Annotated in this window: 43 protein-coding genes; 22 read left to right on the top strand and 21 right to left on the bottom strand. The window is 61.1% G+C overall.

Annotation, left to right across the window (positions count from 1 at the left end; translation table 11 throughout):
• Nucleotides 1-240 (bottom strand): ATP-dependent Clp protease adapter ClpS (gene clpS / locus ABAC402_RS33315; protein ID WP_155847411.1); only part of this gene is annotated, 240 nt, incomplete at its 3' end.
• Nucleotides 241-714: 474 nt separating this feature from the next.
• On the opposite strand from clpS, the gene ABAC402_RS33310 reads away from it, so the two are divergent.
• The 9 genes from ABAC402_RS33310 (at nt 715) to ABAC402_RS33270 (ending at nt 14,195) form a co-directional block, all read left to right on the top strand.
• Entirely contained in the window at nt 715-2,106 is a 1,392-nt protein-coding gene (locus ABAC402_RS33310; protein WP_023450167.1) for a cytochrome ubiquinol oxidase subunit I, read from the top strand.
• The gene (gene cydB / locus ABAC402_RS33305; protein ID WP_023450166.1) at nt 2,096-3,100 is read left to right on the top strand and encodes a cytochrome d ubiquinol oxidase subunit II; all 1,005 of its coding nucleotides are present in this window, start codon (nt 2,096-2,098) and stop codon (nt 3,098-3,100) included. Before ABAC402_RS33310 ends, cydB begins: the two co-directional genes overlap by 11 nt.
• 195 nt (nt 3,101-3,295) lie before the next feature.
• A complete protein-coding gene (locus tag ABAC402_RS33300; RefSeq protein WP_023450164.1) occupies nt 3,296-5,197 on the top strand; it encodes a sel1 repeat family protein in 1,902 nt (633 codons plus the stop codon).
• 81 nt (nt 5,198-5,278) lie between these two features.
• Complete coding sequence (locus ABAC402_RS33295; RefSeq protein WP_023450163.1) at nt 5,279-5,713, top strand: hypothetical protein; 435 nt, start codon at nt 5,279-5,281, stop codon at nt 5,711-5,713.
• Nucleotides 5,714-5,720: 7 nt separating this feature from the next.
• Nucleotides 5,721-7,118 (top strand): hypothetical protein, encoded by a 1,398-nt coding sequence (locus ABAC402_RS33290; RefSeq protein ID WP_023450162.1) that lies wholly within the window; start codon nt 5,721-5,723, stop codon nt 7,116-7,118.
• Complete coding sequence (locus tag ABAC402_RS33285; protein WP_023450161.1) at nt 7,111-8,739, top strand: hypothetical protein; 1,629 nt, start codon at nt 7,111-7,113, stop codon at nt 8,737-8,739. The genes ABAC402_RS33290 and ABAC402_RS33285 overlap by 8 nt, the downstream gene beginning before the upstream one ends.
• Nucleotides 8,739-9,371, top strand: a complete 633-nt coding sequence (locus ABAC402_RS33280) for a hypothetical protein (protein WP_023450160.1) — start codon at nt 8,739-8,741, stop codon at nt 9,369-9,371. Before ABAC402_RS33285 ends, ABAC402_RS33280 begins: the two co-directional genes overlap by 1 nt.
• On the top strand, nt 9,364-12,006 hold the full coding sequence (locus tag ABAC402_RS33275; RefSeq protein ID WP_023450159.1) for a hypothetical protein: 2,643 nt from the start codon (nt 9,364-9,366) through the stop codon (nt 12,004-12,006). Before ABAC402_RS33280 ends, ABAC402_RS33275 begins: the two co-directional genes overlap by 8 nt.
• Nucleotides 12,003-14,195, top strand: coding sequence for a hypothetical protein (locus ABAC402_RS33270; protein ID WP_023450158.1), 2,193 nt, complete (start codon nt 12,003-12,005; stop codon nt 14,193-14,195). The genes ABAC402_RS33275 and ABAC402_RS33270 overlap by 4 nt, the downstream gene beginning before the upstream one ends.
• A gap of 97 nt (nt 14,196-14,292) precedes the next feature.
• On the opposite strand, the gene ABAC402_RS33265 is transcribed toward ABAC402_RS33270, so the two are convergent.
• Entirely contained in the window at nt 14,293-14,730 is a 438-nt protein-coding gene (locus tag ABAC402_RS33265; RefSeq protein WP_023450157.1) for a phasin family protein, read from the bottom strand.
• A 415-nt stretch (nt 14,731-15,145) separates the two neighbouring features.
• Here ABAC402_RS33265 and ABAC402_RS33260 point away from each other — a divergent pair, with 415 nt between their 5' ends.
• Entirely contained in the window at nt 15,146-16,633 is a 1,488-nt protein-coding gene (locus ABAC402_RS33260; RefSeq protein ID WP_031235744.1) for a D-alanyl-D-alanine carboxypeptidase, read from the top strand.
• A 71-nt stretch (nt 16,634-16,704) separates the two neighbouring features.
• Here ABAC402_RS33260 and ABAC402_RS39305 read toward each other — a convergent pair whose 3' ends face one another.
• The 5 genes from ABAC402_RS39305 to ABAC402_RS33235 form a co-directional block, all read right to left on the bottom strand.
• Nucleotides 16,705-17,280: a hypothetical protein gene (locus ABAC402_RS39305; protein WP_155847410.1), complete on the bottom strand. Its 576-nt coding sequence runs from the start codon at nt 17,278-17,280 to the stop codon at nt 16,705-16,707.
• 11 nt (nt 17,281-17,291) lie between these two features.
• The gene (locus ABAC402_RS33250; protein ID WP_023450154.1) at nt 17,292-17,906 is read right to left on the bottom strand and encodes a TetR/AcrR family transcriptional regulator; all 615 of its coding nucleotides are present in this window, start codon (nt 17,904-17,906) and stop codon (nt 17,292-17,294) included.
• Complete coding sequence (locus tag ABAC402_RS33245) at nt 17,903-18,460, bottom strand: DUF5655 domain-containing protein (protein WP_023450153.1); 558 nt, start codon at nt 18,458-18,460, stop codon at nt 17,903-17,905. Before ABAC402_RS33245 ends, ABAC402_RS33250 begins: the two co-directional genes overlap by 4 nt.
• 93 nt (nt 18,461-18,553) lie before the next feature.
• Nucleotides 18,554-19,009, bottom strand: coding sequence for a hypothetical protein (locus tag ABAC402_RS33240; protein ID WP_023450152.1), 456 nt, complete (start codon nt 19,007-19,009; stop codon nt 18,554-18,556).
• Between the two features lie 3 nt (nt 19,010-19,012).
• Nucleotides 19,013-19,855: a division plane positioning ATPase MipZ gene (locus tag ABAC402_RS33235; RefSeq protein WP_031235741.1), complete on the bottom strand. Its 843-nt coding sequence runs from the start codon at nt 19,853-19,855 to the stop codon at nt 19,013-19,015.
• A 185-nt stretch (nt 19,856-20,040) separates the two neighbouring features.
• Here ABAC402_RS33235 and ABAC402_RS33230 point away from each other — a divergent pair, with 185 nt between their 5' ends.
• From ABAC402_RS33230 to radC, 3 genes are read left to right on the top strand one after another with little or no spacing between them, the layout of a single operon-like run.
• Nucleotides 20,041-20,238 (top strand): hypothetical protein, encoded by a 198-nt coding sequence (locus tag ABAC402_RS33230; protein WP_023450150.1) that lies wholly within the window; start codon nt 20,041-20,043, stop codon nt 20,236-20,238.
• Nucleotides 20,239-20,270: 32 nt separating this feature from the next.
• Entirely contained in the window at nt 20,271-21,083 is an 813-nt protein-coding gene (gene map / locus ABAC402_RS33225; RefSeq protein ID WP_023450149.1) for a type I methionyl aminopeptidase, read from the top strand.
• Nucleotides 21,084-21,114: 31 nt separating this feature from the next.
• Nucleotides 21,115-21,846 carry a DNA repair protein RadC gene (gene radC / locus ABAC402_RS33220; RefSeq protein ID WP_031235740.1) on the top strand — a complete coding sequence of 244 codons (732 nt, stop codon included), beginning with the start codon at nt 21,115-21,117 and terminating at the stop codon, nt 21,844-21,846.
• A 2-nt stretch (nt 21,847-21,848) separates the two neighbouring features.
• Here radC and ABAC402_RS33215 read toward each other — a convergent pair whose 3' ends face one another.
• The 5 genes from ABAC402_RS33215 to ABAC402_RS33200 all read right to left on the bottom strand — a co-directional run bounded on the left by ABAC402_RS33215 (nt 21,849) and on the right by ABAC402_RS33200 (nt 25,530).
• Nucleotides 21,849-23,132: a hypothetical protein gene (locus tag ABAC402_RS33215; RefSeq protein WP_023450147.1), complete on the bottom strand. Its 1,284-nt coding sequence runs from the start codon at nt 23,130-23,132 to the stop codon at nt 21,849-21,851.
• Between the two features lie 81 nt (nt 23,133-23,213).
• Nucleotides 23,214-23,552: a Dabb family protein gene (locus tag ABAC402_RS33210; RefSeq protein ID WP_023450146.1), complete on the bottom strand. Its 339-nt coding sequence runs from the start codon at nt 23,550-23,552 to the stop codon at nt 23,214-23,216.
• Nucleotides 23,553-23,564: 12 nt separating this feature from the next.
• Entirely contained in the window at nt 23,565-23,855 is a 291-nt protein-coding gene (locus ABAC402_RS33205; protein ID WP_023450145.1) for a putative quinol monooxygenase, read from the bottom strand.
• A gap of 51 nt (nt 23,856-23,906) precedes the next feature.
• Nucleotides 23,907-24,080 carry a hypothetical protein gene (locus ABAC402_RS40270; RefSeq protein ID WP_155847409.1) on the bottom strand — a complete coding sequence of 58 codons (174 nt, stop codon included), beginning with the start codon at nt 24,078-24,080 and terminating at the stop codon, nt 23,907-23,909.
• Between the two features lie 208 nt (nt 24,081-24,288).
• Complete coding sequence (locus ABAC402_RS33200; protein WP_023450144.1) at nt 24,289-25,530, bottom strand: peptidoglycan-binding domain-containing protein; 1,242 nt, start codon at nt 25,528-25,530, stop codon at nt 24,289-24,291.
• Nucleotides 25,531-25,811: 281 nt separating this feature from the next.
• On the opposite strand from ABAC402_RS33200, the gene purB reads away from it, so the two are divergent.
• Nucleotides 25,812-27,116 (top strand): adenylosuccinate lyase, encoded by a 1,305-nt coding sequence (gene purB / locus ABAC402_RS33195; RefSeq protein WP_023450143.1) that lies wholly within the window; start codon nt 25,812-25,814, stop codon nt 27,114-27,116.
• 145 nt (nt 27,117-27,261) lie between these two features.
• Nucleotides 27,262-27,939: a 2OG-Fe(II) oxygenase family protein gene (locus ABAC402_RS33190; RefSeq protein ID WP_031235737.1), complete on the top strand. Its 678-nt coding sequence runs from the start codon at nt 27,262-27,264 to the stop codon at nt 27,937-27,939.
• Nucleotides 27,940-28,009: 70 nt separating this feature from the next.
• Here ABAC402_RS33190 and ABAC402_RS33185 read toward each other — a convergent pair whose 3' ends face one another.
• Both ABAC402_RS33185 and ABAC402_RS33180 read right to left on the bottom strand, forming a co-directional pair.
• Nucleotides 28,010-28,762 (bottom strand): transglycosylase SLT domain-containing protein, encoded by a 753-nt coding sequence (locus ABAC402_RS33185; protein ID WP_155847407.1) that lies wholly within the window; start codon nt 28,760-28,762, stop codon nt 28,010-28,012.
• 79 nt (nt 28,763-28,841) lie between these two features.
• Nucleotides 28,842-29,165 carry an ATPase inhibitor subunit zeta gene (locus ABAC402_RS33180; RefSeq protein ID WP_023450140.1) on the bottom strand — a complete coding sequence of 108 codons (324 nt, stop codon included), beginning with the start codon at nt 29,163-29,165 and terminating at the stop codon, nt 28,842-28,844.
• Nucleotides 29,166-29,350: 185 nt separating this feature from the next.
• Here ABAC402_RS33180 and purC point away from each other — a divergent pair, with 185 nt between their 5' ends.
• The 4 genes from purC (at nt 29,351) to purL (ending at nt 33,809) form a co-directional block, all read left to right on the top strand.
• Nucleotides 29,351-30,109, top strand: coding sequence for a phosphoribosylaminoimidazolesuccinocarboxamide synthase (gene purC, locus ABAC402_RS33175; RefSeq protein WP_023450139.1), 759 nt, complete (start codon nt 29,351-29,353; stop codon nt 30,107-30,109).
• Nucleotide 30,110: 1 nt separating this feature from the next.
• Complete coding sequence (gene purS, locus ABAC402_RS33170; RefSeq protein ID WP_023450138.1) at nt 30,111-30,365, top strand: phosphoribosylformylglycinamidine synthase subunit PurS; 255 nt, start codon at nt 30,111-30,113, stop codon at nt 30,363-30,365.
• A 4-nt stretch (nt 30,366-30,369) separates the two neighbouring features.
• A complete protein-coding gene (gene purQ, locus ABAC402_RS33165; protein ID WP_023450137.1) occupies nt 30,370-31,038 on the top strand; it encodes a phosphoribosylformylglycinamidine synthase subunit PurQ in 669 nt (222 codons plus the stop codon).
• A 542-nt stretch (nt 31,039-31,580) separates the two neighbouring features.
• The gene (purL, locus tag ABAC402_RS33160) at nt 31,581-33,809 is read left to right on the top strand and encodes a phosphoribosylformylglycinamidine synthase subunit PurL (protein ID WP_031235733.1); all 2,229 of its coding nucleotides are present in this window, start codon (nt 31,581-31,583) and stop codon (nt 33,807-33,809) included.
• Nucleotides 33,810-34,052: 243 nt separating this feature from the next.
• Here purL and ABAC402_RS33155 read toward each other — a convergent pair whose 3' ends face one another.
• Nucleotides 34,053-34,517 (bottom strand): hypothetical protein, encoded by a 465-nt coding sequence (locus tag ABAC402_RS33155; protein ID WP_155847406.1) that lies wholly within the window; start codon nt 34,515-34,517, stop codon nt 34,053-34,055.
• A 286-nt stretch (nt 34,518-34,803) separates the two neighbouring features.
• Here ABAC402_RS33155 and ABAC402_RS33150 point away from each other — a divergent pair, with 286 nt between their 5' ends.
• Nucleotides 34,804-35,700 carry a hypothetical protein gene (locus ABAC402_RS33150; protein WP_023450133.1) on the top strand — a complete coding sequence of 299 codons (897 nt, stop codon included), beginning with the start codon at nt 34,804-34,806 and terminating at the stop codon, nt 35,698-35,700.
• A gap of 69 nt (nt 35,701-35,769) precedes the next feature.
• Nucleotides 35,770-36,105, top strand: a complete 336-nt coding sequence (gene grxD, locus ABAC402_RS33145) for a Grx4 family monothiol glutaredoxin (protein ID WP_023450132.1) — start codon at nt 35,770-35,772, stop codon at nt 36,103-36,105.
• 183 nt (nt 36,106-36,288) lie between these two features.
• Here the strand turns inward: grxD and rpsD are convergent, their stop codons facing one another.
• On the bottom strand, nt 36,289-36,906 hold the full coding sequence (gene rpsD, locus ABAC402_RS33140) for a 30S ribosomal protein S4 (RefSeq protein ID WP_023450131.1): 618 nt from the start codon (nt 36,904-36,906) through the stop codon (nt 36,289-36,291).
• Nucleotides 36,907-37,124: 218 nt separating this feature from the next.
• Between rpsD and ABAC402_RS33135 the strand changes: the two genes are divergently transcribed.
• Nucleotides 37,125-37,958 (top strand): HAMP domain-containing protein, encoded by an 834-nt coding sequence (locus tag ABAC402_RS33135; RefSeq protein ID WP_052025332.1) that lies wholly within the window; start codon nt 37,125-37,127, stop codon nt 37,956-37,958.
• On the opposite strand, the gene ABAC402_RS0120425 is transcribed toward ABAC402_RS33135, so the two are convergent.
• From ABAC402_RS0120425 to ABAC402_RS33115, 5 genes are all read right to left on the bottom strand, one after another.
• Nucleotides 37,955-38,425: a hypothetical protein gene (locus ABAC402_RS0120425; protein WP_155847405.1), complete on the bottom strand. Its 471-nt coding sequence runs from the start codon at nt 38,423-38,425 to the stop codon at nt 37,955-37,957. The two genes, ABAC402_RS33135 and ABAC402_RS0120425, sit on opposite strands and share 4 nt — an antisense overlap.
• A 165-nt stretch (nt 38,426-38,590) precedes the next feature.
• Nucleotides 38,591-39,880, bottom strand: a complete 1,290-nt coding sequence (locus ABAC402_RS33130) for a hemolysin family protein (RefSeq protein WP_023450128.1) — start codon at nt 39,878-39,880, stop codon at nt 38,591-38,593.
• A gap of 106 nt (nt 39,881-39,986) precedes the next feature.
• Nucleotides 39,987-40,841: an S-formylglutathione hydrolase gene (gene fghA / locus ABAC402_RS33125; RefSeq protein WP_023450127.1), complete on the bottom strand. Its 855-nt coding sequence runs from the start codon at nt 40,839-40,841 to the stop codon at nt 39,987-39,989.
• Nucleotides 40,842-40,951: 110 nt separating this feature from the next.
• Nucleotides 40,952-41,194: a hypothetical protein gene (locus ABAC402_RS33120; protein WP_023450126.1), complete on the bottom strand. Its 243-nt coding sequence runs from the start codon at nt 41,192-41,194 to the stop codon at nt 40,952-40,954.
• Nucleotides 41,195-41,207: 13 nt separating this feature from the next.
• Nucleotides 41,208-42,317, bottom strand: a complete 1,110-nt coding sequence (locus tag ABAC402_RS33115) for an S-(hydroxymethyl)glutathione dehydrogenase/class III alcohol dehydrogenase (RefSeq protein ID WP_023450125.1) — start codon at nt 42,315-42,317, stop codon at nt 41,208-41,210.
• Nucleotides 42,318-42,523 lie beyond the last annotated feature (206 nt).

Here is a 42,523-nt window from a genome sequence, read left to right as displayed (position 1 = left end):
ACGGCGCGCCATGTCGACGACATGGGCCACCTTCGTCTCCGCAACCTCATACGTATATACGCCGCAGACCCCGACACCGGTTTGGTGCACATGCAACATAATTCGGGTCGCTTCCTCACGCGATTTGTTGAAAAACCGCTCAAGGACGTAGACGACGAATTCCATCGGCGTGTAGTCGTCGTTGAGAATCAAAACTCGATACAGAGACGGTTTTTGCGGCTTAGGCTTGGTATCGACGATGGCAAGCGGCGAACCCGCCGGGCGGGTACCCGCGGAGCCCTTGTCAGCCGCCGTAATGGCTTCACCGGAAGCCAGGAAATACCTTCGCAACAAAACCAACCTCATCTGAATTTACGTTTCAAGCCCCGCCCTTTCCGCATCAGGCAAGGCCCGTGCCGCGACCAAGTTGAAATAGGATGGCGCAGCGAAATAACAAGATAGTCCAAACTGAAACGCTGTTAAGGGGGGAAATGCACAAATGGGACGTGAAACGATCACAGATCATTGCTGATGTTAAAATGCGACAGTCCTGTGGCCAGACCGCTACGCCGGGGCTTCGTGGTTTCCGGTAGGTTGTGCCCGGTGAGGCGCAAACCATCGACGCGGAGACTGTCGGCATTTCGCTATTCCAGCGTCGCTGCGGCGGCACGCCACATGGGATTACGATCGGGTTTATGGCAAACACCGGCCGCGCTCAATTGGAGGCGCCGCGACATGCAATTCACCGCCGAAATCCTGGCCCGCATCCAGTTCGCCTTTACCGTTTCGTTCCATTTCCTGTTCCCGGCCCTTTCGATCGGGCTGGCCTCCTATCTCGCCGTGCTGAACGCCCTCTGGTTCTGGAAGCGGGACGAGGCATATCTGCGTTTGTTCAACTACTGGAAGACGGTATTCGCTGTCACCTTTGGCATGGGCGTCGTCTCCGGAATCGTCATGAGCTATCAGTTCGGCACCAACTGGGCACGGTTTTCCGACCGTGCCGGCGCCGTCATCGGGCCGCTGATGGGCTATGAAGTCCTGACGGCCTTTTTCCTAGAGGCCGGCTTCCTGGGTATCATGCTGTTCGGGCGGAAAAGGGTCGGCGACAAACTGCACCTGCTCGCCACCGCCCTGGTCGCACTCGGCACCTTCATCTCGGCCTTCTGGATCCTGGCTGCCAATAGCTGGATGCATACGCCGCAGGGCCACGCCATAACCCCCGAAGGCCTTTTCGTGCCGGTCAGCTGGGTCGAGATCATCTTCAATCCGTCCTTCCCCTACCGCCTGGTCCATACGGTTCTGGCCGCTTTTCTCACCACGGCCTTTGCTGTCGGCGGAGTCGGTGCCTGGCACCTGTTGCGCGACCGCGACAACCGGCTGGCGAAAATCATGTTCTCCATGGCCATGTGGATGGCGGCGCTTCTGACGCCGGCGCAAATCCTTGCCGGCGACATGCACGGTTTGAACACACTGGAGCACCAGCCGGCCAAGATCGCCGCCATGGAAGGTCATTACGAGACGCACAAGGGCGCACCGCTGATTCTGTTCGGGTTACCCGACGACGACGCGGAGGAGACCCGTTACGCCGTTGCGATACCAAAACTCGGTTCGCTGATTCTGGCCCACGATGCCAACGCCGAGATCAAGGGACTTAAGGCCTGGCCGAAAGCCGACCGGCCGAAATCGGCCATTGTGTTCTGGTCCTTCCGTATCATGGTCGGTTTGGGCCTGCTTATGATGGCGGTCGGCCTGTGGTCTCTCTGGGCGCGGTGGCGCAAGACACTTTACTCGGATCGCTGGCTGCTCAGAGCCGCAGTGGCAGTCGCGCCATCGGGATTTGTCGCCGTACTGGCCGGCTGGGTAACGACGGAAAACGGCCGCCAGCCGTGGACGGTCTACGGCCTGATGCGGACGTCAGACAGTCTGTCGAACATCGACGCCCCAGCCGTCGCCGCCTCGTTGATCGCCTTTATCATTACCTACTTCGTCGTCTTCGGCGCCGGCGTGTTTTACATATTCCGCCTGGTCAGCACACCGCCCGACCTGCTGCCGCAGCAGGAACTGGAAAAAGGCCCTGTCCGCGCGGCCGGCCTTACGCCAGCTCAGGAGCCCCGCGATGGCGTTTGATCTTCCCACCATCTGGGCGGCGCTGATCGCCTTCGCCGTCCTGGCCTACGTCATACTGGACGGGTTCGATCTGGGCGTCGGTATCTTGTTTTCCGTCTTCCGGGACGAACACGACCGCGACATCATGACCAATTCGATAGCGCCGGTGTGGGATGGCAACGAAACCTGGCTGGTCCTGGGCGGCGGCGGGTTGATGGCGGTCTTCCCGCTGGCCTACGCCACGGTCCTGCCGGCCTTGTACGTTCCGCTGATCCTGATGCTGCTGGCACTCGTCTTCCGGGGCGTGGCGTTCGAGTTCCGCTGGCGCACCCGGCGCTGGAAGCCTGTCTGGGATATCGGGTTCATGATGGGCTCGACGGTGGCGGCGTTCACCCAGGGGATTGCCCTGGGCGCCCTGGTTCAGGGTATCCGCATCGCTGACCGGCAATATGCCGGCGGCTGGTGGGACTGGCTGACGCCGTTTTCGCTGACCACTGGCGTTGCGGTCGTCGTGGGTTATGGGCTGCTGGGCACAACCTGGCTGAACCTGAAGACTGTGGGCGCCGTCCAGGACAAGGCGCGCAGATGGTCGCTGATCCTGGCCGCCGGGACCCTGGGCCTGATCGGCGTGATCAGCCTGTGGACGCCATTTATCAACCGCCTCTATTTCGAACGCTGGTTTGGCTGGCCGACCGCCGTCTTCTCGGGATTCGTGCCCGTGTTGCTGGCGATGTGCGCCCTGGCGCTCTGGCATGGCTTGCGGACGGGCAAACACCTGACGCCGTTCCTGGCGGCCCTGGGTTTATTTGTTCTGAGCTATGCCGGCATCGCCATCAGCTTCTATCCCTACATTGTTCCGGGCGCCCTCACCTTCCACGAGGCGGCCGGGCCGGACAAGTCGCTGGGCTTTCTGCTGGTCGGCGCGGCCATTCTGGTGCCGATTATCCTGGTCTATACTGGCTACGCCTACTGGGTGTTCCGTGGCAAGATCGACCCCGGGGAGGGCTACCATTGAAGCCGCCGCGCCAAGTCACGCAATGGCTGTGGTTCGCCGGTTTGTGGCTGGCGGGTGTTGCGGCGGTCACGTTCGTGGGACTTATCATCAAGCTGATGCTGCGCGCATAGATCTTCTGCTTCCGCGCAGGCGCGATGTCTGACAAAGAAGGTTTGTCGTCAAAAAGGCGTAATCCTGAAAGTCTATTAGTCCGCAATGAGTCTGATTCCCCCGCACCCGCTCGATACCGTCGCGGCCTTCGGCGACAAGCTCCGCCTGAGCAGCATACGGGCGCGTCTTTTCGACCGCTTTCTCTATGAGGGCGTTTACGAAGGCCAAAGGGTCCTGGTGCACGAATTCGCACCGCAGGGATTGATACGGCGAACGAAGGGCGGCAGTATCGTCGCGGCCGAAGCCCGCTTCGACGCGGCCTACGCCAGGGTCGCGGAAGCGTTTCAGACCGTGATGAAGAGCGTGCATCCCAACCTGCTGGGCGTCATTGTCGCCAAGGGCAACTGGGTGGTGACCCAGGCGCCGGGCAAGCGGCTGGTTGACGCGACGGGTGACAGCTCACGCGACCTCGCCATGGCCCTGAAAGCCGTGGTCGACGCCGGACTGGTGCTCGGCACGATCTGCCCCGACACTGTGTTTTGGCAACACGGCAAGATCGTCTTCGCCGGGCGGGCGCCGGATTATCGCGATCTGATCGATATCGTGGCAAGTTCCGATGTCGCCGGGCCTGCTGGATACGCGGCACCGGAGGTCTACGACGCCATGAAGCGCGCCGCTATCGGCCATGAGGCGGACATGTTCGCGGCCAGCGCGCTTATGTTCCGGTTGTTTGCGGGTCGCGATCCGGCCGATATTCGCACCCAGGATCTCGCCGCTGATGTGGGCGCCGCCCCCGATGCCGTGCGGACAGGGCTAACCCTGTCGCGCAAGGCCCGGGCCGAAAGCCTCGGCGCCTGGTTCGACGGTTTCAAACCCGTCGCGCCGGCCAGGCCTGTCGTTGCGGCGCCGGCCAAGCCCGATGTGGCACCCCTTGCCGCGCCGACAGGCTTGCGACGCATACCCGTGATGGTCATAATTCTGGTGGCCGTTGTGGCCATTCCGCTTGCCATCACCGCGCTGACGGTGGGACTGGACAGTTGGAAACAGGCAGCGACAGAGCGCCGGACACGTGAGGCCCGTGAAGCCGTCGAGGACTGCCGCACTGCCGTCGGCCGGGCGGCATCCGACGCCCAACCCCTGTGTGCCAAGGCGCTCAACAAGATACCGGATACGCTGTCACCTGACTACAGCTGGGTTGCCTATACGCTCGGCGTGTTATGCGAAAAAAAAGACGCCTGTGGTGGCAAGACGGCGCTCGACTATTACCGCCTGGCAGTCAGCGACCGGACCACCGCCCAGGGCAAGGTCGCCAATTACAAGGTCGCCAAACTGGATACCGGGCTGAGCCTTTCGCAGAGGCACGACCACTATGCCCCGGCCGCCGGCGTACTGAAAAAGCCGGATGGCGCCTTTATCCGGGCCAATCGCAGCGTCTATGGCGACGCTAACTACCAGATCGGCCAGATTTTCGATACCTGGAGCCAACAGGACAGCTTCAATGCCGAGGAAGCACAAAGGCTGTCACCGGGCTCAACGCGGGCACCGCAAAAGATCGCCCTGATCAGCGCCATCAATCGTTTCGAAGTCGCCAAAACCTACGGGTTCGACACCGACAGCCGGCTGATGGACCTCTATCTGCGGCGCGGCGACGGTGATACCGAAGCCGCTCAGTACGACTCTGCGGCCACAGCCTACAGACGTGCCGGGGCACTGGGCAGTGCCGATGCCAGCTTCAGGGCGGCCGAGCTGTTTTTTGCCGGGCGGACAACATTGATCAAACAGGATGAAGCCCTGAAGCTGGTGAATTCGGCGTCCGAGGGCGGCAATACAGATGCCGAACTTTGCCTGGCTGCGATGCACTATTTCGGCTATCCCTATGACATCGACCTGATTGGCGGCATGGCTTCGTTTGCCGCCTTGACCGTGCGCGGCGTCGACCATGCGCGCCTGGACGGGCTGGCATGCCGCGACTGGATTCGCCAGGGACAAAATCAGCGACAAAACTAGAAGCCCGAGACAAAACAAAACTTAGAGCGCGGTTTTGAGTCCGTCAAAACCCATCCCGCTCTGGAAGACGGAGAAGCAGCCATGGTGTCCAACGACGAAGACGCGCAGAAAAGGGAACTGGCGCAGGGCTTTTTGCATTTCCTGGTCGATGGCGCAGCGGCCAGGGTGCCCGGGAGCCGGATGCCGTCCCTGGCCGACACCATAGCCGAGCGTGTCAGTCAGGACACCCGCAATCAGGTCGACAGCCTCTTGCCGCAGTATCTCAACCAGGTGCTGCCCGGCCTGGTCGACCAGGCCGTGGCCCGGCGTGCCGACGAGGGCCAAAGTGCGTTCGGCCGCTACGGCAGGCTGGCGGTCATCGCCTGCGCCGTTCTGGCCGTTACCTGCGTCATGCTGGCCGTAGCCTATGTGATGAAGCCAGCCAACAATGCGTCCGTTGGTGAGCCACCTGCGACCAGCGTCGCCGACGACACCGAACTGACGCCCGGCGGCACCTCGATCTCGGCCGGCAACTGACGTCCCCATGGCCACCTTTTCCACCCTGATGATCGGACCGGACGGACGCGGACGCGATTTCCGCATTCGCGCCCAGGCGCAGGCGCCTGACGACAGGACATCTCCCGAGGCCCAGGCACGCAATCTGCCGCTGGTTCTGGCGCGGTGGGCGGAGTCAGGCGAGCCCGAGGTGGTGGCGTGTCTGCCCTTGCCCGGCGGCGACTGCCTTGTGCTGCGCGCACGTAACCAGGGCCGGACGCAGAGCGGGTTCGCCTGTTTCGCCAACGCCGTCATCGTGCCGGCCGCCATGGGCCCGCAACAGGAAAGGGTGTGCGTAGCCCTGCTGTCCTTGCTGCCTGAGCCGGACGGCAGCGATGGCTTTGCGCGCAAGCCGTTGACCGTCGAAGGCCTTAGCGACCCGGCGATCGCTGCGCATAGCTGGGATGGCCTCGCGCCGCGGTGGTACCGGCGGGTGGTGGTAACCGACGGATCCGCCGCCGAGACCGTGCTGACCTCGATCCTGGGAAGCGTGGCACAGGATGAGACGGCGCCGACGCTGACCTGGGCCACCTCCGCGCATTGGGCCTCCGTGCTGGGTCACGCGGCCCTGATCGTCGTGCCGCCCGGGCGCGAAACCCAGGCCGTGGGCTTTGAGCCCGCGCGCATGACGGCGGCGGGGTTCGACGGCAATCACTTCGACGTGCCGATGCCGATCCGCATCCGCGAACGCTTCCTGGAGCTCCTGGCTCCAGAGGTCCGCGCCTTGGCAGCCCAGCGTATTGACACTGCGGCGGCGACACTGGATGACCAGATACTGACCGTCGCAACGCGCGTTGTCGCCGGCATGAACTACGATCAAGCCCTGACACAGACCCTGCGTTTTGCCACCATCCCCGAAAGCGAGTTGGCTGGCTTTTTCACCCGCTTGTCACAGCGCCTGTTCGCCTGGTTCCTGCAATCGGACGCCCATAAGGGACAGCTTCGCAGAACGCTCGAAATATTCGAACTCGCGGACAATCGTCCGCTACTGAGGTCTTTGGGGCCGGTCTGCGGCCTTATGCTGGACAGTCCGAGCCTGTGCGGCGAACTGGACCTGGCACTTGTCGCGCGCCTGGCTGAGCGCCATGACCTGCTCGCCATACTGGCGGCCCGGCAGGATCTGGCCCGTATCCTGGGCGATGTACCGGCAGACGTCGCGATCGTCTTCTACGACCGGCTTATGTCGGACGACCTCCGGGAGAGCACGGCGCGCGGCCTTTCGGCTGCGGCGCGCCAACTGTCTGGCCGGAAAGACCTGCCGGGCATGGCCATCATGTTGAACCGCCATCTGAGTGGGGCGGCCTCCCTTATCAAGACCCAACTGTTAATCGAACTGGTCCTTCTGATCTACCAGACGGACATGCCAGCGAGTAGACGATATGGCTGAAGCTCACTACCACTGCAGCAACTGCGGCCGCGACATGCCGCCAAGCCAGGCGCGCTGCGCCATCTGCGAAGGAGTCGACGAGATCGGCGTGCCGGTACTGAAGGCCGGCCCTGCCCAGCCCGATACGCCGCCGTCCCCCGATACACTGCCGTCCAATGTCATTGCGCTGAACCGGTTGCCGGAGAGGCCGGCGCCGGCAGCCACGCCTGTTGAAGCGATACCCGACGCGCCCGCCAAGGCACCGCCTCCGCCGGTCGAACCCGTACACCCGGCCGAAACGCCGCTCGACAGGGAGGTCGCCGTGTTCCTGGGCGACATGAAGGCCTGCCACAACCAGGACATGAAGATTATCACCCTGCTGGGCTTCCCGACCGCCGGCAAGACCTTCTTCCTCAACCGTTTCAAGTATGAGATCCAGCAAAACGACTCGCCCTACGGCTGCACGCCGGGCTATGCCCAGAATGGCACCTTTATCGCCAGCACCACGGTACCCAGTGTCCACATCTTCGAGTTCGACGAAGCCTACGAGAAGTTCGCCATCGTCGATATTCCGGGCGAATATTTCCGCGAATACCTCGAGCAGGAAGGCGCGGCCGAAGGCCTTCGGCCCGAGGTCAAGGCGGCCATCGACGCGGTTTTCGCCAAGTCGCGCGGCCTTGTTATCCTGCTGCCCGCCGAAGAAATCGCCTTCTCCGGTCACCTGTACGGCGATTTCATCGACGCCGATGGCGTCCTGCCATGGCTGGCGGGCCACTATGATGACGCTCTCGCCGGTCTGGGGCTGGAGGATGCGCGGCTGCCGGAACATGTGTCCGCCTACCTGGGGCAACTGACGACCGAGACCATCATCCGGGGCAAGGCTGAACCGCTGATCGCCGAGGAAAACTACTATGCGGCCCTGGCCAGTTATCTGGAGCAGGAGAGCCTGGGCGAGAGCGAGGACTTCGACCGCACCATCTTTGGGGAGGTCACGCACGAGTCCCGCAGGACGCTCGCCCAGGTCATCCGCCGGCTGGCCGACCATTGCCGCGCTGAGCGCGAAATGCACACCTTCATCTCCAACATTGTGCGCCTGCCCTATGCCAAGGCCAAGTCGCCGCCCATCTATATCGCGCTGTCAAAGGCCGATCAGCTGGAACGCCAGGTCGAAGCCGCCCGAGGGCAAACGCCCCTGCCACAAGCGCCCTTGCCAGAAAAGCCCGTGGCGCCGGGCGCCGGGCGCGACCAGGCGCGAGCCCTGGACCTGGCGCTGATGCTGCGGTCGCCGGGGGTCGCTGCCATGGCGACACAGCGCCTGCAGGTCGAGGCGGCGGACGGGCGGGCGCGCCTGACCATGGCCCCGGACCAGTTGATGGAACAGGACATCAAAGGGATGAAGCCGCTGGCCAGCAAGTTCTCCAGCCGCAAATACGGCTTCATCACCGCCTTTGCCGGCCTCGACAAGGCGCGTATCAATTACCGGCTGGGCCAGGACGGAGTCTACGACGTCATCGAATGGATTTTCGAAAGCCTGGACCTGCACAGCCGCTACAACCGGGACGGCAAGCTTTATGAATTCATTATGCACATCAAGGGCCGCAAAAGTGCCAAGCCACTGACGCCAAAGAAGGGCCGGCCGTAATGGACATGCTGAAGGCGGTTTTGGCCTTTTACACGGAAATCTATCGCGACCGGCGTAATCACCTGCCGCTGCTGGCTTGGTTTTTGGTCGCCCTCTTGCTGGCCTGGTTCCTGCTTTTGGCCCAGGACCGCTGGATCCACGCCGATCTCAATGCCGCCGCCTTCGATCGCGAACCCGCGCACCGCGCCTGCGCCGGTTACGACACCGCTTTCTGTTATGCCTGGCTCGGGGAACTGGATCAGAAGCGCCGGGTCCTGGCCGTACGCACGGGCGTTTGCCAGATGGAGACCCAGTGCGCCTCGACAGCGCCACAGAAAGACCCGCTTATCCGCCCGGCACCGTGCGCCGGTAACGGCGGCTGCAGCACGGACAAGGCTGTGTGGTACGCCGACAAGGTCTGCACCATGCCACAAAGCCTGTGGTCGCGGGCAGAGACCGGGGTCATCCGCCGGCTGGTCATCGCCGGAGACACGGCGTCGCCCTGCCGCACTTCGGCCAACCTGCTGGCCCGGCCCAACCTGAAGGAGGTTGGCTTGCCCAGCTCCGTGGTTTTCCTTCTTTTCGGGCTGATCGCCTTCGTGCTGTCGCCTCTGCCGGTCGCGGTGAGTGCCTTCCGACGGATCGGTGGCTGAGACCGTGGAGATCGGGCCAACCTTCGTCGCCTTTTGTGCCTGCACCCTGCTGTTTCTATGGGCGCAATGGGAAAAGCCGCGGCTGGGGTCATGGATACGCTCTGCGGCCCTGTTCGGGCTGATCGGCGTCCTTTTCCTGATCGGTTTTGCCAGTCCCAACCGGGAATCGCTGTCAGTGCACCTGACCGCGCTGATGGCCGATCCCAAAACACCGGCGCCCGATGCTCTGATCGTCGGCGATCATCACGATTACGCCGATTTCGTGGTCAAGCCGTATGCCGCTGACATGGGCTACAAGCCGGCAAGCGCTGAACATCAGGACTTTGTAACGGTGTCGACGCAAAGCCGGACTGTCACCCTACAGACGACGCCAGGTGATCCGCAGACGGGGCGGCCGGCCATGGTGGTGGCCTGGCGCGACAAGGACGTGCTCCGTTTCGACAAGGCCGTCAACCTCGGCAAGGCGGCGCGTATCTGCCTGGACAAGGCCTGCGGCAAGACTTTCGCCTTCGACGCCCGGCAATGGCGCAAGACCCTGGCCGAGACTCACGTTTCCGGCCGGACGCCGCATTACTACCAGCTTGTCTTCCGCCCGCCCGCCTTTGCCGGCAAGCAGTCGGCGATCTTTCACACGCCCGACGGCCGGTGGCACCTGCTGGCGCTGGATCCGGACGTCCGCATCGAAGGCGCGGTGCCGGCACAAACGCGAATCACCCTGACGCCGCAGCAGGCCCTGCGCGTGTCGCTGTTTCGACTCGACCTGCCCGATCCGGAGCTGGGTGGACCGACGCGCATGGTGTCGCGCCAAACCCTGGCCATCGAAGACACCGGCACCGGCGTGGTGCTGCGGCCGAAGACGCCGCTGGCAGCACGCGCCGGCAGTTGTGACAATCCCCGGCTAAGCCTGACGCGCTTGTCAGCCGATAATCCGATGGTCGACTACGGCACTCCGGAAAAATCCCTGGTCTTTACCGCTCTTGGCAATGGCAGCCTGAGGGACGACGGCAGCTATCGCGCCGCGTCGCCAATGAATCGCGCCGATGACGGGCCTTTGCTGGGGGGCGCGACGTCGTTGTGTGATTTCCACGGCCGCGATTTCAGCGTCACCGGTCAGCAACTCACTGTCGTCAAAAGCCGCTATCCCGACGATGCCGCGCTCAGGTTTTCGGTCCAGGGCATGCGCATCCCCTGGCTGATGCTGGCCTTTGTCGCCTTTGCGCTGATCCTGGCCGACCGGGTCGGGGCAAAGGCCTGGCAAGGCGACCGCACCGAATACGTCCTGGTCGGGCTGATGCAATACCTGCTGACCCTGCGGCTGCTGATCGGCGTGCGCGGCAGCCTGATGGATCCCAATATTGTGCCGTCGGACGTCTATAGCGACGTCGTTGCCGCCTTTGTCGCCCTGCCGGTGGCCATGATGGGCCTGCGGCCGTTGCGGGAACTGGGCGTCAGGCCCCGCCTGCTCCTGGCCGGCGTTCTGACGGTGGTATTCGGCTTGATCTGGCTGTGGACGGGATCGCTCGACCGGCCGTTCCTGACGGTTGTGATCGTTGCGGCTGCCGCCCTGGGATGGCCGGCGCTGGAGCGGCCGATGGTGGCGGCGAAAACCTGGATCACCCAACTTAAGCTGCCGGCGAAGGTAACGGATCTGGCGGCGCGTTATGATCTGCCGGTCCTCGCCATCGCCCTGATCGCCGGCGCGGCGGTGGCGCGGCTGATCGCCTTCTGGGCGTTCGGTATCCGCGAGCGGGCCGTGATCGCCGTTAGCCTGCCCTATCTGGCGGTAATTTTGCCGGGGTTCGGCCTGTATCTGGCGCATGTCGGGCGTTCCCCGGTCAAGACCCTGCTCCAGGCCGTGGTGTTCGGCGCCCTCGTGCTCGTCGCCGTCATCCTGGTCCCGTTCACCACGCGCGACCACGGCTTTGCCATCATCCAGACCTTCCCCATCCTGGCCGTGGCCTTCGCTGTCGCGTGGCAGTGGCAAGGGGGGGCGGGGCGGTGGCCCTGGCTGGCCGCCCTGCCCGCCGCGATCGCTGGCCTGGCCGCCCTGCTGTGGCTGTTTCCCTATGTTCACGGTGCTGCCCCTACCGGCGGCGTGCTCGAAACCTTGCGTTATGCACTCAAATTCCAGGACAGCAACGATATCCGCCTGCTGCATCAGTTCCATGGCGATCTCGTCTCGGGCTTCGCCACACGCGTGGCGGTTGCCAACACCCAGTTCTGGCGCGATATCGGCACCTTTACATCCTCGCTGACCGGCACGGGCTATCTGACAGACCAGGGTCTGGGCGTGTTTGGCTATCAGGCGCTGCATTTTTCCGACAATCTGTCGGCCGTGCACATCATGCATCCCTTCGGACGGTTCGGGGCAGTTCTGTTCCTGGCGGCCGTTGTGTTCAGTGTCCATCAGGCGATCCCGGCAGGGACAGCCGGCGCCGGGCGTCTGACGGCGCAACTGGCCTTATGGACCCTCGCATTTTCCGCGGGTTATATGGTGCTGGCGAACCTGGGCTGGGTGCCGTTCACCGGCCGAAACATCTACCTCCTGGCCGTCTCCTCGGGCAGCGACCTGGCCGAAGGCTTCACCCTGGTGGCGATGGCGATCATCGGCCTGCGCCTGGCGAGGCCGTCATGAAGCTTGCGTCCCTGCGCTTCCTTAAGCCGCTCCTGCTGAGTCCCTTTCCCGTCATGGTCATCCTCGGCGCCCTGATCCTGGCGCCACGGCCGACCGGGCTAAAGACCGCCGATCGCGGCACGGCCTATACCGACACCGTCAACGGGTTGTTCGAAGCGGGCCATCTGGAGGGCAATGCCACCCGCCGCGGCGCTAATAAGGTCGCCATCTCTGCCGAATGCCGTGCGCAGGCTGACTGCTATCGGACGGTGCGGGACTTCGCCCTTGCGTCCTATCTGAAGGACGACATGAAGCGGCCTGGCACCGATACCTGGATACTGCGCGGCAATCGCATCACCGGTTTGCAGGCGTTTACGCGCCTCTACTACGACAACGATATCGATCAGGCCGTTGTACCGCCACGCATCGTCTACGCCTCGGCCGGTGTCGATTTTGACGACAGCGATCGCGTCCAGGTCGTCGATCTCGACCGGGGCCGCAGTTGCGATATAGGTGCCAATGAGCGCCGGGTCATTCCGCCACAGGGCCAGGAAGCGGGGCTTTGTAGTCCGGTCGTTGCGTCCGGCTGTGCCCTGGAGTTAAAGCCGGTGGTCGACAATGGCATCCAGTCCTACGCCATGGGATTGGCGCCTTCGACCTGTGGCCGGCTGTATGCCGACGGCAAGGCTGTGACGCAGGCTGCCCTGGCTTCCGGCACGATCCTGCGCATCGAAACCGGCCCCGCCGGCTCTCGGCCCGCTCGGCTGCTGGTGTCCGGCGCTTCCGGCACAATGGCGGCGACCGACGGCCAGGGCACGCGCTATTACGACCATGGTTTTGTCGAACTGGCGCGGTATCTGGAACGCTCGGCGCCCGAACTGACACCGCAACTAACCAGCGCCAATGAGATTCGCCTGTCGCTGCACCGCCGGTTGAACCTGGAGGCCAATAGCCTGCTGGCAGCGCAGATGCGGCCGCAGGTCGCCGCCTCCGGCCGCAACATCCTGGCGGCCGCCGTCTTCATGGATGGCGTGACGGGCGAAGTGGCCGCCCTGCCCAGCTTTCCATTCGTCAGTCAGGACCTCCTGGATGCAGAGCCGCAGAACGATCCGCGCCTCGACCGCAATGCCAATTTTATGAACCTGTCGATAGGGTCGGCTGCCAAGGTGCCGTTTGCCGCCGCCATTGCGGCAAGGTGGCCGCAGTTGCAGGCCATGAGGGTTGCCGACAATGCGGCAACCGTGGGACGAGTTCTTGGCTATCCGGCCGCCTTCGAATCTCACAGCCACGGCGCTCCGGTCGAATTCAGCCGGTTTATCGCCGAGTCGAGCAACCGCTATGCCGTGGCCCTGATGGCGGCAGGTCTGCGTAACGGATCGCCGCTGACCTGCGAGCAGAATTGCCGCCCCCTGCAGGACGAACAGGGTATCTGGCTGGGCGACCAGCGCATTAACAAGGTAGCGCCGCCCATGCTGAAGAACCCGTCGGTGGCGGGCGAATGGCGCGGCTATCTTCAGGACTATTTCGATATCGCACCCGGCCATTGCCTGGCGACGCCGGACTACGGCGATGCGTCCTTGTGGGGCGGCAAGCGACTGGGCCCGGCCTATGAGCTGAACCCGCCGGCGCTGTGCCTGACCCAGGTCGCCAATGTCACGCCCGACTACTATATGAGCGTCCTTGGCGGCAGCCGGTCGCTGTGGTCGAGCCTCTTCATGGCACAGACCTATGGCCGCATTGTCAGCAACCGCAAGATCGAAGCAACCCTGTTGGCCCGCGATGGTATACGCGACGGCTATCACCGCCTCCCGTTCCCGGCCATGGGCCTGGAGGACAGTCTGCACCAGGCGATCCGTACCGGCATGAAGGGGACGCTAACCCAACCGGCAGGCACAGGCAAACGGCTGTTGAGCGAAGGGTCGCTGTGCAACACCGCATCGGACGATGGCTACGACTATACCTGTTTCGCCAAGACCGGGACTGGCCGGATTCGCGCCGGGCAGGACGTGCACAGCCTGGCTCTGGTGATCGAGAAAACCCATGCCGACGACGCGGGCACGCTGTGTTCGCGCAGTGTCATCGCAATCAATATTCAGCATCGCAATGAAGACGCGACACCGGCCATTACCTACGCCCTGGCCGCTTTAAAGGATCCGCTCATGCGCCGGTGGATCGATCGCCCCTGCATCGCGGCAAAAGCTGAGTCCTAAAGCGCAATACCGGCGCAAACAAAAACCCCGAACCAATCCGGTCCGGGGTTTCAGCACTCTACTGAGATGTCAGTCGCGTCTTAGAGCGGGATGATTTCTAGCGGTACGACTGGAACTTTTCGACGGCGGCGGTCATGCGCGCGTTGATCGGCTTGAAGGTGTCCTTGAACGAAGCCGACAGGGTTTCCGTCAGCAGGTTCATTTCCGACACATAGGCTTCCATCGAGGACTTGGCGTAGGCCGACTGAAGTTCGATGACTTCCTGAATACTCTTGGCGCCCGACAGGGTCTTGGTGGCAGCAACCGCTTCTTCCCAGTTCTTCTTCGAGAAGGCCAGGGCTTGAGCGCCGACAGTTTCCGCGCCCTTGGTGGCGGCGGTCAGCGACTCGACGACGGCTTCAACATTGCCCTTGGACAGGCTGTTGACTTCGTTCAGGGCGCCCAGGGTCTTTTCGACCTGGTCCTTGAACGCTTGATTACCGGCCAGGGCGAACTTGTCGACAGTGGCCTTGATGGTTTCGGCTCCGGTATCCATGATGATGCTCCGCTTCTTATGGGTTGCCGCACGACTGCCAATAAGCCGCGTGCGTGGGTGTGATCTGCCGGGCTTCTGTCCGGCTTGATTTGACTTTTAACGCAACCGCAAAACGAAGTCAAGATTTATTGTGCACCGCACAATGCGCTAACGATAATGTGAAGCGACAATTCGCGTGGGATGGGAGAATTTTGGCGTGACGGCAACGGTCGTGGTTGTCTTGTATAGCCAGCCCTTGCGATCACAGGGCTCCCTGTGAGCGGTCACAAATCGGTGTGTTTAACCCCGGGTTAACAAAACGAGGCGACATAATTGGGTTTTTCGGGTTATGCTGCTCTTGCGCACACGCAATGGGACCAGATTGCTTTCTTATTACGGCGCCAGTGCTTTTTGTACCAGAGTTGAGGACGTGTTGATGCGTAAATTCGGGCAGGCTACATCCATTGCTTTGCAAGACAGGCCGGTGGGAACAGCGGCGGGCATGAAAGGCCTGCTGCTCGTACTCCTCGCAGCATGTGTGCTGTTTGCGCCCCTCAAGGCGCGTGCCCAGGACCTGAGTGGCGACGTGCGTTACTCCGCCATCGTCGTTGATGCCGTCACCGGCGAGGTCTTTTATTCGGCCAAGGCCGATTCGGCGCGTTATCCCGCCTCTCTGACCAAGATCATGACCCTGTACATGGCCTTCGACGCCCTTGCCATGGGGACACTCAAGCCCGACGATTCCATCGTAATGAGCCGCAACGCCGCGTCGCAGTCGCCGGTGAAGGTGTACCTGAAGGCCGGCGACACCATCGACGTCGATTCGGCCATGCGCCTCGTAGCGTTGTATTCGGCCAACGACCTGGCTGTCGCCCTGGCTGAAAAGATCGGCGGTTCCGAAGAGCGTTTTGCCGCCCTGATGACCATCAAGGCCCAGGAATTGGGCATGGGCCAGACCCGTTTCATGAATGCATCGGGCCTGCCCGATCCGCGCCAACTGTCGTCGGCGCGCGACATGGCCATCCTGGCCCGTGCCGTCATGCGCGACTATCCGCAGTATTACGACTATTTCAGCCTGCCCAGCTACACCTACCGCGGCCGTACCTACGTCAACCATAACCCGTTGCGCAATATGCCGGGCGTGGATGGCATGAAGACCGGCTTCACCAATGCTGCCGGCTATAATCTGGTGGCGTCCCAGGTGAAGGACGGCCATCGCCTGATCGCCGTCATGCTGGGCGGTAACAACAAGTCCCAGCGCCGCGAGCATGTCAGCTTCCTGATGAATACAGGGTTCGACATCTTCGACCGCCGCGCCAACGGAGAGGTCATTACCGTGGCCCAGACCGAGTTCACGAAGGCGTTCGCCGCGCGCAACCTGCCGGATGAGCCCAAGCCCTACACTATTCTGGCCAACCCATACACGACCCTTGCCAGCAACGAACCGCTGAGCGACGACGGTCTGCGCAATGTCCTGGAGGCTAGCGAAGAGGCCAATGCCGTCGACGACAATGTTCAGACCGTCAGCGCTTCGGTCAAGGCGCCCGATGTGGTCAAGACTCTGACGATCAAGCCCGCCGCCAAGGCTGTGGTCAAGGACGCGCCAAAAGCCGACGCAAAATCCGGCAAGCGCCTCACCGATCAGGTCGCCGAAGCCAAGCCTTCGAAGAAGAAAAAGAATCCGAATGCCATCTGGGCGATCCAGGTCGGCGCCTTCAAGAACAAGTCCCTGGCCAGCGATTGGGTCAGCAGCATCAAGAAGAAGTTCAGCACCGCCCTGGGCGATGCCACCTCCGACATCAGCAAGTCGGAGGCCGGCTGGTACCGCACGCGTTTCGCGTCGATGACCAAGGAACAGGCGCAGAAGGCCTGCTCTCAGATCTCGGCCAAGCGGCTCGACTGCATGGTGGTCAAGGGCGGCTGAGACCTTTCCCCGATACTGGTAAAAGAAACCGGCTCATCCTGAGTCGGTTTTTTTGTCTGTTTTTTTTTGTATCAGGGCCTGGCCGGCAACGGCGGAAGGACCGGTGTCGCGGTTGCATCCTCGACATAGTCGAAACCGCCGGTCTCGACCCACTGGCCATCCTTTTCCATGCTCGAGCGCACGCGATAGACGCCATCAGCGCCGATCTCGCCCTTCGACCGCAGCTTGCCCATCCCCGGGACACCATGCACGGTTTCTTCGGCGACATAGCCCTTGCCTACCCCCGCCCGAATGATACCGGTCGTATAGAAGCCGCCCGTCGTGACGTAGGTATAGACATAGCCGTCACCATCGGCTGCGGGGAACAGCACGCTCTCACCGGCGTAGGCGCCATTATTGACCGAATGGACGATGCGGATGGCATGGCCGCCCAGGTCCCACTGCCATTGCTGGATATCGTTGATGGGGGCGCCGCCAGCCGGGCCCTTGCCGGTGCCGCGCCAGGTCTTGCCGGCCCAGGCTTCCAGAGGGGCAAAGGCGGCGCGGCCTGTGGCCTTGACCGGCACCTCGGGCGTTTGCGCCAGGGCGGCGACGGGCTGGGCCAGACAGAAGGCTGCAGCGGCGGCCAATAAACAACGTCGGATCATAATGAACTCCCTCAGATCAGTTCCGTGCGCCGGGCCGCACGCGCCATCAGCATATCGAAGTGGTCCCGCAGCATCGTCACGCCACGGTCGAAATAGGTTACGTCGAGATGCGTGCGCGCCTGCATCACGCCGCCCTCCATGGTGGTCAGCACGAACTGAGCCAGGGCGGCCTTGTCCAGGCCCACCGGCAGACGATCGCCGGCAGCGTCCAGGCAGGCTTCGATCGCGCGGGTCCAGCCGGTGAAGTTGACGGCCAGCAGGTTGCGCACCACGGGATCGGCTTCGTGCAGTTCCAGCGCCAGGCTGCCGATGGGGCAGCCATAGGTGCATTCGGTTTCGACGATCAGCCAGCGATAGCGGTCCAGCAGGGCGAAGATTCGGTCGATCGGGTCTTCGACGCCCTGCCAGGCCGGGTCGAGCAGATTGGGATACAGTCCGTCGCGATAGGCTTCGAGCACGGCAATGAGCACGTCCTGCTTGCCCGGAAAGGCATGGTAAAGACTGCCGCTGTTGAGCTGGGTGCGGCTCAGGATGTCGGCGATCGACGTCGAGTTGTAACCCTTGGTCCAGAAGAGATCCATGGCGGCCAGTACGATCTTGGTGCGGGTGTCGAGTTCGGGTTTCACGCGGCCTCCCAGGCCTGCCGCAGCCAGGCTGCGACGTGCGCATCAACCTCGTCAGCTGAGGCCAGCCGGACGCGGTGACTGACCATGGCATTGAAACTGCCCGCCGCTTCAAGCCGGCCGTCCGGCGCCACCCCTTTCAGCACCAGGCCGAGGTCAAGACGGTCCCTGGTGGAGGGCTGTGCCAGGCCGAACTGCTTGCTTCGGCGGAAACTGACATAGCCTTTTTTCGGCGCGAATTCGACGCCGTCAAGGTCGGCGAGGATGGCGGCGATGCGGTCATAGACGGGCTTCATCGCGCTTTTGGGGCCGGCGAACATGGCCTTCATCAGATCGTCGTCGGCATTGGAGCCGGCATCGGAGCCGAAGGTCTTGTGCGCCACCAGATTGGCATAGCCGTGGGTCAGGCCCTGTTCGACCTTCAGCCAGTCGACCACGGCCTTGTGTTTGTCCAAACCGCTGCTGCGGGCCAGGGTCAGCCACTCGACGAAAGGCTTGCCCGTCGCGGTTTCGAGATTGGCGATCATCTTGTCGGTTTCGGCTTTGACATCGGCCATGGCACTTCCCCGTAACACTGATCTTGATTAATCGTTCAAACCCGCGCTATGTCAAGAGGCATTTGAATGATCGTTCTAGCAGAATGGCAAAACCTACCGTCGCTTCAAAAGCACGTCCCGGGCGGCATTGAGTGCCTTGGCGCGGTCGGTCGAGCCGCCCTGGTCAGGATGGGCCGCCTTCATCAGTTGCTTCCACGCGCCGATCACGGTCTTGCGGTCGGCGCCGATCGCCAGGCCCAGGGTCTGATAGGCCTTGATTTCTTCAGGTGTGTAGGCGGCCGCGGCTTCCGGCCGGTCGGGGCCGGACGGGAAGACGGAGAAGCGCACGGTGCTGCTGACCAAGATGGCCGCCGCCAGGGCGGCCAGGCCCGGCCAGAAGGCGCCGCGCGCCATCAGGGCGACGCCCAGAACCATCAGGCCCAGGCTGGTGACGCCGCGCAGGACACGAAATTGCCGGAACCACGGGCCGGATTGGACTTTACCCAGCCTGATCTGACGGCCCAGGAAGATCAGCATGGCCAGGATGGCCGCGCCCACCGCAATCCACATGCTTCAGCTCCCGGTGTCAGCGAGGCAGGGAGCGGCAACATCATCGCCGGCTTCCAGGCCCAGGGATAGCATCAATGCACGCAATTCCTGGCGCGCCGAAATATGGGCGATGGACACAGCCACCGGACGAATCTCGGGCGACAAGTCCTGGACCGTCAGGCCGAAGGGAAACAGTTCGCGGTAGATGACGCGATCGCGCAGACCAGCCAGGACGCGGAAACCGACGCGCTTGCCTAAGGCGGCAACGCGCTCGTCAACGCGTTTGCGGTTGCGCGCCTCATGGGCGGCCAGACGGTTACGTAACACGATCCATTCGATCGACCGGCCATCCCAGCGAACGCGTTGTTTGCGCGAATTCCACACGGTTTCAGCGTAGATTGACGGACGCTTCACGTCGAGCGTCACAGGATCGACCTCGCCCAACAGGTCGAAGTCGATAAAGCTGTCGTTCATCGGCGTGATGATGAGATGGGCCGCAGCATGTGCGCGGCGACTGAGGACATGGTCGCCGCCGGGCGTATCTATAATGACGAAATCGGCGGTCTGAACGGCTTCGTCCAGCGCGCGATCAAAAGCCATCTTCGCTTGCATTTGCGGAACCTCCAGCAGCGTCGCTGGTTTGTCATGCAGGAAGGGTTCGGCGGCGTGCGGGATGGCGACGGCACGCGCCCGCGCCCAGGTCAGGCGGCTGGAAAAGAACCGCGCCAGGGTGCGCTGGCGCAGGTCGAGGTCGATAAAGGCAACCCGCATGCCCTGGTGCAGGAGATGAACAGCGACGTGCATGGCGACGGTCGATTTCCCCGCCCCACCCTTTTCATTGCCAAAAGTCAGAATCCGCGCACGCATGAACATCACTTAAGCGCTTCTGCGGAGGTGCGCCAGAGGATAGCGCGAGGCCACCGTGGGCAAGTCACGACAATGTGTTGTGCATTGCAAACGGCCGGTCACTGCATCTGGTCCGCGGTCGGACTATATTGGGACTCAAGGCTCGGGCGGGCACTGTGTAACTGCGTCACCAAGGAGACCGGCTCATGGCCAAAGGCGACCTGCCCTTAGATAATCATGCCGAACGTATCATCTGTATCATGGACGCGATCGACCACGGCCTTACCGCCGCGGAGACGCTGGAGGAATGCCCCGCCTGCGCGCCAGGCCTGACCGCGCGTGAAAGCCTGCGCCATGACGACATGGGCTGGTCGATGCCGACGTGCCTGTCCGAAATGCCCTAGATTCTGGACCGTCAGGCGACTATATTGCCGCCATGACCACAGATTCCGATTATCTCGTCCGCTCCGAAACTATTCGCATTCATTCGGATGAGGATTTTGCCGGCATGCGCCGCGCCGGCCGGCTGGCCGCCGATTGTCTCGACATGTTGATCCCACACGTCGTACCCGGCGTGAAGACCTCATATCTCGACGACCTGGCGCGCCAGTTTATCATGGACCACGGCGCCTTTCCGGCCTGCGTCTTCTACAAAGGCTATCAGCACACCGTCTGTATCTCGCCCAATCACATTGTCTGTCACGGCATTCCGTCGGACAAGGCGTTGCGCGAAGGCGACATCGCCAATATCGACGTCACGGTGATCGTTGACGGCTGGCATGGCGATACGTCGCGCATGTACGAAGTCGGCGAGGTTGCCCCCAAGGCGAAGCGGCTCGTCGATGTCACCTACGAGGCTCTGCGCCTGGGTCTGGAACAGATCAAACCGGGCAATACCTTTGGAGATATCGCCGCGGCTATCCAACGCTATGCGGAGGCCCAGCGGTGTTCGGTGGTGCGCGACTTCTGCGGCCACGGTCTGGGCCGGGTGTTCCACGACAATCCCAACGTCTTGCACTTCGGTCGCGCCGGTTCGGGTCCCAAGCTGCAAAAGGGAATGTTCTTCACCGTCGAGCCGATGATTAATCTCGGCCGCCCGGAGGTCAAGGTGTTGAACGACGGCTGGACGGCCGTGACGCGCGACAAGACCCTGACCGCACAATGCGAGCATAGCTGCGGCGTGACGGACAATGGCGTCGAAGTCTTTACCGCATCAACGACCGGTCAGTTCCGGCCGCAACGGGTATAGACAGTTCAACCGCGGCGGCTATAGTCGCTGCATGCCCTCTGCCGATGCTTCCTCCGAGCCGAAAAAACCCGATCATAGTGGTCACAGAGACCGGTTGCGCGAACGCGCGCTCAAGACGGGCGCCAGCGCCCTGCCCGATTATGAGCTGTTGGAACTGTATCTGTTCCGATCAATTCCTCAGCGTGACGTGAAGCCATTGGCGAAGGCCCTGCTGACCCGGTTCGGTTCCTTGCCGGCGGTGCTTTCGGCGCCGTTGGAAGACATGGTTCAGGTCTCGGTCGTCGACGGCAAAGGCCGGACATTGAAGGTCACCAAAAACATCGCACTGGATTTGCAGTTGATGTTCGAGGCTACGCGGCGGGTCGTGGCGCAGCCCGTGACGCGGACCACTGTTATCGCCTCGTGGTCGGCCCTGATGGCCTATGTCCAGGTGACGTTGGCGCATGAACCGCGCGAACAGTTCCGTGTGCTCTTCCTCGACAAGAAGTACCAGCTGATGGCCGATGAGATTATGGGATACGGGACGGTCGACCACGCGCCTGCCTATCCGCGCGAAATCATGCGCCGGGCCTTGGAGTTATCGGCCGTCAGCGTGATCCTGGTCCACAATCATCCGTCCGGCGATCCAAACCCGAGCCCGGGGGACATCGATATGACGCGGCAGATAGTGAAAGCCGGCGAACCCCTGCGGATCAAGGTGCATGATCACCTGATCGTGGGCCGCGAGGGTGTGGTCAGCATGAGCCAGCAGAGGTTGATGTAGAACTACTTGCGAGTCTCATCTTCATGTCGCTTTAGGGCGCCCAAGGTATTGTGAAGCCACGCGGCGTATTCCTCGACATCGTTATACTGATAAATGTCGGGGAAATCGAACCGCAAACGTTCTGTCTCCGTTTCCTTAAAGGCAGCAAGGAGATGACCAGGAATATGTGTCTGGTACATGGCTTTCAAAAAGGCCAACTTTTTGACGACATTGCCCTTCTCACGAATGGCGCGGTGGAACAGACTTCGCTGAACAAACCAAGCCAGCGCCAGAGGTAGGAGCAAAATCGCCGCCAAAGAAAAAAGTATGGTGACATCAGTTGCTGGATTTAACAATTTGTAAGCGACGACCATTGCCCAGGCGATTGCAGCAACAACGCAAAGCCATTTCAGTTGCTCTATCCTCGCCTTGACGGATGGCACCCAGATTTGATCAAAGTCCTGCTGAAATCGCGTGTGGCATCGGTTTAGTGTTTTGTGCAACACATATCCGCAAATAAATAACAGATATACCCGCAACAACCCGGAAGCTCCCCGATCTGGATCCTTGTTACGAGCGCGTTCATTCGCAACTTGTTGCAGATTTTTTATTCTATTTGACAAAACATCATGATTTCTAAGTCTTATGTCTTTGGCGCGATTGTTACCTGAGTTGCGATACTCGAAATCCCGCCACCACCGAAACCAGCTAATGAGATAGCCTAGCCCAAGACAAAGCGATGCTATACCTATTGATACGCCCGCCAAGAATACAAAATTGATGGCATTCGGATAAGCGACAAATGGGTCCTTTATCCCGGCCGCATAAATCAACGCATCGTGCAAGTGTGTTCGCGAGACAAGGTACCAAACAAACGCACCGGTCGTTACCACCAGCGCCAGTACGAAAGCCAAAATCGAGATAAACCGCGGAATTCGGTCGTAGTGTACTGCAAGCAACTCGGCTTCGTCTTTAAGGTAACCCAGTCCCTCGTCCTTACGGTAATTCAAAGCCTGGAGTGAGCCTTTTGCAGCGTCGAGGCGATCATCGAAATCCTGCCGCTGATATGAAGCGTAGCTTACATTTTGCAGATAACCAACCAGCTTCGATATTTCGTCGCTCTTGCCGGAGGTATCAATGCCATCAACCGTATCCAATTCAACATTTTCGAAATCTGTCGAAGGACCCTGCTGAAGAGTGTCTATTGCTGGTATCGTGTTGCGGGACGGGTTCTCTGGGCCAAGCGCCGAATCATTGTCGCTGACGCGGTTCAAAGATTGGTTGTCGCCGTTTGGGTCAAAATCCATAATGCCCCCGCATCGTTTCGGCACGTGCAGCGCCCTCATATTCCGAGGTTAACCCAAAGGTTAAGGCACTACAATGCGCGATTAACCCTCCGGGTTGATAGTGACCGGTTGCGCTGTATCGGCAACTCCCCAATCAAGGATAAAGTCGATCTCCAAGAACGCCGCCACTTCCGGCAGCCAACGGCCCTGGACGAAGGCGACATGGTCCGGATGATCGTTATAGGCCTGGTAGTCCGCGTTCGAGGCGAACTCCATCGAGACGCCATAGTCGAAGTCGTTCTTGCGGCTGATCTGCGGCAAGACCTGCAGATTTAAAACGCCCGGGATCTCGGCCAGTTTGGCCAGAGCCGCGAGGAAGCCGGCTTCTTCGGGCGTGCCCTTGCCGTGCTTGAGACGGAATGGAACGATGTGACGTATCATGACTTCTCCTTGTTACAGTCCGTAACCACCGACGGGTTCGGTTACCGTATGCTGTCCGAAGGACGCAATCAACGGCATCGCTTTTTTGATGGTTTCCGCAACGGCCGGCAAGGCCACTGACGCCTTGTGCTGTTCGGCGCTGTCCCACACCTCGGTTATCCAGATTTTGTCGCCGTCGTCGGGGTCTTTCGCAACGACATAGCTGCGGCAACCTGGCATTTCGCCGACACTGGCCGTCATCAGTCCGATCAGTTCGTCGCGCTTGCCCGGCTGGGCGCTGAAACTGCCAATAAGTCCGTACATAGGTTTCTCCTTGATTGAGCCCGTTGTCGCGCCGTTCGCTACCCATCCGTGTCAGCAATGGCCGGAACAGGCATAGTCCCTGAAACCCGCCTGCGTGCCGTCAACATAGATGTCGGCCGCACCGGTGATGTCAAGGCATTCGACGACGCCCCTTTTACCTGGACAATCGGGGCTTTGGCCTGGGACAGACCGCTGGGGCTCAAGGGTGATGGAAGCCGGTTTCACGCGCGGCGCCGAGGCACGCACTACCTAAAGCGCAATCCGATAAAGTGATGCCACCGCACGGGCGTCCCCGTTTACGGAAAAATTGCGCGACAGAACAAAACCTTAGAGCAGTGTTTTGAGTCTTTCAAAATTCATCCCGCTACAGACATGAAAACGGCGGACTTTGAACCCAAAATCCGCCGCCATCGCGCTAAAACAGTCTTGTTATCTAGAGCTTGATACCCAGGGCGCGGACCGACTCGACCGACATCTGGCCCTGCGGCAGGCCCTGGTCGGCCTGGAATTTTTGCATGGCCGAGACCGTGCCCGAACCCAGCTTGCCGTCGACCGGACCGGCGTTGTAGCCGCGCTTGTTCAACTCGCGCTGAATATCCGAGACAAGGGCCGGCGAGGCATTGCGGTCGCACAGCACCTCGCGCCAGACCGGTTGGGCGCCGTCAGTGACGCGGCTGCGGACCTCTTCGCGATAAACGGCCGGAATTTCGACCGTCTCGACGCGTGCGGGCGTGATGACTTCCTTGACCTTCTGCTTCTTGTAGACGGCCGGGACGACATATTCCTCTTCGCGGCCCTCAGATGCGATAACGACGCGCCTGACCTGACGGGTCACCGCGGGGACCTCAACGCGGCGAACGCGCTCGGGCTCGACCATGACCTTGACCTTGCGGTCTTGGTAAACCGCCGGCAAAACTTCCAGGCAAAGCACGGTCTGGGCGCTGCCCTGCTGCAGATACTGGGTGGTGGCATTGTCGGTCGGGATGACAACGGGGTACTTGCCAGGCCACGTCAGGCTGCCGTCGGCGCGGTAGCGCACGGCTTCATGGGTGACGGGCGTCACAAGCGCAGCGCCCGTAGCGATGCCAGCTTTTTCAACCCAAACCTGCCGTTCGGGCTGAACCATGACGCGTTCGGTGCGCGTTTCATACCGGGCGGGGATCACCTCATCACGGAACCCGGCAGGCGTAACGACCTCAGTTTCCATGAATTGACGGGTCTTGGGTGGGATAGACCGACGCATAACCTTTTCGGGTTCGACCAGAACATCCTTCATCCGCCATTCGACGACTTCGGCGATGGTGCGGGTTTCGGTGCGTGCCTCGGCGACGAGGACGCGATCCTTGTAGGTTTCGAATTCGGGCGCTACCAGCAGCTTGGCGAAGCACTGGCCGGGGCGGGCATATTTGCGCAGCTCTTCCGGCACGGCCTGCCAGGCAGCGGACCCCTCACCGCCGTCATAGGCCACGACATCGCCGGCCGGCACCGCTGGCCCGGGGCTGCCGGACTGGACGACAGCCACCGTCTGGCCGGCAGCGTGTTGCGATGATTCTGTGAAGCCGGTACTGACGGGCTTCACCGCCGGCTTGTTACCGAAGGCCGACGCCGACCCGGCCAGGGCCAGGACAGACAAGGCGACAACGGCGACACCGGAATTCAGGAAAAGCTTAGACACGTCGACAACCCTCAAACAACCTAAGTAGACTCTAACGGGTGAAATTAACCTTTTGTAAACCACAGTGCCAAGCCTTCACACCCACAAAGCGTAAATTAACCAGATTGTGAGGACGGCTGTTTCGCAGGTGCAAACGATCAAGCGCAATCCGACAAAGTGGTTGCCACCTTTGGCTTCGCCGAACTTTGTTTCGGATAAATTGCGCGACAAGCTCAAGATACTTGACACCCGGCCCGCCTGCGCCCATCAGGCCGCAAACTTCGTCAATACAAGGTTCCGTCATGATCTCCCGCTATGCCCGCAAGGACGCCGCCGCCATCTGGGACGCGGCGACCAAATACCGGATCTGGTTCGAGATCGAGGCCCACGCCGCCACCCGGATGGCCGAACTGGGCGTCATCCCGGTCGAAGCCGCCAAGACCCTGTGGGAAAAGGGCCAGGATGCGCAATTCGACGCCGAACGTATTGATGAAATCGAACGTACGGTTAAGCATGACGTCATCGCCTTCCTGACCCATGTTTCGGAAATTGTAGGTCCTGAAGCGCGCTTCCTGCACCAGGGCATGACGTCTTCCGATGTGCTCGACACCTGTTTTGCCGTCCAGCTTCAGCGTTCGGCCGACCTCCTGATCGAAGGCGTCGACCTTTTGCTGGCGGGCTTAAAGCGCCGCGCCCTGGAGCACAAATTCACCCCGACGGTCGGTCGTTCGCACGGCATCCATGCCGAACCAGTGACCTTCGGGTTAAAGCTGGCCGGCTACTATGCCGAATTTGTGCGCGCCCGGGCGCGCCTGGTGACCGCGCGTGAGGAGATTTCGACCTGCGCCATTTCGGGCGCCGTCGGTACCTTCGCCAATGTCTCACCTGAGGTCGAAGCCTATGTCGCTGAAAAGATGGGGTTGAGCGTCGAGCCGGTCTCAACCCAGGTCATCCCACGCGACCGCCATGCCGCCTTCTTCGCGGCGTTGGGCATTGTGGCGTCGTCGATTGAGCGCCTGGCCGTCGAGATCCGCCACCTGCAGCGCACGGAAGTCCTGGAAGCGGAGGAGTATTTCTCGCCGGGGCAAAAAGGCAGTTCGGCCATGCCGCACAAACGCAACCCGATCCTGACCGAGAACCTGACCGGCCTGGCGCGTCTGGTGCGATCGGCGGTGGTGCCGGCGATGGAGAATGTCGCCCTGTGGCACGAGCGTGATATCTCGCATTCGTCGGTGGAACGCGGCATCGCGCCGGACGCCTGCGTGCATCTGGATTTTGCGTTGCGCCGCATGGCCAATGTCATCGAGAACCTGTTGGTCTATCCGGAGAACATGCAGAAAAATATCGACCGCCTGGGTGGGCTGGTCCATTCGCAGCGGGTGTTACTCGCCTTGACTCAAAAGGGCATGTCGCGTGAAGATTCGTATTCGGCTGTCCAGCGTAACGCCATGAAGGTGTGGCGCGGCGAAGGGGCGTTTCTGGATTTCCTGGCCGCCGATGAGGACGTGTCGAAGTTCTTTACGCGTGAAGAGCTGGAGCCCTTCTTCAGCCTCGACTATCACACCAAGCACGTCGACACCATCTTCGCCCGCGTGTTCGGCTCGTAAGAAAGTCTATCCACAGATTGCACAGATTTCACAGATTAGAAAAAGGCGAACGCCCGCCGCGTAGCGACCTTAATCTGTATAATCTGTGTAATCTGTGGATCCCAAACGATCGATGCCGCATGCGCGGCGTGAGGCGGTGATCCCCATGTTGACCCTCAATACGCAATTTGACTCCGCAGGCTATCTCAGCCGGTTCAGCTCCAAAGGGCGAATACGGCTGGAAGGCGTTTTGCCGGACGACGATGCCGCTGCGATCCACCATGCCCTCGAGCAGGAGACGCCGTGGGAACTTCACCTGGTCGGCGGTAATGGCCCCGAGGTGATCAATCGCCGCGAACTGGCGACCCTGCCCGAAACTGACATTCAGAACCGCCTGCAAGAAGCCGCCGAGCGCGCCCAGAACGGTCTGTCATGGCTGCGACTCGGTTACGACCTGATGGGGACGGTCGATGACCTGCCGTTGAAGCCCTTGGCTGACCTGATAAAGGCGCCGGCGTTTGCCAGGTTCTGCGAAGACCTGACAGGTCTCTCGGGCCTGGACCTGATCGCCTTGGACGCCGTTTGCTACCGCCCGGGTGATTTTCTGACGCGGCACACCGATACGGCGGCGCGGCTGTGTTTCGAATGGGGCTTTACGGTCGATTGGCGCAGCGACTGGGGCGGGCAAATGCTGTTTCATTCGCCGTCGGGCGATATCGAAGGCGGCATCATGCCGCGTCTCAATGACCTGGCGCTGTTTGCCGGCGATCAGCCGCGTTCGGTGGCTTCGGTCGCGCCCTATGCCGGTGGACCGCGCTTTTCAATTACCGGCCGATTCGCCTGAAAAAGGAGCGAAGGAAGGCGTCATAAGGATCGCCGTCTTTGCACGGGCTATTCAGCGATAAAAGAGACGCTTACCCGTGACATACGCCCAGGGCGCGCGTTGCACCGCGGATTTCCGCCAGCTTGTGCGTCGAGCCCAGCCGCACCGTCGACCAGTAACGCGCCAGCCCCTGGGCATTGGCGCCGGTCGAACCCGCCGTGACGACCTTGTCCTTGGCAACCAGTCTGGCCATTTTGGGGATGGCGCAACGGATATTGTTGACGGGATCTTCCAGCGACTTACTGGCGCGGTTCAGGACGCACCAGGTAAAGCCGTCCTCGTAGGACAACTGGAACAGGCCTACCGAGTTGACATTCAGCGGGGCCGGCTCAAGGTAGATTTTGCGGGGATTGTAGTTGCTTTCAAATTTGGCGATCGCCACAGCCAGGGTGGCTATGACCTCGACCTTGTCATCGGCCGTCAGGGTGCCATAGGTCGGGCAGAAGTCGGCCCAGTCCGTCGCCTTGTCGAATGAGGCCAGATTGCCACGGACCTGGCTGCGCAGTTCAGCGGACCACGGCAGGCGTTCGGCGTGATTGATCTCCCAGGCCAGGCCCGAGACCAGCATTTCCGGTGGCGGAGGTGGCGGAGGTGGCGGTGGCGCCGTGTCTTCGGTCACTGTGCCTTCTGACGGCGGCGGCGGCGGCGGTGCATCAATTGGCTGTTCCGGCAAGCCGCTGCCACCTCCGCCTCCGGTGGGCAGGGAGGCGCAGCCGGCCAGCGCCAGAAGGCCCGCGCCCATGATAGCACAAAGAAAAGCCTGCAAACGCCGGGTCACTGACATGTTCATCTCCGCGTAAAGATATCGCCGTATCACTTTAGCGCTCCAGCCTGTCAGTCATGTGACACGCTGGCCATGGCGCTCAGGATTTCGAGTCGGATTTCTGAGCTTCGCGCGCCTGGGCCAGGAACTCCGCCGCCTTCGTGCGCACTTCGCTTTCGCGCACCTGAATGTTGGACGCTATCAGGTCGCCGTAAATTTTACGAATCACGTCTTCCTCGGTCGAACGCTCGGCATGGAAGTTCTCAACCGCCTGGGCGTAGAGTTCGCTCGATTCCGGGTTCAGGCCCATCTTGACCGCCGCCCACAAGGCAATCGTGCGGTTTCGGCCCGAGGCCGCACGGCGTTCGGCGGCGTCGCCTCCGTCGGAAGTCGCGTCAGGAAGAGGCTCGGCGGTATGGGGCATTGGAACAGTACCTTTCAGGCAGGCAGACGTTGTAAATCCGCTTATTCGCGCGTGCAACAAGAACCGGCGTTTACACAGCAAAAGATTTTGTTTATTTGCGGCGCCAAGCGGCATCCCCTATGATGCCATCCCGATAAGAGTTTGTTCGACTCGTTTTCGGCCCCTCCCCCTATTGGAGACGGTCCATGACCACCCGCCGCAAGAAAATATACGAAGGCAAGGCCAAGATTCTCTATGAAGGCCCCGAGCCCGGCACCCTGATTCAGTATTTCAAGGACGACGCCACGGCGTTCAATGCCCAGAAAAAGGCCGTTCTCGAGGGCAAGGGCGTCATCAACAACCGCATCTCCGAATTCGTCATGACCAAGCTGACCAATATCGGCGTGCAAAATCATTTCATCAGGCGGCTGAACCTGCGCGAGCAACTGATCCGCGAAGTCGAGATCATCCCGCTGGAGGTGGTCTGCCGCAATGTCGTCGCCGGCTCCATGGCCAAGCGCTTCGGCCTGCCCGAGGGCCAGCAGTTGCCGCGCTCGATCATCGAATTCTACTACAAGAACGACGCCCTCGAAGACCCGATGGTCACCGAAGAGCATGTTACCGCTTTCAACTGGGCCAATACCCAGGAAATCGACGACATCCTGGCCACCACGCTGCGGGTCAACGACTTCCTCAGCGGCATGTTCGCCGCCGTCGGTATTACCCTGGTCGATTTCAAGATCGAATATGGTCGCCTGTTCGAAGGCGAGTTCTCGCGCGTCATCCTGGCCGACGAGATCAGCCCGGATTCGTGTCGGCTGTGGGACGCCACGACCAACGAGAAGCTCGACAAGGACCGCTTTCGTCGCGACATGGGCAATGTCATTGAATCCTATACCGAAGTCGCGAAAAGGCTCGGCATCATGGGCGACATGCCCAAGGTCATAGAAGGCGGAATACAGTAATATGAAGGCGCCCCCCTTGAAAGCTAAGGTCCACGTTTTCCTCAAACCCGGTGTTCTGGACGTTCAGGGCAAGGCGGTCGAAGGCGCCCTCCATGGCCTGGGCTGGGACGGCGTCGCCAATGTTCGCGTCGGCAAGCTGCTGGAGTTCGACCTCGACGGCTCGGACCCCGAAGCGGCCAAAGGCGAACTGACGGCCATGTGCGAAAAGCTTTTGGCCAACACGGTCATCGAATCCTACAAGGTCGAGGTCGCTTGAAACCATGAAAGCCGCCGTCCTCGTTTTTCCCGGTTCCAACTGCGACCGCGACTGCAAGACCGCCATCGAGACCTCCGTCAAGGGTAAGGTCGAGATGGTGTGGCACCAGGAGACGGAGCTTCCGTCCGGCCTCGACCTGATCGTCATCCCCGGTGGCTTCTCCTACGGCGACTATTTGCGCTGCGGCGCCATGGCCGCCCAGTCGCCGGTCATGGCGGCCGTCCGGCGTGAAGCGGAGCGCGGCGTGTCCGTGCTGGGCATCTGCAACGGCTTCCAGATCCTGTGCGAAAGCGGGCTTCTTCCGGGCGCCCTGCTGCGCAATTCCGGTTTGAAATATGTCTGCAAGCCGATCGAACTGACGATCGAGAACCGCGCCACCCGGTTCACCAATGCCTATGGTGACAAGCAAACCGTGTGGATGACGCAGGGCAATGGCGATGGCAACTTCTTCGCTGACGCCGAGTCGCTGAAGGCGATAGAAGACAACGAACAGGTTGTGTTCCGCTATGTCGAAAACCCCAACGGCTCGATGAACAATATCGCCGGCATCATCAACCGGGCCGGCAATGTGCTGGGTATGATGCCCCACCCCGACCGCGCTTTCGAGGCCGCCCTGGGCTCGGCCGACGGCGCACCGATGTTCAAAAGCCTCGTAGACGCGGTGGTGGCCTAATCCTCCGCCTCGTCTGCGGGACAGGGTACAACCGGGGACGCCATGATCAGCTTTTTCGGTGCGTTGAGAGCACTTTCTGGTATTTCATAGTCTTCGTATGGTATAAAACCGTCAATCTGCTCACCCGGCTTGAGAAAAAATGCACAGCTTGGGCATATTGGGGCCGCGAACTCTTTGTAGATATTGTGGTAGGTCTTACCGTGTATAATAAGCTCGGGTAAATCCTGACGCGATTGGCCACTTGTGAACTTGCCATCGTCGGGCCACTTATCCGCGACACATATTTCGCTATCTGACTGGGATTTCAGGTAGATATTCAAACGTGCTCGCGTAGGATCATCTTCATACCAGAAAAGATGCGTCTCTGCAGCCAACACAGGTAGGGCTCCGGTTGACATAACGATGGTACCTACAATGGAGACCAACACACGTGTCCTGTACATGATAGCCCTCCGCGCGATGGAAAACAGAATGCACTTTCTTGCAGCGACAGCAAGCGGTTTTCGGCTGACATGCCGGTGTGAATCCGCTACATGCGCGCCATGACCACAGTGACCGCCCCCGCACCCCAAAAACCTGAAAAGTCCATGGCCCAAAAGGCCGCCGACTATGGCCTGAAGGCCGACGAATACGCCGTCATCCTTGACCGTCTTGGCCGAGAGCCCAATGATGTCGAGCTGGGCGTGTTCAGTGTGATGTGGTCCGAGCACTGTTCCTATAAATCCTCGCGACTGCACCTGCGCAAGTTCCCGGTCACCGGCCCGCGCGTCATCTGCGGCCCAGGTGAAAATGCCGGCGTCATCGACATCGATGATGGCCAGGCCTGCATCTTCAAGATGGAATCGCACAACCACCCGTCCTTCATCGAGCCCTATCAGGGCGCTGCGACCGGGGTCGGCGGCATCATGCGCGACGTCTTCACCATGGGCGCCCGCCCGGTAGCGCTGCTCAACGCCCTGCGTTTCGGTGAGCCCGGCCACCTCAAGACGCGCCGCCTGGTCGAAGGCGTGGTGTCGGGCATCGGCGGCTACGGCAATTGTGTCGGGGTGCCGACGGTCGCCGGCGAGACCAACTTCCACAGCGGCTATAACGGCAACATCCTGGTCAATGCCATGTGCGTCGGTCTGGCCGATGCCGACAAGATCTTCTATTCCGCCGCGCCTGAGCCTGGCCTCCCTGTCGTCTATTTCGGTTCCAAGACCGGCCGCGACGGCATCCATGGCGCCACCATGGCCAGTGTCGAGTTTTCCGAAGATTCGGAAGAAAAGCGCCCGACCGTTCAGGTCGGGGATCCCTTTGCTGAAAAGCTGTTGATCGAGGCGACTCTGGAGCTGATGGCTTCGGGTGCCGTCGCCGCGATCCAGGACATGGGGGCCGCCGGGCTTACTTCCAGTTCTGTGGAAATGGCCGGGAAAGGCGGTTTGGGCATTATTCTGGACCTCGACAAGGTACCCCAGCGCGAAACCCATATGACCGCCTATGAGATGATGCTGTCGGAGAGCCAGGAGCGGATGCTGGCCATCCTGAAGCCCGGCCGCGAGGAAGACGGCTATCGCATCTTCAAAAAGTGGGGCCTGGACGCTGCCGTCATCGGCGAGACCAATACCACCGGCCGTATCGTCCTGATGCATCACGGCGAGGTCGTCTGCGACCTGCCGTTGTCTCCGCTGTCGGACGATGCGCCGCTATATGACAGGCCATGGGTTGAACCGGCCCAGGAACCCGTGCTGCCCCTGGCTGATGTCCCCGTGGCCAATGTCGGCGACGCCCTGATCAGGATCATGGCCTGCCCGGACATGGCCTCCAAACGCTGGCTGTGGGAACAGTACGACCGCCACGTCATGGCCGATACTCTGTCGGATTCGTCGACAGGCCACGACGCCGGCATGGTCCGCGTCCACGGCACCCGCAAGGCCCTGGCCGTCACTTCGGACTGCACCCCCCGCTACGTCAAGGCCAACCCCTATGAGGGCGGCAAGCAGGCCGTCGCCGAGGCCTGGCGCAACCTGACCGCCGTTGGCGCCGAGCCGATCGCCATCACCGATAACCTGAACTTCGGCAATCCCGAAAAGCCCGAGATCATGGGCCAGATCGTCCGCGCCATCGACGGTATGGCCGAGGCCTGCCGCGAACTGGCCTTCCCGGTCGTGTCGGGCAATGTGTCGCTGTACAATGAAACCAACGGCATCGCCATTCCGCCGACTCCGACCGTCGGGGCTGTTGGCCTGCTGAAGGATTATGACAAGCGCATCGGCTACAACAAGGTCCGTTTGGGTCAGGTCATTCTGCTGGTCGGTGAGACCAGGGGCGAGATGGGCTCAACCCTCTATCTGCGCGAGGTCTTCGGACTGGAGATCGGCGCCCCGCCCAAGGTTGATCTGGAAAGCGAAAAGGCCAATGGCGTCCTCGTGCGCCGGTTGATCAGGACCGGTGTCGCCAGGGGCGTGCACGACCTTTCGGACGGTGGCCTGCTGTGCGCCGCGGCCGAAATGGCGCTGGCGTCGGGTGTCGGGCTGGAGTTGAAGAACCCGAGCGACCTGGACGATCATGTCTATGCGTTCGCCGAAGACCAGGCGCGTTATCTGGTCGCTGTCGATGAGGCCGCTGCCCATTTGGTCATCGCCCAGGCCGCCGAGGCCGAGGTGCCGATTTCGGTGGTCGGCGTCGCGACCGGTTCGGATCTGATCTTTGCCGGACTGTGCGTCAGCCTGGCGACACTACGCGAGACAAATGAATCGTGGTTGCCGGCCTATATGTCGGGCAAGGCTTAAAGCCCAACAGGCAAAAACGACCTTATACCAAGCCTCATAAAGAATGACGCTTGGTATTCGCATTTTTTCAGCTCAAGCGCCGGACTAGGCGCCCCCCATGGCTCCTCGCAAAAGCTCGGGCGCCCGAAGTACGTTCTCTGGCGCGCTTGCCAACCCACGATGAGTCAAGATTTTCGCGGGTTGGTATTATATCTCCCCGTAGAACGGGGAGATATTTGATTTAATGAATCCTGGACCTTACGCCTACTCCACCATTGCCACGCCGGTCAGTTCCCAGCGGCAGTTGCGCAGCTTGTAGTGTAACTGAAGTTCGTCATTGGTGTTGGCGTTGATGAACACCGTTGCGAGGCCGCGGCGTTCGTCGATCTGTTTATCGATCTGGCCGCGTTGGAATTTGGTGCCCAGGGCGCCGCGCTGGCCATTGCAGGTGAACAAGGCGCAGAAACGGCCGCTCTTGTTGCTGAACTCGGCCTGTAGCGCGCGGTAGCCGACCTGGCTGCCTTCCGGATTGAAGGCCACACCGTCGTCGCTGATGACGCCCAGCAGGCCCTCGGCATCGCCGCTTTGCACGGCCGCCAGGGTCTGGGCGATGGCGCTGTCCAGTTCCGCCGCGGCGGCGCGCGGGCAGGTCTGGGCCGAGGCCTGACCCAACAGGGCCAGGGTCATTATCAATCCGACAAACAAACCCATACTGACTGTCCTTGGCATGCTGCGCCTCCCGCATTGAGTGTTAACTATAGCGCAGAAACCCGCCCCGGCCAAACAGCATAATGAAGCACGGCTGAACCGGATATGAACCCTGTCGTGGAAAACATCGCAGCGCAAAAAAATGCGCAAAATGGACGGACATTCTTAATCGGTCTTAACCGTCTCATTACCTTATTCATGTTAGCCGGTTGGGTAACAGCGAATTCCAACGATGCGGCGGCGAGGCGTTTAACAATGCGGACATGGACGCATACAGTCCGCTTCTGGCGGAACGGGGGCTAAGGTTATGCGTTACCGCCCCTTCGGCCGCTCAGGCATGGCCCTGTCAACGATTGGTTTGCGCCTCAACTCCGAGAAGCTGCGCAAGAATCATAACCTGCTGCAGAAAATGATCCTGGCCGCGCTCGAAAATGGCATCAATGCCTACCATTTCGACAGCACTGACCCCAGCATCCTGAAAGCTGCCAACGAGGTGTTCGCCGTCGTCGAACGCAAGCTGCTGTTCATCGCCCTGAGCGCCCACGAACCGGGCGCCATCCCAGACGCCGCCGCCTATACTTTTGGACCACTTCGCGAACGTCTGAAGGCCGTGATCCGCGACGCCGGCCTGCACTGGATCGACCTGCTGCTGTTCGGCCAGCCTGGCGCCGCCGTCTTGCCTGACGACAGCGTCGACTTTTTGCGCACGCTGCAAAAATCGCGGATGCTGCGCTATACGGGCGTCCAGGCGGAGACGGAAGACCTCGGTGATCTGATCCGCGGCGGCCAGTTCAACCTTTTGGCCACCAGCTACGATATAGACTCAAGCTGGGACAAACGCCGGCAAATCGACTTCGCCATCCAGCGCGAAATGAACGTTTTCGCCACCACCTTTTTCCCCGAGGCCTATCGCAAGGCGTCGGATGTGGTGCCGCCGGAGGCCCGCCGCGGCTGGTTCGGCGGCAAGGCGCGCAATCCCCTGGCCGGCGCCGGCTCCCATGCCTTCCTGCACCAGACCTACGGCTGGACGCCGGAAGAGCTGTGCCTGGGCTACGCCTTGTCGCAGCCTTGCCTGGCCTGTATCTTCATCGAGCCCGACGACGTTGCCCACCTGGAAGCCCTGGCCGATGTGCCCGAGCGCCACATGCCGCCGTCCGTCCCCGCGCAGATCGAGATGGCGCGATTCAACGTCAAGCGGGCTTAAGTCTGGAAATGGGCGGCGCTACCGCCTATATGACTGTAATCCATCGATTTGCCTTTCAGGAGCCCTGCCGTGAGCGAAGACACCGACATCCAGACCTTTATCGAGCAGACCATCAAGGGCCATGATGTCGTCCTGTTCATGAAGGGCAGCCCCGAACAGCCGCGCTGCGGCTTCTCCAGCCTGGTCGTCCAGGTCCTCGATCATCTCGGCGTCGAATATGTCGGCGTCGATGTGCTTCAGGACGATAGCCTGCGCGACGGCATCAAGGTCTATTCCGACTGGCCGACCATCCCGCAACTTTACGTCAAGGACGAATTCATCGGCGGCGCCGACATCGTGCGCGAGATGTACCAGTCGGGCGAACTGAAGACTGCCCTGGCCGACAAGGGCCTGCTGCCAGCATAGTTCGGCGCGGAGCCGCCTTTCCATCGCCTGCGACCTGGGCTGACGACCGAGGCCCTGCTGCTGCTGCAGATCAAAGAGGTCAAGCCCGAACACGATGACGGCAAAGGCAAGAAGGACAGAGTATAAAAGAAAACCCCGGAAGCCTGGCTTCCGGGGTTTTCAAATTCAGCAATCGATCAAAGATTACGAGGAGTAATATTCGACGATCAGATGCGGTTCCATCTTGACCGGATACGGCACTTCGGCCAGTTCCGGGAGACGGACCAGGCGCGCCTTCTGGCCTTTGGCGTCCAGTTCGATATAGTCCGGGACGTCGCGTTCCGGCGACTGCAGGGCCTCAAGAACCAGGGCCATGCTGCGCGAACGTTCGCGAACTTCCACAACGTCATCCGGCTTCACGCGGTATGAAGGGATGTTGACGCGTTGGCCGTTGACGGTCACGTGACCATGGTTGACGAACTGACGCGCCGCCCAGACGGTCGGCACGAACTTGGCGCGATAGACCAGGGCATCGAGACGGGTTTCCAGCAGGGCGATCAGGTTCTCGGAGGTGTTGCCCTTACGGCGCGACGCCTCTTCGTAGGTGCGCAGGAACTGCTTTTCGGTGATGTTACCGTAGTAGCCCTTCAGCTTTTGCTTGGCGCGCAGCTGGATGCCGAAGTCCGAGATCTTCTGCTTGCGACGCTGGCCGTGCTGACCCGGGCCGTAGCTGCGCTTGTTGACGGGGGACTTGGGACGGCCCCACAGGTTTTCACCCATGACGCGGTCGAGCTTGTACTTGGCGCTGTGGCGCTTTGACATAGACTAACCTTATTGTAACCCCGGCTGGCGTCCGCGCGAATGCGAACACGATTGCAACGGCAGCATGGGATCAAACCGTGTGAAGGGCGCGGACTTACAGGGCTTAGGCGCCGGAGTCAAGCCGCGAACCTTGGTCACATTGCGGAAACTTTTAAGGCGCCAAATTATTAAGAGACGTGTGATAGTCAGGGGTGAACGACATACAGAATGTAGGCGTCATGACCATAAAAGCCAAGATACTGTGCCTCGTCGCCGCATTTGCCCTGCTGGCGGCGACCATCACCGGCCTCAGCCTCAAAACGATGAGCGATTACAACCGCATCATCGCCGAATACCGCCATAACTCCGAAAACGCTTTCCGCGGCGAACGGCTCAACCGGCTGATCGGCGCCAGCGCCATCGAGATGCGCGGCGTCTATCTGTCGGAATCGCGCGCCGAAGAGCTGTTCCAGGCGGATCGCGTCGAGCAACGGGTCGCCGCGCTTGAAGCCTTCCTCAATGACTGGCAGACCCACCTGCGCCCGGGTGAATTGCCTGAACTGACCCTGGTCCGAACCGACGTGATGAAGACCGTCAAGGGTGGCCGCTACCTGGCCAAGCTGACACGTGAGCAGGGCCTTCCCGCCGCCGACGCCTACGGCAACAAGGACAAGTACCGCATCTCCCGCGAAGCCATGCAGGGCCGTATTGACACCATGGTGTCGGATTTGGACGCGAAACTGGCCGTCAGCCAGGCCGAACTGCAAAAGTTCCAGGAGAACCGCCAGTCGCAGTTTCTCCTGATGGCGGTTTCGGGCATCCTGATGCTGTTAGGTGGATCGCTGTGGATCGCCATCGACGCCATCGCCACCCCCCTCGCCCGTGTGCGCGAATCCATGGTGCGCATTTCGGAAGGCGCCTACGACACAGAAATACCCAGTCAGTCGCGCGGCGAGATCGGCGAGCTATGGACGGCTCTGGGGATCCTCAAGGACCGCGCCGCCGAGGCCGACCGGCTGTCGCGCGAGCAACTCGAAGAAGAACACCGCCTGCGCGAACTGGTGCTGGATTAAGGCCTTCCGGCTTCGACCTCGATCTTGACAGTCGCATCGCGCGCATTGGCCAGTTGCACCGTAAATGTCCCAGGTGTGAGCAGAAACACCACCTTCTTGCGAAGACTGGTACAGTCCGGGCCATGGCCATGCGTGATAGATTCGACCGCCTGGCCGTCACGGATGACATCTACCCAGACGGGGCTGTCCAAGGCAACCGTATAGTCACCGGCGGCCTTTACGGTCAGCATCAGCAATCCGCCGAACGTGTCCGGCTTCACCGTCTTCGGCGCCGGGTCATAGGCAGTCTCACGCACCGGCTTCAATTGCACGATGTAGGACTGGCCGATCTGGATTTGCGGCTGGTCAGGCGCACTGCTGGCGGCCGTAAGCGTGTTCGGGCGGGTCCAGGACTGGAAGGCTGACGGCAAATTGCTGTCGTCGGTTTGGGGGCAGGCCTCTCCGGCGTAAACGGACGACGACGCCATCAGCAGGGCCATCGCGATAAGAGCTGATTCATGACTCTCCCCCTTACCGAGGGCGGGATGCATTTTGATGGAATCAAAACCCCGCTCCAAGCTCTGCTTTTTCGCGCAAATTTTCCGAAAGCGGGAGCGCCCGCGCGGGTGCCACACACTTTGTCGGATTGCGCTCTATCGTCGTACGTTATGGAACAGAACCTTGTCGATTCTGCGTTCATCCATGTCGACAATCTCGACCTTGAACCGGCCAAGATGGACGATCTCCCCCTCCTTTGGAAAACGCCCCAACTCATTGAGGATCAAGCCGGCAAGGGTGTGAAAGCCAGGGCCGGCTTCGAAAGCCTCGCCCAGGGCATCCGACAGGTCGACCAGGTTGGCGCGGCCATCGATGAGCATGGAACCGTCGTCCCGGCGCACGATCTTCAGCGCATCGTCGTCATGGCCTTCATGGAAGTCGCCCGCGATCATTTCCAGCAGGTCGGTCGGTGTCAGCACGCCTTCGAAACCGCCGTATTCGTTGACCACGAACGCAATATGCAGTTCGGAGGCCTTGAAGGATTCCATCGCCTGGAGCAGAGACGTTGTGTCCGGAATGATGATGGGCTCCTGGACCAATACCTTCAGATCGAGTTCCCCACCCGCCAGAAGAACATCGGCGACATCGCGCTTATGGGCAACACCCACAGCCGATTCCACGTCCTGGTCGGCAACGACGACAAAGCGTGAATAGGGACATTCGCGGATGCTGGTTTTGACAGTTGCAAGATCGTCGCCGAGCGAAACACGGTAAACCTGGGTTCGCGGCGTCATGGCAATGCGCACCGGCCGGTCACCCAATCGCATGACCTCGGTCATCATGGCCGCTTCTCCGGGTTCAATCAATCCGGCGCCCATCCCTTCGACCAGGGTGCTTTCGACCTCTTCCTGCGTAATCGCTTCGCCCTTGCTGTCGCGGATGCCCATGAGCCGTAAGGCCAGGGCGGTCGACGCGGTCAGCAGCGTGACAAAGGGGCCCATCAGGAGCGCCATCAGGCTCAAGGGTCGTGACACGGCGCTGGCGATCGTTTCCGGAAAAAGCATGGCTAAACGCTTGGGCAGAAGTTCGCCGATGATCAGCGACAGATAGGTCAGCAGAACAACAACAAAGCCGGTAGCCATGGCTTCGGACCAGGGCGCCAGCACCGGCACGGTTTCCAGTATCTTGTCCAGTTCGCTGGCGATGGTGGCCTGGCCGAAGGCGCCAGCCAGGATGCCGATCAGCGTAATGCCAACCTGGACGGCCGAGAGGAAACGGTTGGGATCGTCAGCGAGCTTCAGGGCGGCCGCGGCCCCCTTGTTGCCGCGGTCGGCGCGGCTTTGCAACTTGGTACGGCGCGACGATACCACGGCCAGTTCGGACATGGCAAAAAGGCCGTTCAGGACCACCAGAAGGAGGACGACGGCGCAGGCGAAGAGCAGCATTGAGGGGAGATCCGCGACGAGGCCTGTCGCGGCCCCACCAAAAGCGTAAAGGGTTCGGTTCGCAGCCGCAATACGGGCTGCGATCCGAACCCTGACAACTGCGTGATTACTTCAGCCGTTCCGCGTGAAAGGCGATATGGTTGTCGATGAAGCTCTGGATAAAGTAATAGCTATGGTCGAAGCCGTCGTGATAGCGGACGGTGACCTTCTGGCCCGCCGTGGCCGCCGCCTGCTCCAGCAATTGCGGCTTGAGCTGGTTCTCGATAAACGGGTCATTCAGGCCCTGATCGATCAGGATGTCGTCGAACGGATTGGCCATGCCCTTGGCCAGCAGGACGCAAGCGTCGTAACGCTCCCAGGCCGAGCGGTTAAGGCCCAGATAGTTGCTTAAGGATTTTTCGCCCCACGGCGCATGCATGGGCGAAGAAATCGGTGCAAAGGCCGACACCGAGCGATAGAGGTGGGCGTGGTTCATGGCCAGGGTCAGGGCACCGTGACCGCCCATGGAATGGCCGAAGATACCGCGTTTGCCGGGTGCGGCCGGGAAGTTGGCCTCAATGGCTTCGATCAGGTCGCGCGTGACATAGGTCTCCATCTGGTAATGGGCCTTCCACGGCGATTGTAGAGCATCGACATAGAAGCCGGCCCCCTGCCCCAGATCACTGGCAGGATCGTTGGCGACGCCGTCGCCGCGCGGCGAGGTGTCAGGCGCCACGATGATCAGGCCCAGTTCCGAGGCCTTGCGGTAGGCGCCGGCCTTTTCGGTGAAGTTGTTAGCGGTGCAAGTCAGGCCCGACAGCCAGTACAATGCCGGGAAAGGCGCGTCGGTGCGTGCTCCGGCTGCATCGGGCACGAAGACACTGGCCGACATCGGTGTGGCGGTTGCGGCGCTGTCGTGGCGAATGAAATAAAGAATGCCGTCGAAAAGGCGGTGCTGGGAGATAAAGTCCACTGAATACATTCCTCAGATCCGTGTCAGTTGACGTTCACGTAAGCCGCAACTGTAACCCGGGGCGTGATAGAAATCGGACGCGAAACTCAGCGGCCGAATGGTAAATTTCGGTAAGTAAGTTAGTCCCCAATGACCTGCTTCAGCAAACGGCTTTTTGCGTCGTCCAGCCGTTCAGCGTAATCCGCTGAAAAAATTTCCGACAACCGGGTTTCCAACTGCGCCTCCAGCTGGCTGAAGGCTATGTCTTCAGCCGTTATGCTTTCCATATCCGGATCGTCGGTAGTTCTGCGGTCACGATGGGCCGCCAGCCATTCAAACAGGACCAAGGCTTCATCGTGAGACAGTTCAACCGTCAGCGTCATTCATCCCCCCTCGTCAGAACACCACCACTGACCGAATGCTTTCGCCGGCATGCATCAGGTCGAAGGCCTCATTGATGCGCTCCAGCGGGAAGGTATGGGTGATCATCGGATCGATCTCGATCTTGCCGTCCATGTACCAGTCGACGATCTTGGGCACGTCGGTGCGGCCGCGCGCACCGCCGAAGGCCGAACCCTTCCAGACACGACCCGTGACCAGTTGGAACGGTCGGGTGCGAATCTCCGCGCCCGACGGCGCCACGCCGATGATGATGCTTTCGCCCCAGCCGCGGTGGCATGCTTCCAGCGCCGTGCGCATAACATCGACATTGCCGGTGCAGTCGAAGGTGTAGTCCGCCCCGCCGCCGGTCAGTTCGACCAGGTGCGCGACCAGATCGCCGGAGATTTTCGTCGGGTTGACGAAGTGAGTCATGCCGAAGCGCTTACCCCACTCGGCCTTGGAGTCGTTGATATCGACGCCGACGATGCGGTCGGCCCCGACCATCTTCAGGCCCTGGATGACGTTCAGGCCGATACCGCCCAGGCCGAAGACGACGGCATTGGCGCCGGGTTCGACTCCGGCGGTGTTGACCACGGCGCCGACGCCGGTGGTGACGCCACAGCCGATATAGCAGGCCTTGTCGAAGGGCGCGTCGTCGCGGATCTTCGCCAGGGCAATTTCGGGCAGGACGGTGTGGTTGGCAAAGGTCGAGCAGCCCATATAGTGATGTATCACCTGGCCCTTATAGGAAAAACGCGAACTGCCGTCCGGCATCAGGCCTTTTCCTTGCGTGCCGCGAATGGCGGTGCACAGGTTGGTCTTGCGCGACAGACAGGATTTACACTGGCGGCATTCCGGCGTGTAAAGCGGGATGACATGGTCGCCGGGCTTCAGGCTGGTGACGCCGGCGCCGACCTCGATAACCACACCGGCGCCTTCGTGTCCCAGGATCGACGGGAACAGGCCTTCGGAGTCGAAGCCGTCCAGAGTGTAGGCGTCGGTGTGGCAGATGCCGGTGGCCTTAATTTCGACAAGAACCTCGCCGGCACGCGGCCCTTCCAGGTCGACCTCGACGATTTCCAACGGCTTCTTCGCTTCAAACGCAACGGCGGCTCGGGTCTTCATAAATGGCTCCTGATTGTGCTCCTGTGTTCGCCCTTCTGGCGCTTTTCTGCGCCATCTGCAACCTTCCGGATTCAACTCTGCTTGTGCCGAGCTGTTCTCGTTGCGCCAGCGAGAAAGCCGCGCTCGCCTTGACAACCCGTGGCGCCTCTGTAAACGATTACAAAAACCAGGACATACAGGAAACACCATGCAGGATTTCAATCGAC

The sequence above is a fragment of the Asticcacaulis sp. AC402 genome, assembly GCF_000495835.1.
GTDB lineage: Bacteria > Pseudomonadota > Alphaproteobacteria > Caulobacterales > Caulobacteraceae > Asticcacaulis.
The sequence above is the reverse complement of the archived record's forward strand: the minus strand, read 5'-3'. Positions and strand labels throughout refer to the sequence as shown.

Bases quoted from the DNA above. Each gene is read 5' to 3' on its own strand.
- ABAC402_RS33310 (WP_023450167.1), top strand. From the start codon at position 715: ATGCAATTCACCGCCGAAATCCTGGCCCGCATCCAGTTCGCCTTTACC.
- cydB (WP_023450166.1), top strand. From the start codon at position 2,096: ATGGCGTTTGATCTTCCCACCATCTGGGCGGCGCTGATCGCCTTCGCC.
- ABAC402_RS33300 (WP_023450164.1), top strand. From the start codon at position 3,296: ATGAGTCTGATTCCCCCGCACCCGCTCGATACCGTCGCGGCCTTCGGC.
- ABAC402_RS33295 (WP_023450163.1), top strand. From the start codon at position 5,279: ATGGTGTCCAACGACGAAGACGCGCAGAAAAGGGAACTGGCGCAGGGC.
- ABAC402_RS33290 (WP_023450162.1), top strand. From the start codon at position 5,721: ATGGCCACCTTTTCCACCCTGATGATCGGACCGGACGGACGCGGACGC.
- ABAC402_RS33285 (WP_023450161.1), top strand. From the start codon at position 7,111: ATGGCTGAAGCTCACTACCACTGCAGCAACTGCGGCCGCGACATGCCG.
- ABAC402_RS33280 (WP_023450160.1), top strand. From the start codon at position 8,739: ATGGACATGCTGAAGGCGGTTTTGGCCTTTTACACGGAAATCTATCGC.
- ABAC402_RS33270 (WP_023450158.1), top strand. From the start codon at position 12,003: ATGAAGCTTGCGTCCCTGCGCTTCCTTAAGCCGCTCCTGCTGAGTCCC.
- ABAC402_RS33265 (WP_023450157.1), bottom strand. From the start codon at position 14,730: ATGGATACCGGAGCCGAAACCATCAAGGCCACTGTCGACAAGTTCGCC.
- ABAC402_RS33260 (WP_031235744.1), top strand. From the start codon at position 15,146: ATGCGTAAATTCGGGCAGGCTACATCCATTGCTTTGCAAGACAGGCCG.
- ABAC402_RS39305 (WP_155847410.1), bottom strand. From the start codon at position 17,280: ATGATCCGACGTTGTTTATTGGCCGCCGCTGCAGCCTTCTGTCTGGCC.
- ABAC402_RS33245 (WP_023450153.1), bottom strand. From the start codon at position 18,460: ATGGCCGATGTCAAAGCCGAAACCGACAAGATGATCGCCAATCTCGAA.
- ABAC402_RS33240 (WP_023450152.1), bottom strand. From the start codon at position 19,009: ATGTGGATTGCGGTGGGCGCGGCCATCCTGGCCATGCTGATCTTCCTG.
- ABAC402_RS33235 (WP_031235741.1), bottom strand. From the start codon at position 19,855: ATGCGTGCGCGGATTCTGACTTTTGGCAATGAAAAGGGTGGGGCGGGG.
- ABAC402_RS33230 (WP_023450150.1), top strand. From the start codon at position 20,041: ATGGCCAAAGGCGACCTGCCCTTAGATAATCATGCCGAACGTATCATC.
- map (WP_023450149.1), top strand. From the start codon at position 20,271: ATGACCACAGATTCCGATTATCTCGTCCGCTCCGAAACTATTCGCATT.
- radC (WP_031235740.1), top strand. From the start codon at position 21,115: ATGCCCTCTGCCGATGCTTCCTCCGAGCCGAAAAAACCCGATCATAGT.
- ABAC402_RS33215 (WP_023450147.1), bottom strand. From the start codon at position 23,132: ATGGATTTTGACCCAAACGGCGACAACCAATCTTTGAACCGCGTCAGC.
- ABAC402_RS33210 (WP_023450146.1), bottom strand. From the start codon at position 23,552: ATGATACGTCACATCGTTCCATTCCGTCTCAAGCACGGCAAGGGCACG.
- ABAC402_RS33205 (WP_023450145.1), bottom strand. From the start codon at position 23,855: ATGTACGGACTTATTGGCAGTTTCAGCGCCCAGCCGGGCAAGCGCGAC.
- purB (WP_023450143.1), top strand. From the start codon at position 25,812: ATGATCTCCCGCTATGCCCGCAAGGACGCCGCCGCCATCTGGGACGCG.
- ABAC402_RS33190 (WP_031235737.1), top strand. From the start codon at position 27,262: ATGTTGACCCTCAATACGCAATTTGACTCCGCAGGCTATCTCAGCCGG.
- ABAC402_RS33185 (WP_155847407.1), bottom strand. From the start codon at position 28,762: ATGTCAGTGACCCGGCGTTTGCAGGCTTTTCTTTGTGCTATCATGGGC.
- ABAC402_RS33180 (WP_023450140.1), bottom strand. From the start codon at position 29,165: ATGCCCCATACCGCCGAGCCTCTTCCTGACGCGACTTCCGACGGAGGC.
- purC (WP_023450139.1), top strand. From the start codon at position 29,351: ATGACCACCCGCCGCAAGAAAATATACGAAGGCAAGGCCAAGATTCTC.
- purS (WP_023450138.1), top strand. From the start codon at position 30,111: ATGAAGGCGCCCCCCTTGAAAGCTAAGGTCCACGTTTTCCTCAAACCC.
- purQ (WP_023450137.1), top strand. From the start codon at position 30,370: ATGAAAGCCGCCGTCCTCGTTTTTCCCGGTTCCAACTGCGACCGCGAC.
- purL (WP_031235733.1), top strand. From the start codon at position 31,581: ATGACCACAGTGACCGCCCCCGCACCCCAAAAACCTGAAAAGTCCATG.
- ABAC402_RS33155 (WP_155847406.1), bottom strand. From the start codon at position 34,517: ATGCCAAGGACAGTCAGTATGGGTTTGTTTGTCGGATTGATAATGACC.
- ABAC402_RS33150 (WP_023450133.1), top strand. From the start codon at position 34,804: ATGCGTTACCGCCCCTTCGGCCGCTCAGGCATGGCCCTGTCAACGATT.
- rpsD (WP_023450131.1), bottom strand. From the start codon at position 36,906: ATGTCAAAGCGCCACAGCGCCAAGTACAAGCTCGACCGCGTCATGGGT.
- ABAC402_RS33135 (WP_052025332.1), top strand. From the start codon at position 37,125: ATGACCATAAAAGCCAAGATACTGTGCCTCGTCGCCGCATTTGCCCTG.
- ABAC402_RS0120425 (WP_155847405.1), bottom strand. From the start codon at position 38,425: ATGGCGTCGTCGTCCGTTTACGCCGGAGAGGCCTGCCCCCAAACCGAC.
- ABAC402_RS33130 (WP_023450128.1), bottom strand. From the start codon at position 39,880: ATGCTGCTCTTCGCCTGCGCCGTCGTCCTCCTTCTGGTGGTCCTGAAC.
- fghA (WP_023450127.1), bottom strand. From the start codon at position 40,841: ATGTATTCAGTGGACTTTATCTCCCAGCACCGCCTTTTCGACGGCATT.
- ABAC402_RS33120 (WP_023450126.1), bottom strand. From the start codon at position 41,194: ATGACGCTGACGGTTGAACTGTCTCACGATGAAGCCTTGGTCCTGTTT.
- ABAC402_RS33115 (WP_023450125.1), bottom strand. From the start codon at position 42,317: ATGAAGACCCGAGCCGCCGTTGCGTTTGAAGCGAAGAAGCCGTTGGAA.